The sequence below is a fragment of the Streptomyces yangpuensis genome, from assembly GCF_024666385.1.
Lineage (GTDB): Bacteria > Actinomycetota > Actinomycetes > Streptomycetales > Streptomycetaceae > Streptomyces > Streptomyces yangpuensis.
Genome location: NZ_CP102514.1, coordinates 2,608,839 through 2,666,509, shown reverse-complemented (window position 1 = coordinate 2,666,509; position 57,671 = coordinate 2,608,839). Strand labels below are relative to the sequence as shown.

The following is a 57,671-nucleotide window of genomic DNA, read 5'->3' as shown; positions in this document are numbered from 1 at the left end:
ATCCCTTCGGCGCGTATCTGCGCACCGAGCTGCGGAGTTTCGGGGTGGACGAGCGCTGGGTGACCGAGGTCGCCGGGCTCCCCACCCCGGTCACCTTCTGCGAGATGTTCCCGCCCGACCGTTTCCCCCTGTACTTCTACCGGCTGCCGAAGGCCCCGGACCTGGAGATCGCGCAGGACGAGGTGGACCTGGAGGCGGTACGGGCGGCCCGCGTGTTCTGGATGACGGGTACGGGCCTGAGCGAGGAGCCCTCGCGGGCGGCGACGCTGGCGGCGCTGGAGGCCCGCGACCGGTCGGGGACGACGGTGTTCGACCTCGACTGGCGGCCGATGCTGTGGCGGGAGAAACCGGAGCCGTACTACGAGCGGGCGCTCGCGCACGCGACGGTGGCCGTCGGCAATCCGGAGGAGTGCGAGATCGCCACGGGCGAGTCGGAGCCGTACGCGGCGGCCCGGGCACTGCTCGCCACCGGGGTCGAACTGGCGGTGGTCAAGCGGGGGCCGGAGGGCGTACTGGCGGTCCACCGCGACGGGACGGTCGCCGAGGCGGCACCGGTCGAGGTGGACGTGGTCAACGGGCTGGGCGCGGGGGACGCGTTCGGCGGGGCACTGTGCCACGGGCTGCTGGCGGGATGGGAGTTGGGGCGTGTCGTGCGGTACGCGAACGCGGCGGGGGCGATCGTGGCCTCGCGGCTGGCGTGCTCCAGCGCGATGCCGTTCTCTCACGAGGTGGAGGAGGTGCTGGGGCGTGCCGGTGGTGTCTGAGTGGGGGATGGAGTGGACGCGGCTGCGGGTGCTGACGCTTGAGCCGGGGGAGACGTACGGGTTCGCCTGCGGCGACGCGGAATGGATCGTGCTCCCGCTGTCCGGCGGGTGTGAGGTCCGTTGCCGGGGCGCCGCCCCGGACCCCGCGCCTCGAACGCCGGCGGGGCTGAAAGAGCGGGACTCCGCCCCGGACCCCGTGGCAGGTCAGGACGACGGGCGAGGTCGGCCGAATCCAGCCCCGCCGGCGTTTGAGGCGCGGGTCCGGGCAGAGCCCGGCAGCGGACCGCACGTCTTCGCACTGCGGGGACGCAACGGGGTCTTCGGCGGGCCCACCGACTTCGCGTACGTGCCACGGGACTCATACGTGGAGGTGACCTCCGCCGGCGGGGGCCGGTACGCCCTGGCCGGTGCGCAGTGTGCGACCAGGCTGCCCGCGCGCTACGGCCCGGCCGAAGCAGTTCCCGTCGAGCTGCGGGGCGCAGGTCCCTGCTCGCGCCAGGTCAACAACTTCGCCGCCGCGGGCCCCGCGGGGTTCGCGTGCGACCGGCTGATCGCCGTCGAGGTCCTCACCCCCGGCGGCAACTGGTCCTCCTACCCCCCGCACAAGCACGACGAGCACCACCCCGGCGAGGAGTCCCGCCTGGAGGAGATCTACTACTACGAGATCGCCCCGCACGGGGACACCCCCGGCTACGGCTACCAGCGCGTCACGCCCTCCCCGGCCGGGAAGACCGACATCCTGGCCGAGGTGCGGACGGGCGACGCCGTCCTGATCCCGGACGGCTGGCACGGCCCGTCCATGGCCGCCCCCGGGCACGACATGTACTACCTGAACGTGATGGCCGGCCCGGGCGGCGCCGGGCCGAGGGAGTGGCTGATCCGCGACCACCCCGACCACGGCTGGATCCGCCGCAGCTGGGAGGGGCAGGCCGTCGATCCCCGGCTGCCCTTCCCCCGAGCAGGAGCGGAGGACCACCGATGAGGCTCACCGTCGCGCAGGCGCTCGTACGCTTCCTCGCCGCCCAGTACACCGAGCGCGACGGCCGCCGCCACCGGCTGGTCGCCGCCACCTGGGGGATCTTCGGGCACGGGAACGTGGCCGGCATCGGGCAGGCCCTGCTGGAGACCGGCGGCTCCGGACCGGACGGCATGCCCTTCCTCCAGGGCCGCAACGAGCAGGCCATGGTGCACGCCGCCGTCGGCTACGCCCGCCAGAGCGGCCGGCTCTCCACCCACGCCGTCACCACCTCGATCGGGCCCGGCGCCACCAACCTCGTCACCGGCGCCGCCCTCGCCACGATCAACCGGATCCCGGTGCTCCTGCTGCCCGGGGACACCTTCGCGACCCGGCCCGCCGATCCCGTGCTGCAGCAGCTGGAGGTCCCGTACGCCGGGGACGTCTCCGTCAACGACGCCCTGCGGCCCGTCTCCCGCCACTTCGACCGGGTCACCCGGCCCGAGGCCCTGGTCCCGGCCGCCCTCCAGGCCGTACGCGTCCTCACCGACCCGGTGCAGACCGGCGCCGTCACCCTCGCCCTGCCGCAGGACGTGCAGGCGGAGGCGTACGACTGGCCCGAGGAGTTCTTCGCCGAGCGGGTCTGGCGCGTACGGCGCCCGCGGCCCGACCGCGCCGAGCTCGCCGCGGCCGCCGAGGCACTGCGGGGCTCCGCGCGCCCCCTGATCGTCGCCGGCGGCGGGATCCGGCACAGCGCGGCCCAGGCCTCACTCGCCGCCCTCGCCGAGGCCACCGGCATCCCGGTGGCCGTCACCCAGGCGGGCAAGGGCGTCCTCCCGTACGGGCATCCCGCCGATGTCGGCGGGATCGGCCACACCGGGACGGCCACCGCCGCCGGCCTCGCCCGGGAGGCCGACGTGGTCCTCGCCGCCGGGACCAGGCTCAGCGATTTCACCACCGCCTCCGCGACCCTGTTCCGGCATCCCGCCGTCCGGTTCGTCGGCCTCAACCTGGACCCGTACGACGCCCACAAGCTGGCCGCCCGCCCGCTGGTCGCCGACGCCCGCGAGGCCCTCGACGAGCTCCGCCAGGAGCTGGCCGGCCACCGCGTGGACACCGCCTACGAGACGGCGTACCGGCGGGAGGCCGCCCGCTGGGAGGAGCGCGTCGACGACGCCCACGCCGTGTCCGCGGCCGACGAGGAGCTCCCGCCCACCCAGGTCCAGGTCCTCGGGCTCCTCGACGCCCTCGTCGACGGCACCGACATCCTGGTCAACGCGGCCGGCTCGCTCCCCGGCGACCTGCACAAGCTGTGGCGCGCCCGGTCCGCGGACCAGTACCACGTGGAGTACGGGTACTCCTGCATGGGCTACGAGATCCCCGCCGCCCTCGGGGTCGCGCTCGCCGCACCCGGCCGGCCGGTGTGGGCGCTGGTCGGCGACGGGACGTACCTGATGAACCCGACCGAGATCGTCACGGCCGTCCAGGAGAACGTCCCGATCAGGGTGGTCGTCCTCGACAACCACGGCTACGCCTCCATCGGCGGCCTCTCGGACACCGTCGGCGGCGAGGGCTTCGGCACCGCCTACCGCTTCCGGGCGCCCGACGGCTCGTACACCGGGGACCCCCTTCCGGTGGACCTCGCGGCCAACGCGGCCTCCCTCGGCATGGCCGTGATCCGCGCCCGCACCGTACGTGACCTGCGGGAAGCCCTCATCGAGGCCCGCTCGGCGACGCGTCCCACATGTGTCTACGTACGGACCCGAACGCCCGACACTGTGTCGGGCCCGCCCCCGGCACAGGCGTGGTGGGATGTTCCTGTGGCCGAGACCGCGACCCGTAAGGCGGCGGCCCAGGCCCGTGAAGAGTACGACCGGCAAGCCGCGCAGCGACGTCGCCATCTGTGAAGGAGCAATAGGCATGAAGACCGTCAACCACTGGATCGGTGGCAAGACCGTCGAGGGCGCGTCGGGCAACTACGGCCCGGTCACCGACCCGGCCACCGGCGAGGTCACCACGCAGGTCGCGCTCGCGTCGGCCGAGGAGGTCGACGCCGCGGTACAGGTCGCCAGGGAGGCCTTCCTGTCCTGGGGCCAGTCCTCGCTGGCCGCCCGCACCAAGGTGCTCTTCGCCTACCGGGCTCTGCTCGACGCCCACCGCGACGCGGTCGCCGAGCTGATCACCGCCGAGCACGGCAAGGTCCACTCCGACGCGCTGGGCGAGGTCGCGCGCGGCCTGGAGATCGTCGAGCTGGCCTGCGGGATCACCACGCAGCTCAAGGGCGAGCTGTCGACGTCGGTGTCCAACCGGGTCGACGTGGCCGCGATCCGCCAGCCGCTGGGCGTCGTCGCGGGCATCACGCCCTTCAACTTCCCGGCGATGGTCCCGATGTGGATGTTCCCGCTGGCCATCGCCTGCGGCAACACCTTCGTCCTCAAGCCGAGCGAGAAGGACCCGTCGGCCTCCAACAAGCTGGCCGAGCTGATGGCCGAGGCCGGCCTGCCGGCGGGCGTGCTGAACGTGGTCCACGGCGACAAGGTGGCCGTCGACGCGCTGCTCGCCCACCCCGACATCGCGGCCGTCTCCTTCGTCGGCTCCACCCCGATCGCCCGCCACATCCACACCACCGCCTCCGCCAACGGCAAGCGCGTGCAGGCGCTCGGCGGCGCCAAGAACCACATGCTGGTGCTGCCCGACGCCGACCTGGACGCGGCCGCCGACGCCGCGGTCTCCGCCGCCTACGGCTCGGCCGGCGAGCGCTGCATGGCGATCTCCGCCGTCGTCGCCGTCGGCTCCATCGGCGACGAGCTGGTCGACAAGATCCGCGAGCGCGCCGAGAAGATCAAGATCGGCCCCGGCAACGACCCGACCTCCGAGATGGGCCCGCTGATCACGGCCGCCCACCGCGACAAGGTCGCCTCGTACGTCAAGGGCGCGGCCGCCCAGGGCGCCGACGTGGTCCTGGACGGCACCGGCTACACCGTCGAGGGCAACGAGAACGGCCACTGGATCGGCCTGTCGCTGCTCGACAACGTACGGACCGACTCCGACGCCTACCGCGACGAGATCTTCGGCCCGGTGCTGTGCGTCCTGCGCACGGAGACCTACGAGGAGGGCGTGGCCCTCATCAACGCCTCGCCGTTCGGCAACGGCACCGCGATCTTCACCCGGGACGGCGGCGCCGCCCGCCGCTTCCAGCTGGAGATCCAGGCGGGCATGGTCGGCGTCAACGTCCCGATCCCGGTGCCGGTGGGCTACCACTCCTTCGGCGGCTGGAAGGACTCCCTCTTCGGCGACCACCACATCTACGGCAACGACGGCATCCACTTCTACACCCGCGGCAAGGTCGTCACGACCCGCTGGCCGGACCCGTCGGACGCCCCCGCCGGCGTGGACCTGGGCTTCCCCCGCAACCACTGACCGGCGGCCGCCCGGGCCGCGCAGGCCCCGTGGGCGCCCGTAGGACCGGCCCGCCCCCCCCTGTGGGCGCCCGTAGGACCGGCCCGCCCCCCGCACCTCACCGCGGGGGGCGGGTTCCGTTTTCCCGCAAGGGTCAGAAGCGCGACCAGACGTCCGACGCGGCCGCCTCGGCCCAGACGATGTCGCCGTGGCCGTAGCCCGGGACCACGGTGAAGGAGACGCGCTCGTTGCCGCCCGCGCGGATCAGCTCCGCACCGCGCGGGTGGTCGCCGCGGCCCAGCTCGGTGTTGACCCACACCACCTCTGCGGTGATGCGGTCCCAGGCGATCCGGTACGTGTCGTCGTCACCCGCCCAGACCGCGGCGAGGTCCCGCATGAGGGCCGTCGGCAGGAGGCCGCTGCCGAGGGCCGAGGTCGCCGCGTGCCAGGTGGCCAGCGGGGTCCGGGTCAGTGCGAAGCGGTCCTCGGCGGGGGTCGCCCCGAAGTCGTAGCTGCCGGCGCTGTGCCCCTGTACGTAGATCCAGTTGGCCGGTCCCGGGAGGGCGGCCGTGCGGACCAGCGCGAAGTGGGCGAGCCCGGCGTGGGTGAAGCGCAGCGCCCGGTCCGCAGGCCACGGCGCCGGGGAGACGCCGTCCGGATCGGCCACCGCCTTGGCGATCACGGCCGCGAGCCCCGGGTCGACGACGGGGAAGCCCTGCGCGAGCCGGGTGGCGTACGCGTCCCGGGTGTCGGCCGCCCGCACCGCGAGGTCGCCCGTGTACGGACCGGTCGTGTCCAGGGCCACGACCCGGCGCAGCCGCGGCGAGGTGTCGTGCGAGGCCGCGTCCAGCGCGAGGGCGGCCCCGGCCGAGTGCCCGACGTACTGGTACGGCAGCCCCAGCACGGAGTCCAGCGCGCCCACCACCCCCGCCAGGTCCCGGCGGTGGGCCTCCAGCCCCCGCTCGGCGGTGATCCCGGCCGCCGTGGCGGCGTCCTCGCGCGGGGTGACCCCGACGACGAGCAGGCCCCGGCGGCGCAGCACGTGGGCGAGACTGTGGCCGCCCCGGCCGCCCGGGGTGAGGAACTCCGCCGCGAAGTTCAGGCCGCCGCCGGGCAGCAGGTACGCGATCCCCTCCGGTGCCCGCGCCGCGTCCGCGATCACGTCCACGGTCACGGGGGCCGGACCGCCGTCGTCGAGCGGCAGCGTGAGGCGGATCCAGCCGTCGCCGGGCAGGTAGGCGGCGGTGCCGGTGCCCAGGGCGCGCTCGATGCGGGTCAGCAGTCCGATGCCCCCGGCCGCGTCGCCGTGCTGTCGTTCCCTCACAGGTGTCCCCCCTTGAGCCGGTGATGGCCGAATACCGTCACCGGTGACACCTTTGCCGGTCAGCGCGTTCCAGCCAAGTCCAGGAGGGGTTCCTCCTGTTCGCTCTCGGCGCGACGGCGCCGCCGCAGCACCCACAGGGTGACGCCCGCGCACGTCAGCACCAGCAGCAGGCCCACGGCGGGCCAGGGCACGGCGACGAAGTCGGTCTTGGACCGGGAGACCAGGTCGGGATGGGCCGCGGCGCCCGCGGTGATCCTGACGGTGACCCGGTCCGACTGGGGCGCGTCCGGCCACGGTTCGGTCAGCTCGATCCGCTGGCCCGGCAGCAGCGACAGCTTCAGCTCACGCTCCGGCCGGTCCAGCACCCGGCGCCCGAACAGTCCCTCCGCGGAGACCGCCACCTTCGGCTCGACCACCACGTTGCCCCGGTTGACCAGCGCGTAACGGACGGTGGCGCGGGCGTCCTTGACCCAGGGCAGCAGCGGCGCGGACCGGCTGACCCGCACGTCCTCCACGCTCAGCCCCGGCGTGACGGGCCCCGGCACCCGGAAGTACAGCCGGGCGCCCACCGAACGCTTCACCCCGACCCGCACCTTGCCGTCCTGCTGCACGCCCTCCACCGCGGTGCCCAGGGCCACGATCCCGCCCACGTGGTCACCGGGCGTCGCGTCCGGCGGAACTGTCACGGTGAAGGGGATGTCCTTGCGGCCCTTGGCGGGCACGGTGACGGTGCTCGCGGTCTCCGGCGCCAGGGTGATCCACGCGCCGACGTCCTTCGGCTTCGTCTCCACCGGGAGCAGCGCGAACGCGCCGCCGGCCGGGGTGTTCACGGCGTCGGTGGCGAAGACCTGGAAGGTCAGCTCCCGGTCCGAGGAGTTCAGGACCGTCACGCTGTCGGAGAGCGTGCTCCCGGCCGCGCCCTGGTGGAAGAAGTACGCGCGATCGGTCATGGCCGCACCGGCCGCGGGCGTCGGGAACACCCCCCACGTGCCGTTGTCCGCGGCCCTCGCCGGCCCGGCCGGCAGCAGGCCTACGCCCGTGAGCAGCAGGCCGAGGAACAGGCCGAGGAGCAGACCGTACAGGGCGGTGCGGATGCGGCCGGGCGTGCTGCTGCGGGTGCGCATGGGCGGTCTCCAGTCGGCGCGGAAAGGGGAAGGGGTGGTGCGGCGCCGGAGCGCCGCACCACCCTGGTAGGTACGGGTAGGGGTGCGGATCAGGCGATCGAGAAGGTCACGACCGTCTGGTAGGTGTCGGCGAACATGAACGGCGGGAGCTGGATCATTCCTGCGCCGCCGACGGCGAACTCACCACCGGTCAGCTCGTCACCCCCGGCGGCCTGGGAGGCCACCTTCATCGGGACGTCGGAGATCGCGCCGGGCGTGCCGGCGGTGCAGGTGCTCGGGCTGTCCGGGTTGGTCACGGTGCAGGACGGCTGGATGCCGATCTGCGCCTTCGGCATCGAGTGGCCGGTGGTCTGGTTCAGGAACGGCGTACGCGTCGCCGTCACGTCCCAGCCGAGCGAGCCGCCGCGGAAGTCCTGGACGGTCGCGGCGTTGAAGACGCCGACCACCGACTGGGCCTTGCCGTTGATGGTGACCGCGCCGAAGCTGACGGCCGGCTGGCCGTCCTTCGGGCCCAGGGCCAGCGGTCCGGGGAGGACCTCGACGTCGACGGGGTTCTTCACGCCCGGCTGGTCCTCCATGAACACGAAGGCCTTGTACGGGGTGATCGAGCCGTCGATCCGGATGGCGTCGGCCTTCTTGCCGATCGTGATGTTGCAGGTGGCGGCGCCGGACGCGTCCGCCGTGCCGGTACCGGTGTCACCGGTCGCCGCGCCCGAGAGCAGGGCGGAACAGGTGACGGGTCCGGCCGGGAAGTTGGCGCCGTTCACGACGACGGCGGTGCCCGCCGGGCCGCTGTTGGGCGTCAGCCTCGTGGTGACCGGGTCCTTGGGCAGCGCCTCGACCGCGACCGATCCGAGCGAGGCGCTCGGGCGGGGCGCCGGGGTGCAGGTGGTGGTGAAGACCGAACCGGAGAGGTCGGCGTCGGTCACCGCCAGATCGAGGGCGACCTGGACGGTCGTGCCCTCGGTACCGTCCGGGATCCTGACCGTTCCGGAGAACGCCTTGGGGTCGAGCGGCTGCCCCGCGACGACGGACACGGTCTCCGGCGGGCTGGTGACCACCTGGGTGGTCGCGCCGACCTTGAGGGTGATCTTGGACGTGTTCACCGTCGTGACGGAGAACGAGGGGATAAGCGGGCTCGCACCCGGGTCGATCGTGATCGGGACGACGTCGCCGGCCTTGGCGCCGTCGGGCAGCGTGACCGTCCAGTTCTGGTTGCCCGAACCGTCCGGCTGCGGCGCCGGGGCGTCGCAGTTCTCGAAGACGGCCGTGGTCTTGGTCGCGGCCTGCGCGGAGCCCGCCAGGCCCGCCACCGCGCCGGTCAGGGCCAGCGACAGGGCCCCCGCCCCTGCCAGCACCTTTCGAAGATGCGTTCTCGTTCTCACTGGGTCGCGACTCCTTCGTCATGACGAACCCTCCCCCCACCCGCTGTGTGGGGGAGGCCGAGCCGGTGCGGTGGCCGATATTGACGCGTCATGGTGATGAGAAGTCAATGACTTGCTTTCGCCCGAAGCACACAGAAATTGATGGGCCATCAGGGAGGGGCTGATGGCCCACCGGGTACCGACCGGTCGGGGTGTGCCGGACCCGGCGGCCGGTCCGCCCGTCGGTCAAGGCCATGTTTCGGCCTTGTTCGCCCCTGTTCGGGGCTCGTGGGTGGTGGGGGGCGGACGGCGGGCGGCGGGCGGCGGGCGGTCAGCGGGTGGCGGGTGGCGGGTGGCCGACGCTCAGCGGGTGGTGGCGGGCACGTGCAGCAGCAGGTTCGGGGTGCCGGTCGGCAGACCGGTGATCCGGTCGGGTACGGCGCCGCGCACCAGCGTCTCGGACACCTGAGCCGGGGTGCGCACCGTACCGCCGGCCAGGAGCAGCGCGGCGGCCCCCGCCACGTGGGGGGCGGCCATCGAGGTGCCGGAGGAGCGGGCCGTGGCGGTCGCCGAGTCCTTCCAGGCGGAGGTGACGGCCACGCCCGGCGCGAACAGGTCGACGCAGGCGCCGTGACCGGAGAACGCGGCCCGCCGGTCCGCGGCGTCGGTCGCGCCGACGGTGAGGGCCTGCGGGACGGAGGCGGGGGAGCCGCCGCAGGCGTCCTTGCCCCCGTTTCCGGCCGCCGCGACGAAGGTGACACCCGAGGACACGGTCCGCAGGACGGCGGCCTCGAGGGCGCGGCTGCGGCTGCCGCCCATGCTCATGTTGGCCACGGCCGGGGTGCCGGGGGCGCGGGCGGCGTCCCTCACCACCCAGTCGATCCCCTTGATCATGGCCGACAGCCTCCCGTCGCCGCGGCAGTCGGCCACCTTCACCGAGACGAGGGAGACGCCCTTGGCGACCCCGTACGTCTGCCCGCCCACCGTCCCCGCGACGTGCGTGCCGTGGCCGTTGCAGTCGCGGGAGCTCTCCATGAACACCGCGTTGTGCCCGGCGCGGGCACGGCCGCCGAACTCCTGGTGGCGGGTGTTGATCCCAGTGTCGAGGACGTAGACGGTGACGCCCTCGGCCTTCGTGGCGTACGTGTACGAGCCGTCGAGGGGGAGTTCGCGCTGGTCGATCCGGTCCAGGGACCAGGGGGCGGGGCTCTGCGGCCCGGTGCGCGGCGTATCGGTGGTGCCGCCGATGCCCGTGGTGCCGGTGATGCCTCTGATGTCGGTGGTACCGGTGATGTCCCTGGCGTCGGTGGTACCGGCGATGTGGAAGACCGTGTCCGGTTCCACGGAGGCCACCCGGGGGTCGGCGGCCAGGGCCGCGGCCCGTGCGGCGGTGGTGCGGACGGCGAAGCCGTCGAGGGCGGCCTCGTAGACGGGACCGACCGCGTCCCCGGACCGCGCGGCCTCGGTGGCCAGGGCGCGGGCAGGGGCGCGTGAGGCGGTGTCCTTGAGGACGACGACGTAGGGCGCGGTGGAGGGGGAGCCCGCATCGGGTTCGGGAACCGGTGGGGAGCCCGTGACGGCGGTGGAGAGCAGGGCGGCTGCGGGCAGGAGCACGGTGAATGCGGTTGCGGTCATGCGGCCGATGCTCTGCGAGGGGTGGTGCGGGCGCGCGGAGGGTGCGCCGAGTGGGCGCACGACACGCCACCGCCCGGGCGGTGGCGCGCCGGCAGCCCCGCTCCGTCAGGCCGCCCGCCGGGCCGCCGTATCGGCCGTCACGACCAGCAGGGCCGGGAGGGCCGTCAGGGCTGCTGCGAGAGCGGCCAGCCGCGCATCGAGAACACGCCCTCGTCGCGGGCCCCGGCGGCGTCGTAGGTGGCCAGCGCGGCCTCGTTGTCGGTGTCGACTCCCACCCACATGCCGTAGCAGCCGCGTTCCTTCGCCTCGTCCGCCAGCGCCAGGGTCAGGGCGCGCCCGATCCCGCGGCGCCGGTAGCCCTCGTCCACGGAGAGCTCGTACAGGCACATCTCCGTCCCCTTGTCGGGGTGGTTCATCTCGATGCCGGAGACCATCCCGGCGGGCACGCCGTCGACGTAGGCGATGAGCATCAGATGCCCGGGGGCGGTGAGGAAGCGCTCGGACCACTCCTGGCGGGCGGGCCCGTCGAAGAGGGATTCGGCGGCCGAGAGCTCGGCGGGTGTGAGGGCCCGGCGGATGTCCATGGCGGTCACGATAATGCGCGCACGGTCCAGGGGCCGGGCGTAGCCGGGCCCGGCGTGGCGGCGGCCCGGAAACTCCCGGCCGGGCGGGTGCCCCGCTGACTAACCTGTGCGGGTTGTCGAGGACTTGAGCAGCGAGGGGGAGCTTCGTGAGGGATGCCGTGGTCACGCCGGAGGGCGACCGGATCCGCTGGGTCGAGCTGCCGGGCGGGACACCGGCCCGGGTGTACGTGCACGGCCTGGGCGCCACCTCGCCCGCCTACTTCGCGGCGAGCGCCGTGCACCCGCTGCTGGCGGGTCGGCGTTCCCTGCTGGTCGACCTGCTGGGCCACGGGCACAGCGACCGGCCCGAGGGCTTCGGCTACACCCTCGAAGAGCACGCCGACGCGCTGGCGGCCGCCCTCACCGTGGCCGGTGCGCAGGGCGCCGAGCTGATCGCCCACAGCATGGGCGGAGCCGTGGCCATCGTGCTGGCCGACCGTCATCCGCACCTGGTGTCCCGGCTGGTGCTCGTCGACGCCAATCTGGATCCCGTACCGCCCAGGCCCGCCGCCGCGGGGAGCAGCGGGATCGCCGCCTACACCGAGGAGGAGTTCCTCGCCGGCGGCTGGGCCGAGGTGCGCGACAGGGCCGGCGCCCACTGGTGGTCCACGATGCGGCTGGCCGGCCGTACGGCCCTGTACCGCAGCGCCGTCCACCTCGCCGCGGGCACCACCCCCACGATGCGCGAGCTGCTCCTGCAACTGACGATCCCGCGCACCTTCCTGCTGCCCGAGGCGGACGCCCCGCTCCCCGGTGCCGACGCCCTCCGGGCCGCGGGCGTCGCCGTGGTGCCCGTCCCCGACTGCGGGCACAACGTCATGCTGGACAACCCGGAAGGCTTCGCCAGGGCCACCGCCACCGCCCTGGACCCCACCGACTAACCCTGAGCGCGCGGCGACGGGGTGCCGTCGGTCCAGGCGTAGACCCGCTTGCCGCGCACGGCGACCTGGTACTGGTGGAAGTCCCGGCACTCGGAGCGGACTTCGGCCCGCAGCTCGTTCGGCCACCACCTGGCGTGCAGCTCCGGGGCGCCCTGCCGCTTCGGCGTGCCCGCCGTGCACTGCGGGCCGTCCAGCGGGGTCTTGCCCAGGTCGAACCGTATGAGCCGGGCCTCCCCGGTGGTGCGCACGCGTATACGGACGTCGGTGGCGTCCTTGGGTATCCAGGACGGCAGGGCGAAGGGTGCTTTCGCGCGCGTCGGGGCGTCGGCGGCGGTCGCGAAACGCTTGCCCTTCTGCTTGTGCACCTTGTGGTCGATGGTGTCCGTCACGGGGTTGGGCGGCAGGTTGGGCAGGGCGAAGGCGGCGGTGGCGAGGACTCCCACGGTGGCGGCGGCGATGACGAGCGGGCGGCGTTTCATGCCTTCCAGTCTCGGCGAGGAGGTGCCGTTCGCGCGTCCCTCCTCAGAACGAACCGTGTCCCGGCCGAAGGTCTCACACGGCGTCATACCTGGGAGGGTCGCCGGTGACGACCGCACCACACACAGTGAGCGGGGGGTCGTGCAGAAGCCGAGGGCCGCACAGTAACCGGGCGGCGCCCGGCACCGTTGGCCGGTTGACCGTCCGCCCGGCCCCCGAGGACCCCCATGCACCGTCGCCGCCTCCTGCCCGCCCTCGCGACCGCCACGGCCACCGCCGTGCTCGCCCTCTCGCCCGCAGCCTGGGCCGCACCCGAGGTCCCGGCCGACAAACCGCAGGTGCTGAGCCGCTGGACACAGACCGACGCCGCCAGTTACGAGGCCTGGGCCGACGCGCGCGAGCACCGCGCCGCCTGGGCCGCGTACGGCTTCGACTGGTCAACCGACCAGTGCACGACCTCCCCGGACAACCCCTTCGGTTTCCCCTTCGCGGCGGCCTGCGCCCGCCACGACTTCGGCTACCGCAACCACCGGGCGGCCGGGCTGTTCCCGGCCGCCAAGGCCCGGCTCGACGACGCGTTCCACGCGGACATGAAGCGGGTGTGCGCCCGCTACACGGGCAGCCTCAAGCGTTCGTGCGACGGCACCGCCTGGACGTACTACCAGGCGGTCAGGCTCCTCGGCATCTCCTAGCAACCGCAGGCGTTCACACGCAGAGCGCGCGTGCACACGCAGCGCGCGTGTTCACACCCAGAGCGCACGATCACACCCAGAACGCGATCACACACAGAGCACGGGGACCCGCTGGACCAGGTTGTTGGCGAAACCGCCGCGGTTCCAAGGCTGTTCGAGCGGCTGGGTGCGTCCCCCGGTGTCCGTGGCGCGGACGGTGAGCGTGTGGCGGCCCGGCACGGCCGTCCACACGCAGCTCCACGCCTGCCACGCCCACGGATGCGCCCCCGGCGCCGTCACCTCGGCCGCCGCCCAGGTCAGGCCGTCGTCGGCGCTCACCTCCACCCGGGCCACGGCCCCGTGGCCGGACCACGCCCGCCCCGCGAGACGCACCGGGCCGGGGTGCACGACACGGGTGCGCGACATGAAGTCGGGGAAGCCCGGCGGGGCCATCAGGGCACGCGGCGCGATACGGGTCACCGGCTCGCCGGGGTCGTCCGGATCGTCGGCGGACCGCCGCAAGCGGTAGGCCACGGACTGCTGGAACCCGGTGAACGGCGCGTCGACGAGGGTGATGTCCCGCAGCCACTTGACGTGCGCCATGCCGTACCAGCCCGGTACGACCAGCCGCAGCGGATACCCGTGCTGCGGCGGCAGGAGCCGGCCGTTCATGGCGTAGGCGATCAGCACACCCGAGTCCTCCCCGGTGGCGTACGGCAGCGGCAGGCTGCGCCGGTAGTCCTGCTCGACACCGCGCTCCACACCGTGGTCGGCCCCGGTGAACACCGCTTCGACGGCATCGGGCCGCACCCCCGCCGCCTCCAGTACGAGACCCAGCGGGACCCCGGTCCAGTCGGCGGTGCCCACCGCCTCGACCAGCCACGGCTGGCTGACCGGCCGGGGTGACAGGAGCGCCCGGCCGTTGCCCGCGCACTCCATCGTGACGCGGCGGGTGACGGCGGGGAACGCCCGCAGCAGGTCGAGATCCAGCGACAGCGACGTGTCGACCAGGCCGCCCACGGTCAGCCGCCAGCCGTCCGCGTCGGCGGCGGGGATGTCGTAGTGGACCAGGACGTAGTGCAGCCCGGGCGGCGTGACCTCGTAGCGCAGGGCCTCCAGCGGCAGGCCGTGGTTGCGGGCCGCGAGCGCCAGCTCCTCCTGGCCGATGCCCTCACCGGCGGGGGCGATGCGCGCCGGGGCGCTGATGTCGCGCACGGACGCCTCTTCCATCTCCCCATGGTCGCGCGCCCCGTCCCGCGGGGCACGTCGTCGCCCGCGGGCCGCCCGTCACAGGTGCCGGGTGAACCAGTCGCGGGCCAGGGCGGCCACCTCGTCCAGGGCGCCCGGCTCCTCGAAGAGGTGCGTGGCTCCCGGGACGACCTCCAGCCGGGTCTCGCAGAGCAGCTCCCGCTGCGCGGCGCGGTTGAGTTCCAGCACGGTGGTGTCGCGGCCGCCGACGACGAGCAGGGTGGGCGCCCGTACGGAGGCCAGCCGGGGCCCGGCGAGGTCGGGCCGGCCGCCGCGCGAGACCACGGCGCCGATGTCGGCGTCGGCGGCGGACGCGGCCCACAGCGCGGCCGCGGCCCCGGTGCTCGCGCCGAAGTAGCCGACCGGGAGGGGCGCGCGCCGGCGGAGCCAGGCGGTGGCGGCCGCGAGCCGTCCGGCCAGCGGCTCGATGTCGAAGACGTTGGCCCGGTCGGCCTCCTCGGCGGGCGTCAGCAGGTCGAAGAGCAGGGTGCCCAGACCCGCCCGGTTCAGGTCCGCCGCGACCGTCCGGTTGCGCGGGCTGCGACGGCTGCTGCCGGAACCGTGGGCGAACACCACGACCGCCCCGGCCCCCTCCGGCAGGGCCAGGTCCCCGGCCAGAGCGAGACCGCCGGCGTCCACCTCTACCTGGACGGCCCGGGCGGCCTCGACGGCGCCGACGCTCCCGACGGCCCGCGCGGGCCGTCGGCCGGCCGCCGCCTGCGCCAGCAGGGAGACGACCTCCTCGTCGGAGGTCTGGGCGAAGTCCCGGTACCACTCGCCGACGGCCCGGAAGGCGCGCGGCGCGGAGAGGCACACCACCTCGTCGGTCTCCTCGCGCAGCCGGGCGACCGCGTCGGGCGGGGCCACCGGGACGGCCAGCACCACACGGGCCGCGCCCTGCGCCCGTACGACCTGGCAGGCGGCGGCCGCGGTGGCTCCGGTGGCGATCCCGTCGTCGACCACGATCACCGTCCGCCCGTCGAGGGCCACCCGGGGCCGGTCGCCGCGGAACCTGCGGGCCCGCCGGGCGAGCTCCGCCTCCTCGGCGCGCTCGACCGCCTCCAGGTCCTCGCGCGTGACCCGGCTGCTGCGGACGATGTCCTCGCTGATGACCCGTACGCCGCCCTCGCCGATCGCCCCGAAGCCGAGCTCGCGGTGGTGCGGGACACCGAGCTTGCGGACCACGATCACGTCGAGCGGTGCGCCGAGGGCCCGCGCCACGGGGAAGGCCACCGGGACGCCGCCGCGGGGCAGGCCCAGTACGACGGGATGTTCCTCGTGCAGATGGCGGAGGGCTGCGGCGAGCCGCTCCCCGGCGTCCGCGCGGTCGGTGAAGAGCACGGGGGTTCACCCCCAACCCGAGGGGAGACGGGACCACGCACCCCCTCCTTCCGACGCAACCCCACGCGGGGGATTCCCGCAAGTCGGGGAGGGCGGCGTACCGCGCCACCGCCCCCCCGAGGCTCTGCGGGGGTCCGACCGGGGCCCAGCCGGCTCCCCGGAATGGCGGAGCGGCCTCTTCCGTCGACGGGTCCGCCGCGTACGGGCCGCTGGGTCTGCTTTCGGCCGATCTGCGGTCCGGCGCGGGCGTGTTGGGCGCTCGCGGCCGTGAAGGGAGCCGCCGCGAGCGCCCTCCCGACGCCTTCGGAGCGGGGTCCCGCGCCCCCGCCCGACCGGCCCGGCCGCCCCCCGGCCGACCGCTGCGACCTGCGCGAAAGCCCTCCGCGGAGGGAGGGCTTCGGGTGGTTGCGGTGATGAAGAATGTGTGCCCCCGGCAGGACTCGAACCTGCGGCCAAGTGCTTAGAAGGCACCTGCTCTATCCACTGAGCTACGGGGGCCGGAAGGTGGCCTTGGTGGGCCTGGAGCCCCTGGTGGGGGTGGGACTTCGGTCCGTTCCGGGTCAAGGATAGGGCTCCGGCCGCCTTGTCCCGGTTGCTTCACTCGCGGGCCACGATGTGGAGGTTCCGTGAAGCGGTCCCGATAATCGCAGGCAGGTGCGATTCTCGCATCGCTTTTGCGCCGCGGCGCCCTGGGTGTTGTGCACTCGTTATGCCTGCGCCCCACTCGTCCGTCGTGCCCGGAATGTCCCACTGAAGTCGCGGTCGGCGCGCAGGGGGCGTATAAGCTTCAAAAATGGTCCTAAATTGGGCATTCTTCGCATGTGGTGACCTTGGATGTTCGGCCTCAGCTGCTCGATGCCCTGTCCGCCCTGCGCGACCGGGTCGCGTCCGTACGTCTGCCGTTGCCCCTGCCCGGCACCCCACGGGCCCGCCAGACCAGATCCGAGCTGCTCGCGCAGCTCGACGACTACCTCGTACCGCGCCTGAAGGCGCCCGAGGCGCCCCTGCTCGCCGTGGTCGGCGGGTCCACCGGGGCCGGTAAGTCCACCCTCGTCAACTCCCTCGTCGGACGCCAGGTCAGCGAAGCCGGCGTGCTCCGCCCGACCACCCGCACACCGGTGCTCGTCTGCCACCCCGACGACCACCACTGGTTCGCCGGCATGCGCGTACTCCCCGACCTGATGCGGGTCTGGGTGCCCCACGAGGACGACGACACGCCCCCCAAGGCCGCCACCCGCGGCCCGGGCCGCGGCCGCACCGGCACCGGCAAGGGCAGCGGCGGCGGCGCCCAAGGCGGCCACGAGACCCGCGAGATGCGGATCGAGACCGTCTCCAGCCTGCCGCGCGGACTCGCCATCCTCGACGCCCCCGACATCGACTCCCTCGTGGTCGAGAACCGGACACTCGCCGCCGAACTCATCTGCGCCGCCGACGTCTGGGTGATGGTCACCACCGCCTCGCGGTACGCCGACGCCGTCCCCTGGCACCTCCTGCGCACCGCCAAGCAGTACCGGGCCACCCTGATCACCGTCCTGGACCGGGTGCCGCACCAGGTCCTCGCCGAGGTCTCCCGCCAGTACGGGGCCCTGCTCACCAAGGCCGGGCTGGGCGACGTACCGCGGTTCACCGTCCCCGAACTCCCCGAGTCGACCGGCGGCGGCGGACTGCTCCCGGCCAGCGCCGTCGCCCCGCTCTTCGCCTGGCTCGCCCACCACGCGCAGGACCCCGCCGCCCGGCAGTACGCCGTCGGCCGCACCGCCCTCGGCGCCCTGGACTCCCTGCGCAGCCGGATGCCCGAACTCGCCTCCGCCGTCGCCGCCCAGCACGCCGCCGCCGTACGGCTGACCTCGGCCGTCGAGGACGCGTACCGGCGCGAGGGCAAGCGGGTCCGGGGCCGCCTCGACCAGGGCGCCGTACTGGCCGGCGACGCGCTGACCCGCTGGCGCGGCTACCCCCTCGACACCAGCGCCGGCGAACTGCTCGACTCGCTCGCCGAGTCGCTCGCCGCCCTGCTCCAGTGCGCCGTCGCCGCCGCCGACGAACGGATCGCCGAGGCCTGGCGCCGCGAACCGGCCTCCGGCGCGCTGGTCCTGCCCACGCCCGACCGGGAGGCGGGGGAACGGATCGGCATGGCCGTACGCCGCTGGCGGCGCGTGCTGGAGGAACTCGTCGAGGAGGAGGTGGCCGGGCTCGACCGGCAGCCCGCACCCGACGCCGACGGCGTCGCCGCCCTGCTCGTCGCCGCCCTGCTCGGCGGCAAACGGGCCCGGCCCGCCGGGGAGAAGCTCGCCGAGCGGATCGGCGCCCAGGCCGCCCTGCGACTGCGCGACAAGGGCGGAGAACTCGTCGGCGACCACCTCGACGAGGTGCTGCGCGGCGAACGCGACCGCCGCCTCGCCCCGTTGGAAGCACTCGAAGTGAGCCCGGAACCGCAGGCCGAACTGATCGCCGCGCTGTCCGTACTGCAGAAGGAGAGGTGACGCGGTGACCGCCCTGGCCGACCGCACCGACGACCGCTGGGACGACGGGTTCATCGCGCGCTCCCGCCCCCGCCCCGCCGAAGCGGACGAGGAGGACGCCGCCGACGGGACGGACGAGGGCGACGAGGCGCTCGTACGGGCCGTCTCCGGCGCCGGCAGTGACGGCGGCAAGTCGTCCGCGCCCCCGCTCAGCCCCGAGGCACAGGCGCTGCGCCAGCGCCTCGACGCGCTGCGGCAGTTGGTCGGGCTCTCCCGCACCCGGCTCGACGGCAAGACCCTCGCCGAGGCCGGACGGGTACTGGACGAGGCCGCCGCACGCCGCGGGCTCTCGCCCCAGCACACGGTCGTCGCCATCGCCGGAGCCACCGGAAGCGGCAAGTCCACGCTCTTCAATTCACTCGCCGGGGTGCAGATCTCCGAGACCGGGCTGCGCCGCCCGACCACCGCCGCGCCCATCGCGTGCAGCTGGTCGGACGGGGCCGCCGGGCTCCTGGACCGGCTGGAGATCCCGGGACGGCTGCGGCGCCGGCCCCGCGAGACCTCCGAGGCGGAGACCCTGCGCGGCATGGTCCTCGTCGACCTGCCGGACCTCGACTCCGCGGTCGGCGCGCACCGCGAGCACGTGGACCGCGTACTGGCGCTGGTCGACGCCGTGGTGTGGGTCGTGGACCCGGAGAAGTACGCCGACGCGGTGCTGCACGAGCGGTACCTGCGCCCGCTGGCCGGACACGCCGAGGTGACCTTCGTCGTGCTCAACCAGGTGGACCGGCTACCCGGCGAGGCCGCCGACCTCGTACTGGACGACCTGCGCCGGCTGCTCGACGAGGACGGCATCGCGCTCGGCGAGCACGGCGAGCCCGGTGCCACGGTCCTCGGGCTGTCCGCCCTGACCGGCGACGGCGTCGGGGAGCTGCGCGAACTCCTCGGCCAGTTCACGCAGGAGAAGGGCGCCGCGACCCGGCGGATCTCGGCGGACGTGGACCGCGCGGCGATCCGCCTGCGGCCGCTCTACGTCGCCGACGGACACGCCGGACCGGAGATCGGGGAAGCGGCGCGCACCGAGTTCGAGGACCGGCTCGCCGAGGCGGTCGGCGCCTGCGCGGCCGGACTCGCCGCCGAACGGGCCTGGCGGCGCAACGCGGGCAAGGCGTGCGGGACCCCGTGGCTGCGGCTGTGGCGCTGGTACGAGAACCGGCGTGCGCCGCGCACCCTGGCGGGCCTGGCCGCCCTGGCGGCGATCGGCGGCCGGGGCCAGACGGTCGTACAGGCGCCGGTCGAGGAGGAGGTGACCGCTCGTCAGCGCGTCGAGCAGGCCGTGCGGGTCGTCGCCGACGAGGCGGTCGCGGGCCTGCCCGACCCGTGGGCGCAGGCGGTCCGGGAGACGGCGGTGCGCGGCGCCGACCGGCTGCCGGAGGCGCTGGACGAGATCGCGGTGACGCTCGGGGCGGCGGTCGCCGTGCCGAACGCCAAACCGCCGCGGCCCGCCTGGTGGCCGGCGGCGGTGCTGACGCAGGCGGCCATGACGCTGCTCCAGATCTTCGGCGGACTGTGGCTCGTCGGGCAGATCGTCGGGGTACTGGAGCCCGAACTGATGCCGCCGGTGCTGCTGATGGTGGCGGGCATCATCGGCGGGCCGCTCGTGGAATGGGCCTGCTCGATCGCGGCCCGGGGCCCGGCCCGGCGGTACGGGCAGGACGCGGAGCGCAGGCTGCGGCAGGCCGCTGCCGGGTGCGGCCGGGCCCGGGTGCTGGAACCGGTGGCGGCGGAGCTGCTGCGCTACCGGGAGGTGCGGGAGCAGTACGCCGCGGTCGCCGCAGGGGGGAGCCGGTTGTCCACAACCCGCCAGTAATCCACAGGCCGGAGCGGGGGCCGGCCGCCGGACGCAGCATGGTCCGTAGCCCGTACGGATGGTCCGTGCGGGCCGGCACGAGGGGGAGGGCGACCGGGATGTACGACACCCAGGTGACGCTGGTGGGCCATGTGGCGACACAGGTCGACTACAAGGAGACGGTGAACGGTCCGTCGGCGCGGTTCCGTTTCGCGGTGACGCCCCGCTACTACGACCGGCGCAAGGACGCCTGGACGGACGGGCCCACCAGCTTCTACACGGTGTGGGCGCGGCGCACCCTCGCGGTGAACCTCGCCGGTTCCGTATCGGTGGGCGAGCCACTGGTGGTGCACGGGCGGCTGCGCGTGCGGGACGACCCGCCGGCCGGGGAGGAGGGAAACCGGTGGATCAGCGCGGAGATCGACGCGACCGCCATCGGGCACGACCTGAACCGCGGGACAGCGGCCTTCCGGCGAGTGGTGAGAACCGATCATCCGCTGATGGACACTCAGAAGGCGGCGGTGGGTTGAGTGTTCGAGGTGGTTAGGATTCCCCGGTACTCACGGGCACCTGGGTCTTTGGCCCGAAGGGGAAGACTGTGTCGATTGCCGTTCCCGCATCCTCCGCTCCTGATCCCGCTCCTGCTCACCCTCCCGCTCCGGCTCCTGTTCACGCTCCGGCTCCGGCTCCGGCTCCCGCTCCGGCTCCTGCTGCTTCGGTACCTGCCGTTCCCGCTCCTGTCCCGGCTGCTCCCGCCCCCGACTCCGGCGCGGTACGGGGGGCCGCGCGCCGGCCGCTCGCGGCCGCCCTGCTGGCCGCGGCCCTCGCCGCCGCGCCCGGTGCCCGGGCCGTCGCGGACTCCGGGCCGGTGGCGCCCCGCGTGCCGGAGGGCGCGAGCGCCGTGCTGGACGGGCTGAAGACGTTCGGGCAGGCGGTCCTCCACGCCGGGGACGGATCGGTGCGGCAGATCCCCGCCGGTCTGTACGAGATGCGGGTCGACGGCGGCGGGATGCTCCAGACGTACGGGGTCGGGGTGGCGGGCAACGGTCAGCCGCAGGCCCGGTACACGGAGAGCGGCTGGAGCGGCAGCCCGCTGGCGGGCAACGGACAGGCCGGACGGATCCGCTGGGTGCTGGAGCACTCCTACCCGCAGCTGAACGACCTGGCCGGGCTCGCCAAGGCGGCCGGGGCCGTGTCGCTGACCGCCGAGAGCGCGGCGGCCGGGACGCAGGTGGCGATCTGGCGGCTCGCGGACGGGGTGCGCGTCGAGGCGGCGGACCCGTCCGCGGAGAAGCTGGCCGACTACCTCCAGCGGGCGGCGGGACAGATGCCGGAGCCGCCCGCCTCGCTGAGACTCGACCCCGGCGACGTGTCGGGGCCGGTCGGCAGCCGGCTCGGCCCGGTGACCGTGCGCACCGGCGCGCGGAGCGTGTCGGTCATCCCGGACGCGGCGGCCGTCGCCATGGGGGTGCGCGTGGTTGACGCCGAGGGGAAGCCGCTGGCCACGGCGGCCAACGGGAGCCGGATCTACTTCGAGGTGCCGGCGGGCACCCCCGACGGGACGGCGTCGGTCACCGTCCAGGGGGCGACCAAGGTGCCGGTCGGGCGGGTCTTCACCAGCGGCGTCCCCGCCCAGGCGCAGATCGTGGCCGGCTCCAGCGAGTCCGCGGCGACGGCCACGGCGCGGGCGGCCTGGCCGCCGCCCCCGCCGCCCGAGGCCGGTGCGGCCCCGGCCGAGGCCCCGGACCCGGGCACCGGTTCGGGCGCGGTCGCGCTGGGCGCGCAGTCCGCGTCCCTCGCGACGACCTCCCCGGACGAGGAGCGGCTCGCGACCAGCGGCAGCTCGGCCGCCACGCCCGTCATCGCCTCCCTGGCGGTGGGCCTCGTCGTGCTCGGCGGCCTCGTCGTCCTGCTGCTGCGCAAGCGCCCCCTCGACGAAGAGGAGTAGGAAGGGAAGCGGACCCGAGGGGACGAGGGAAGCGGAACAGGAGAAGGAAGAGGGAAGCGGTCGGCGCCGAGCGCCGCGCCGGTTCCGGTACAGGATCCGGGGTAGAGGCAGAAAATGGTTGATCAAGAACTGACCTGGACCGGCGCCTTCGCGCGATGGGACCGCCGGCTGTTCGACGCCGTGGCCCGCAGGCACTGGCCCGGCGCCGACCGCGTGCTGCCCCGCCTCGGGCGGGCCGCGAACCACGGCGTGCTGTGGGGCGGGGCCGCCGCGGCCATCGCCGTCTTCGGATCGGCAGGGGCGCGCAAGGCGGCCCTGCGCGGAGCGGCCTCCCTGGCGCTGGCCTCCTCGACCATCAACACCATCGGCAAGTGGTCCGTACGCCGTCCCCGGCCGCTGCTGGAAGGCGTGCCCGTGGTCCGGCAGCTGGCCGTGCAGCCGCAGACCACCTCCTTCCCGTCCGGGCACTCGGCGTCCGCCTTCGCTTTCACCGCCGGGCTGGCACTGGAGGCCCCCGCCCTGGGCGCCGCGCTCGCCCCGGTCGCTGCGTCGGTGGCCTTCTCCCGGGTCTACACCGGCGTGCACTACCCCTCCGACGTGGTCGCGGGTGCGGCCCTGGGCGTGGCCGCCGCCTTCGTCGTACGCCGGCTCGCGCGGGACGTGCAGGAGGCCCGGGCCGTGCCGGGCGACGAGCCCAAGGCCATCGGGGTCCCCGCGCTGCCCGACGGGGCCGGGCTGACGGTGGTGGTCAACACCGGGTCGGGCACGGCCGCGACCGTGCCCGACGTCGTGCGCGCCAGGCTCCCCAAGGCCGAGGTGATCGAGTGCCGGGGCGCGGACCTGCTCCCCGCGCTGGCGGAGGCGGCGGCGCGCTCCACCGTCCTCGGGGTGTGCGGCGGCGACGGCACCGTCAACGCGGCCGCCACCGCCGCCCTGAAGGCCGGGGTCCCCCTGGCCGTGTTCCCCGGCGGCACCCTCAACCACTTCTCGCTCGACCTCGGCCTCCTCGGACCCGAGTCCACCTGCGAAGCCCTGGAGCACGGGGAGGCCGTCCGCATCGGCGTGGGCCGCTTCTCCCCGGGCCCCGGCCCCGACGGAGCCCCCGGCTACTTCCTGAACAACTTCAGCATCGGCGCCTACCCGGAGCTGCTGCGCCACCGGCTGCGCTGGGGCCCGCGCATCGGCGGCGGCCCGGCCGCCCTGCTGGCGGCCTGGAAGGTCCTGCGCGCCGAGCGGCCCGTACGGCTGCAGCTGGCCGGGCGGCCCCGGAGCGTCTGGCTGCTCTTCGCCGGCAACGGCACCTATCACGGCACCGGCCCCACCCCGGGCCGCCGCGACAGCGTCGGTGAGGGTCTGCTCGACCTGCGGGTCGTCTACGGCGGAGGGCGGCCCGGCCCCCGGCTGCTGGCCGCGGCCTTCGCCGGCCCCCTGAGCCGCTCCCCGGTCCACGCGGCCACCCACCTGCGCAGCCTGCGCGTCGGCTCCGTCCCGCAGGGCACCGCGCTCGCCTACGACGGCGAATACGCCAAGGCCCCGAGCGAACTGGTCCTCGACACCCTTCCGGCCGCCCTCACGGTCTACCGCCCCCTCTGACCACCCCGCCCTGGATGCCCCGCACCCCCCTGGCCCTGACCTACCCATTCGCCCGCGGGTATGGACGTACGGCAAGATGGGGTGTATCTGCCCACCATCGATCTGCCGGACGGTTTCTCTTGGCTGAGTTCATCTACACCATGCGCAAGACGCGCAAGGCACACGGCGACAAGGTGATCCTTGACGACGTCTTCCTGAACTTCCTGCCCGGCGCGAAGATCGGTGTGGTGGGTCCGAACGGTGCCGGTAAGTCCACCGTTCTGAAGATCATGGCGGGCATCGAGCAGCCGTCCAACGGCGACGCCTTCCTCTCGCCCGGCTACACCGTCGGCATCCTCATGCAGGAGCCGAAGCTCGACGAGTCCAAGACGGTCCTGGAGAACGTCGAGGACGGCGTCGGCCCGATCAAGCAGAAGCTCAACCGGTTCAACGCGATCGCCGAGGAAATGGCGACGAACTACACCGACGAGCTGATGGAGGAGATGGGCAAGCTCCAGGACGACCTGGACCACGCCAACGCGTGGGACCTCGACGCCCAGCTGGAGCAGGCCATGGACGCCCTGGGCTGCCCGCCCGGCGACTGGCCGGTCACCAACCTCTCCGGTGGTGAGAAGCGCCGCGTGGCCCTCTGCAAGCTGCTGCTGGAGGCCCCCGACCTGCTGCTCCTCGACGAGCCCACCAACCACCTCGACGCCGAGTCCGTGAACTGGCTGGAGCAGCACCTCGCCCAGTACAAGGGCGCCGTCGTGGCCGTCACCCACGACCGCTACTTCCTCGACAACGTCGCCGAGTGGATCCTCGAACTCGACCGCGGCCGCGCCCACCCCTACGAGGGCAACTACTCCACCTACCTGGAGAAGAAGGCCGAGCGCCTCAAGGTCGAGGGCAAGAAGGACGAGAAGCGCGCCAAGCGCCTCAAGGAAGAGCTGGAGTGGGTCCGCTCCAACGCCAAGGGCCGCCAGGCCAAGTCCAAGGCCCGTCTCGCTCGCTACGAGGAGATGGCGGCCGAGGCCGACAAGATGCGCAAGCTCGACTTCGAGGAGATCCAGATCCCGCCGGGCCCGCGTCTGGGCTCGATCGTGGTCGAGGTCAACAACCTCTCCAAGGCGTTCGGCGACAAGGTCCTCATCGACGACCTGTCCTTCACGCTGCCGCGCAACGGCATCGTCGGCATCATCGGCCCGAACGGTGCCGGCAAGACCACGCTCTTCAAGATGATCCAGGGCCTGGAGAAGCCGGACTCCGGCGAGATCAAGGTCGGCGAGACCGTCAAGATCAGCTACGTGGACCAGGGCCGCGCCAACATCGACCCCAAGAAGACCCTCTGGGCGGTCGTGTCGGACGAGCTGGACTACATCAACGTCGGCAACGTCGAGATGCCGTCCCGCGCGTACGTCAGCGCCTTCGGTTTCAAGGGCCCGGACCAGCAGAAGCCGGCCGGCGTGCTCTCCGGCGGTGAGCGCAACCGCCTGAACCTCGCGCTCACCCTCAAGCAGGGCGGCAACCTGCTGCTCCTCGACGAGCCCACCAACGACCTCGACGTCGAGACCCTGGGCTCGCTGGAGAACGCGCTGCTGGAGTTCCCCGGTGCGGCCGTGGTCGTCTCCCACGACCGCTGGTTCCTGGACCGGGTGGCCACCCACATCCTCGCCTACGAGGGTGACTCCAAGTGGTTCTGGTTCGAGGGCAACTTCGAGTCCTACGAGAAGAACAAGATCGAGCGGCTCGGCCCGGACGCGACCCGTCCGCACCGCGCCACCTACAAGAAGCTCACCCGAGGCTGAGGGGAGAGCTGAGGTCACGGCCATGGCCAGACACCAATACCGTTGCCCCCTGCGCTGGGCGGACATGGATGCCTTCGGGCACGTCAACAACGTCGTCTTCCTCCGCTATCTGGAGGAGGCGCGGATCGACTTCATGTTCCGCCTCGCGCCGGGGGAGGGCAGCGAGTCCTTCACGGGCGGATCCGTCGTGGCCCGCCACGAGATCGACTACAAGCTGCCCCTCGTACACCGGCACGAGCCGGTCCTCATCGAGTCCTGGGTGACCCGGATAGGTGCCGCTTCCCTGACCATCCGCTACGAGGTCAAGGACGAGGCGACCGAGGACAGGCCCGAGACCGTCTACGTGCGCGCGGAGACCGTGGTCGTGCCCTACAACCTCGCCGCGGGCCGGCCCCGCCGCATCACGGCCGAGGAGAGGCACTTCCTGGAGGAGTACCTCGACGAGCCGCGCGCCGAGGTCATCGCGGCATGAGTGCACAGCTGCGCTTCGCCGACTCCGGGGAGGCGGCGGACCTCGCCGCCTTCCTGGGACGGCTGGTGCACTACGACCGGGCCGCCGCCGTCCGCCTCCAGGGAGGCGGCGGCGCGCTCGGCGTGTTCGGGCGGCCGCCCTCCTTCGAGGTCCTGGCCATCCGCACCGTGCGGCTCGCCGTACCCCTGACGACACCGCTGGACGTCACCGTGTCCGCCGGTGAGCTGCTGGAGTCCGTGGACGAGGCCTCGGCCGGCGCCACCGTGCCCGGGCCGGTCACCGGGCCGCCCTGGACCGGGGTGCTCCCGCCCCGCGGCGGCTGGCAGCAGCTGCCGGGACTGCCCGGCCCCGAAGCGATAACGCAGGCCCTGGCGGCCTCCGTCGCCGAGTTCCGGGCCCGTGACGAGGCCCTGCCCGCGCAGCACCGGACCCGGTCCGAGCGCGACCGCATCGGCCGCGAGATATGGTCCCGCACCCTGGGCGACACCGAGCTGCCGCTGCGCGTCGCGCACGCCGCGCAATCCCTGGGCTTCCTGCGGCCGGTACGGGCCACGGTGCCCGCCACCGCGTCCGGCGCGGCCCCCGACCCGGTGGCGCTGCTCGCCTCCGGGAGCTGGCTGCGGCTGCGTACCCCGTACGGCTCCGTCGCCACCCGCCGCCCCGGCGCCACCGGCGGCCTCGGCGCCTTCCGGGTCAGCCCCGTCTGACCCGCGCCCCCGAGGCCGACCGGCCCGAGGGCGCCTCCTCAGGGGCCCTGGCGGCCGCGGCCCTAGCCCGCCGTGTTGATCATCGACGCGGCGGCGTACGTGAGGTACTTCCACAGCTGCGCCTCGTGCTCCGGCGCCAGGCCCAGCTCGTCCAGCGCCACCCGCATGTGCTTCAGCCAGGCGTCGTGGGCCGCCGAGTCCACCTGGAACGGCGCGTGCCGCATCCGCAGCCGCGGGTGGCCGCGGTGTTGGCTGTACGTGGTCGGACCGCCCCAGTACTGCATCAGGAACAGCGCGAAACGCTCCTCGGCCGGACCGAGGTCCTCCTCCGGGTACATGGGGCGCAGCAGGGGGTCCTCCGCGACCCCCTGGTAGAAGCGCCGCACGAGGCGACGGAAGGTGTCCTCGCCGCCCACCTGCTCGTAGAAGGTCTGCTCCTGCTCCTGAAGGCCGCCCTGCGGAATCTCATTCACCCGACCATCGTCTCAGACGCCCGGTACCGTCCGGGGGCGCCTTCGCGCTCGCACCTGCGGGCCCGCCGCAGGACAGTGGAGGCATGGCCGCACACACCGCACACAGCGCACACAGCGCACGCACCGGGACGCGGGACCTGCGGGAGACCGCGCACGCCGCCCAGGTGCGGGAGCTGACCGCGGCCGGCGTACTGGAGGACCCGCGCTGGCGGGCGGCCTTCGCGGCCGTGCCCCGGCACGCCTTCGTGCCCTACTTCTGGGCCGACCGCGGCGCCGGCCACGAACGGCTCTGGGCCGAGGACCCCGACCCCGGGCAGCGCGCCCGCTGGCTGCGCGGGGTGTACGTCGACGCCCCGCTCGCCACCCGGCTGCGCGACGGCCGCCTGGTGTCCTCCAGCAGCCAGCCCTCCCTGATGGCGAAGATGCTGACCGCCCTCGACGTGCGCGACGGCGACGACGTCCTGGAGATCGGCGCGGGCACCGGCTACAACGCGGCGCTGCTCTGCCACCGCCTCGGCGACGAGCACGTCACCACCGTGGACCTGGACGAGGAGATCACCGAGTCCGCCCGGGCCCACCTGGCCCGGCTCGGCTACCACCCGACGGTGGTCACCGGCGACGGCGCCCGCGGCTGCCCCGCCCGCGCCCCGTTCGACCGGATCCTGGTGACCTGCATGCTCCCGCTGGTCCCGCACACCTGGCTCGGCCAGTGCCGGCCCGGCGCCCGCATCCTGGCCCCCCTGTCGACCGGGCTGATCGCGCTCACGGTCCGGGACGCCGACTTCGCCGAGGGCCGCTTCCTGCACACCCCGGCCTACTTCGTCCCGCTGCGCGGGGCCACGGCCGTACCGCCGCCCGACCGGACGGGGATGGTGCGCGGGCTCCCGTACGAGCTGGTGGAGAACGAGCGCTTCCAGTTCATGCTCGTGCTGACCGCAGGGGTACTGCACCCCCGCGAGGCCCTGGACCTGTGGCGCAGCGAGGGCCGCCCGGGCCGCGAACGCTTCGGCGTCTCGGTCGGCCCGGAAGGCCAGTGGTCATGGCTGGACGACCCCCAGGGCCCCTACGTCTGGCCCCTGGGAGAAGCCTGATCAGCCGCGGCGGATGGTGATCGTGGTCCAGGCGCCGACGTGGACGCGGTCGCCGTCGGAGAGGGGGACCGGGACGTAGGGCTGGATCGGGTCCTCGCCGCCGTTGATGGTGGTGCCGTTGGTGGAGTTCTGGTCGACCACCGCCCAGCTCATGTCGGGCTGCTGCACCAGCACCGCGTGCTGGTGGGAGACGCCCGGGTCCTCCGGGGGCACCGACAGGTCGATGTCCGGGGACTCGCCCGTGGAGGCGCGGCGGCGGCCGATGGTGATCTGGCCGCCGGACAGCGGGAGGTGCTGCTCCGGGGAGTACGCGGGGAGGTTGAGCCCGGTCGCCTCGGGACCGCTGCGCTGCATCATCGCCATGAAGTACGAGCGGTCGGGGCCGATCGTCGCGCTCCAGGACCCGCCCTGGGGCGGGAGGGGCTGATACGACGGCGCCTGCGGCTGCGGCCGGCCGTAGTCCTGCTGGTACTCCTGGTACGGGGGCTGCTGCGGGGCCTGCTGGTACGCCGGCGGCGGCTCGTGCGCGGGCGGCGGCAGCAGCCAGTCGTCCTCGCGCTGGAGCGGCTCCGCCGGACGGTTGACCCGGGACGGCCGCGAGCCCTGGTACTCGAAGTGGTCCTGGCCGTACGTCCCGGGGCCCGGCACGGGCGGCGGGGGCGGGCTGCCCGGACGGGATCCCGCAGCGGTACCGGCGACGCCGGGCGCCGGCGGCACCGGGTCCGAGACCGGAGGCGGGGTGTACGGGGTCGCCGAACGGGTCAGGAAGTTGTACCGGCACTCCTCGCAGAACGGCGCCATGGCCTCGCGCGGGGTCCGGCACTGCGGGCAGAGCTCTGCCTGGGCGGTCGGTTCACCGGCGGTCGGGGGGAAGCCGTAGCCGTAGGAAGGCACGGCGGGGGGACCCTCAGGGGTACCCATGCGGTGGCCGCAGACCTCGCACCAGTCGTCGGAGGCGGACTGGTGCCCGTTCGGGCAGGTCGGCATGGCGGCTCTTCCCCCTTCTGCTCCCTGCGTCATCGCGGGAGGCTCTCAGAACTTCTTCACTCGGACGGTCTGCGTCGAACGTGTTTCGAGAGTCATCTCGTCGGCGTCGGCAACCTTCGCTTTCAGCCGCACAGTACCCGCCACCGCGTCCACCACATCCACCACCTTCGACAGAAGTCGTGCTGTGTCGGCGTTCCCGGAGACGCTCGCCAGCTGTACGGCCCGTCCGAGTTTGGCCGTAGCACCATCGACATCGCCCAGTTTGCGGGCTTCGAGGCCCTGCTGGATAGCCTGCGCCAGCTCCGCCTGCCCGGTGTAGTGGGCGACCTGCGGGTTGATGGCGGTGGACGCGGCCACGTCGTTGGTCCACACCGCGCGCACCAGGCCCTGGGCCAGGACGGCCTCGGGCTCGCCGCCCGTCGCCGGCCGCACCAGCGTGGCGCGGGAGGCGAGCATCTCCTGGCCGACGGCCGCGCCGGGGACCCGGACGCACACGTGGTACTCGCGGGACTCGTCGCCCCACGACCCGGTCGGATAGTCGCCCGCGCGCGGGCCCGTGTCGGTACGGCGGTCGGTCAGGTCCTGCACGGTGGGCGCGACCTGCTTGACGTACTGGATCTCCACGCCGACCGGGGTCCACAGGCGCAGCGAGACGTCCGCGACCTCCTTGCCCATGACCTTTTCCATCATGCGCGTGAAGTCCTCGGTGAGGTGGGCCGGGTCGGCCACGATGTCGGCGGAGCCGAGCAGGGCGCTCGCGATGCCGGTGACCTCCTTCACCTCCCAGTCGGTGCCCACGCCGCGGGCGTCGCAGGTGAAGCGGCCCGCGCAGGCGTCCAGAGCGGCGCGCAGGACGGCCGGTTCCTCGTGCTCGTTGCGTCCGTCGGTGAGCAGGATGCCGTGCCGGATCGCCGCGGTGGAGCCGCGCAGCAGGCCGTCGGCCAGGCGCAGCCAGGTGCCGATGGCGGTGCCGCCGCCGGCGCTGAGGCCGCGCAGGGCCTCCTTCGCCTCGGCCCGGGTGGCGGGACCGGCGACGGCGAGGCGGCCCAGACCCGGATAGACCTCCTTGGCCACGTGCGTGCCGGCGATCACCGCGAAGGCCGTGCCGTCGCGCAGGGTGTCGACGGCCGCGGCCGTGGCCTCGCGGGCGCCCCGCATCTTCTCCGCCGGGTACTCCATGGAGCCCGAGCAGTCGACCATGATCACGACGGCGGCCGTGCCGTCCGCGGGGGTCCCGCGGGTGACGCTGCCCCCGCCGGTGGCGGTGACGGTGACGATGGCGTGGACGTCCCGCCCGCCTTCGGGAAGGAATTCGTTCTGGTACACGTCCACGCTGAAGCGCGGTGCGCTCGGCTTGGCGAAATTCGCCATCGGCTGGACTCCTAGAGGGCTCGGGCAGGCGGGTCAGACCTGCGGGCGCGCTTCCACTTCCGGTTCCGCTGGTGCTGCCGTGCCGGTCTCCGGGGCCGCTCCCGGTTCCCGTTCCCGTTCCCGTTCGGGCTGCGTGGCGAACGGCACGACGGCCACGGTGATGTTGTCGTGGCCGCCGCCGTCGAGGGCGTGCCCCACGAGCACCTGTGCGCTGTGCAGCGGGCGGACCGCGGCGTCGACGGGCAGGACCTGCGCCATCTCCCGCGCGGACTCCGCGTAGTTCCACAGCCCGTCGGTGCAGACCACGACCACGCCCGGGTGGTCCGGCTTGAAGATGGCGGTGTGCGGTTCGAGCTCGTACGCGTCGGCACCCAGCCAGCCGGTGATGGCGTGCGCGCGGACGTCCGCGTAGGCCTCGGCCTCGCCCATCAGGCCGGCGGCGACCATCTGCGCGGCCCACGAGTCGTCCTCGGTGAGCCGGCGGGGCAGCGCGGCGCGGTCGTCGGGCACCCAGTAGGCGCGGCTGTCGCCCACCCAGCCGATGGTCAGCAGGCCGCCGCTGACGACGGCGCCGACCAGGGTGCAGGCGGGCGCGTTCTGCGCGCCGGGGACCTCGGGAGCCAGCGCGTCGACCGCCGCGGCGGCGGCCAGGATCGCCTCGTGCATGGCCTCCTGGGGGTGCGCGCCGCGGGGGAGGGCCTCCAGCAGGGCCTCGTTCGCGGCGGCGGCGGCCGCCGCTGACGCGTCGTCGGGGCGGCTCGCGGAGGACACCCCGTCGCAGACGATGGCCACGGTGGCGGCGGAGCCGTCGGGCAGGGCGGTGGCCGACACGGCGAACGAGTCCTCGTTGCGGTGGTGGCGCAGCCCGCGGTCGCTGACGGCGGCGACGCTGCCCAGCTCCTCCTCCACGTGGTCCCGCTCCCGGGGCTGGGCGTGCCCGCAGTGCTCGCAGTACCCGTCGGTGTCGACGTGCCCGGCCCGGCAGGCCACGCAGGTCTTCCCGCCGGGTGTCGCCGCGGCGGCCGTGCTGTCGTACGGGCTCTCGTAGGGGTTCTCGTGCGGGCTCTCGTACGGGTTCTCGTGCGGGGTCTCGCCCGGGCCCCAGGACGTTGCCCCGGCGGGCGTGCCGGGGTCGCCGCCGGGCCGGTCGTGGCGAGTCTCGGGGCCGCCCGCCGGGCCCTGCGGGGCCGGGGGCGCGGGCTCGGCGGCACCCCAGGGGGTCCCCTCGGGGGGCGTGCCGGCGCCGTACGGATTCTCCTGGCCCGGACCCGGGTACGAGACGCCGGCCGGGTTCGGCCGCGGCTCCGGTTCCGGCCGGTGCGGCTCCGGGGCGGCCGCCCAGTCGGCCGGGTCCCCGACGAGGGTCGGCGCGGCCGCGGCCACGCTGCCCCAGCCGGGGGCGGGTTCACCGGCGCCGGAGGCGGCGCGAGAGGTGGCCGGGGCCGGGATCGCGTACCCGTCCCCGTGCGGTGCGGGCCGGGCCGACGGCGCGGGTGGGGCCGGCGGCGCGGGTGGCGCGGGTGGCGCCGGTGGGATGGGAAGGGTCGGGTGGTCCGTGGACGCGGCCGCGGAAGAAGGGGTCAGGGCGTAGCCGCAGAGACCGCAGAAACGGTCACCCTCTTCGAGGGGTTCCGCGCAGCTGGGGCAGCCCGACAGCCGATGCATCGACATCAATCACACCCACGTCCGGGGACGGAAACGGTTGGCCCGTTCCACCAGTTCGATCCTCTCCTCGCCACGCCGTGCCAGCCGTGCGAGGACGCGGTACGAGCGCTCCAGTCCGAAGCGCAGGCCCCGCTCGTCCAGTTGACTGCCGAGCAGCGAGGTCCGGCCGGGGTCGGCACCCCGACCACCCGACAGTACCCAGTCCAGGGCCGAGCCCAGAACCTCCGTCGCCAGCAACTCCTGCCGCTCCGGGTCCAGCCCGAACCTCCGCAGAGCCTCCACCTGGTCGGCGGCGGCCGAAAGATCGGCCAGCAGAGGCTCGTCCGGTGACCGGTCGCGCAGACGTGCCCGTACGGCCGCCACCCGCGCGGCGGTGTAGTGGATGGACGCCTCCGGTACGGATTCCAGCGTGCGTACGGCTCCGGCCCGGTCACCGGCGGCCAGTTGGACCCGCGCCAGCCCGAAGGCCGCGCTGACGAACCCCGGGTCGGTGATCCAGACCAGCCGGTAGTACTCGGCGGCGTTGTCCAGTTGGCCCAGCACCTCCGCGCACAGCCCGAGGGCCAGCTTCGGTGCGGGCTCGCCCGGGAAGGCGTCGTAGATCGCGTCGAAGGACACGGCCGCCGTCTCGTCGTCACCTGTGGCCAGCGAGGCGATGCCGCGGGCCCACACCACGCGCCAGTCGTCCGGGTGACGGGCCTCCAGCTCGGCCAGGGCGTCCCCGGCCGCGGCCGGTTCACCGAGCTCCAGCCGGGCCCGCAGTTCGCGCAGCCGCAACTCCGCCGATTCGGCGGGCGCCGAGGCCAGCGCGCCGAGCAGGTCCGCGGGCGCGGAGGCCAGCAGACCCGCCAGGAAACCGGCGTTGGGGTCGCCGGCGTCCACCAGCGGTACGGGCAGCGCGAGTGCGCTGTCGCGGGCGTCGAGCGTGGTGGCACTGCCGGTGCCGGTGCCGGTGCCTCCGGCGGGAGGTGCGGTCAGGGGTGCGGGCGCGGGGCCCGCCGCGGTCGGGGGAGCCTGCCGTGCCCGCGGCACGGCCGCCCCCGCCACACGCGTGGCCGTGGTCAACCCGGCCCCGCCGGAGCCCGCCGGGCCGGCTGCGCCGCCTGCTGCGGACGCGGGGTGCCGGCTCCCCGGTGCGCCGCCGCGCGCGGCGTGCCGCGGCCCCGCCGAAGCGGCTGCCCCGGGTAGGCCGGCGCCGCTGGGCGAGGTGACCGGGCCGGAGGCGGCCGGGTCCGCCGTGCCCGGCGAGGTGCCCGCGCCCACGGCGCGCACGCCTGCGCCGCTCGGCTGCTGAGCCGTTCCGGGGCGGCCCGGCGGCGGAGGTGTCGGGCGGGTGCGGCTCCACAGGCTGCGCAGACCGGTGCCGCCGCGGGGGGTGATCTCGCGGTGGCCCAGACGGGAGACGACCGTGTCCCAGGTGTCCGTGCCGGTGAACAGCCGGGTGTCCGGGACCCGCAGTTCCGGGCCGAAGAGGGTGGACAGCTGCGGCCGCGGCTGCCCCGTCTGCAGCGCGACCACCTCCCGCAGCACACCCGTCAGCTGGTCGGCCATCTCCTGCGCCGACGCGAAGCGCCGCCCCGGGTCCGGATCGGTCGCCCGTACGAGCAGCCGGTAGAAGGACTCGTACCGCCGGAACACCTCGATGTGCTCCGGATCCGGCAGCGAATCCACGAACACGTTGGTGTAGCCCTGGAAGTCGAACGTCAGGACGGCCAGCGTCCGCGCCACCGTGTACAGGTCGGAGGCGACCGACGGCCCCAGCTCCGCGACCTCCGGGGCCTGGTAGCCCACCGTGCCGTAGATGGCCGACTCGTCGTCGTCCATCCGCCGCACCGCGCCCATGTCGATCAGCTTCAGCTGGTCCTGCTGCTGGATCGCGTTGTCGACCTTGAAGTCGCAGTACAGCAGGTTCCGGCTGTGCAGGTGGCCCAGCGCCTCCAGCGCCTCGATGCCGTACGCGCACGCCTGCTCCACCGGCAGCGGGTCGCGCCGCCCGTCCGGCCGGCGCCGTTCGTTGGCGATCTCCTTCAGCGACTTGCCGCCGACGTACTCCATGACGATGTACCCGTCCAGCGAACCGGTCCGCTGGTCCAGGTGCTCCACGAAGTTGTAGATCCGCACGATGTTGGAGTGCTCGATCTCCGCGAGGAAGCGCCGCTCCGAGATCGCGGCCTCCATCGCGTCCTGGTCGCCCGTGTCCAGCAGGCCCTTGAGGACCACCCACCGGTCCGCGACGGCCCGGTCCACCGCCAGGTACACCCAGCCGAGACCGCCGTGGGCGAGGCAGCCGGCCACCTCGTACTGTCCGCGCACCACCTCACCGGCGCGCAGCTTGGGCACGAAGGAGTACGGGTGCCCGCACTTGGTGCAGAACCCTTCCGTCCGGCCCGGCCGGTCCCCACGGGCCCGGCCCACCGGCGCGCCGCAGTCCGAACGCGAGCAGAAGCGCTTGCGCTCCGGCACCTCCGGATTGTCCAGGACCGCAGCGGAGGGGTCCGGACGCGGCACCTCCGGCACGTTGACCAGTCCGGCACCGAGCCGGCTGCGGCCCGAGGACGCGCCGGAGCCCGAACTGCGCACCGATACCGACCGGGTGGACGCCTGCCCCGTCAGGGACCGCGAGAGCCGGCCCGACACCGAACGGCGCGACGAGGAGGACCGGGAGGACCGGGCCGACGCCGAGGAACGCGCCGAACCGTGCGACCCCTGGGAGCCCTGCGACCCGTGGGAGCCGTAGGACCCGTGGGACCCGTGGGACCCGCCCGACCCCAGGGAGCCGCGGGCCGCGCTCGTCATCCCCGTCGGCGGCGACACCAGCTCCTCCGCGCCCGCCGCGATCGAGCCGAACGGGGCCAGGCCGCACGTGTCGCAGTACAGCTCGCCGCCACCCATGTCCTCGTACGCTCCCGGGCAGCCGGGGCGAACGCACGCCGCTCCGGTCATGCTCATGCGTCCTCCGTCCCCGGCTCGTCCGGCCGGATCGTCTGCTCGGGCCGGTGCCGCGGCGCCAGCGACTCCGCGGTCGCCTGCTGGTAGCGCAGCACGGCCTGCTCCGCGGCCCGCAGGTCGCAGGGCGCGCTCCACAGCATCCGCCGGGCCACGTCGTACCTCTCGATCAGCAGGGGGTCCTCCGCCAGGCCGTGCCGGGCCACCTTCGCCTTGTAGGCGTCGAGCCGGCCGCGCAGCTCGGCCCGCACGGCCAGTGGCGCCGTCACCGCGGTCAACGATTCACGGGCCCGGCGCAGTTCCTCCTCGGCCCGCTCCTCCAGGGATTCCAGCAGCGGTGAGAGCCGGTGCCAGCGCGCGTGACGCCGGTGGTCGGCCGCCGCCGCGAGCTGCTCCTGCAGCACCGTCGGCGGACCGCTGACCACGGGCACCTCGGACGCGGCGATCTTCGCCAGCACCTCGCCGCGGGCCGTCCGCGCCTCCGCCAGGGTCCGGTCGGCCCGCGAGAGCACGTCGCGCAGGCTGATCAGCCGCTGCTCGGAGTCCTGGCGCACGTCCAGTACCGCCTCGACCTCCCGGCGTACGTCCTCCAGCGCGAGCGCGGCCCGGTCGTAGCGCGCGGTGTCCGGACGGCCGCCGCCCGGTGCGGAACTCCCCGCGGCGGGACGCCAGAAGGCCAGCGGATCCGCGATCACCTGGGCGCGCAGCTCCGTGAGCTCGGCGGTGATGTACTCCAGGTCGTCGCCCGAGGGATGCTCACCCGGCCGCACGCCCACCGAGTGGGCCAGCGAACGGGTGCGGTGCAGCTCGGCGGCGAGCAGGTCGATCCGGGCGGGCAGCGCCGACCACACGGCGTCGGCCGCGACCACCACGTCCAGCGAACGCGCGTAGAGGTCGTTCATCCGGGACACGAGCTCGGCCAGCGAGAGCCGTTCCGCCAGCGCGGCGCCCTCCGTGGCGGCCCCGGCGATCAGGACCCCGGGCCCGCGCAGCCGCTCGGTCAGCTCGATCAGGTCCTCGCGGTTCGGCCAGCGGCGCCGCTCACGAATCTCCCGGGCGGCGGTCAGCGCCCCGCTGTAGGCGTCGAAGTACGTCCACAGCCGGGTGATGTCCGCGTCGGCTTCCGCCCAGCGCTCCCGGGTGAGCCCGGTCAGCTCGGCGCCCTCCAGGAGCCGGCGCCCGGCGTGGTCCTGGAGCGCGAGCAGCGAGGTCTCGACGGCCTCGTGCTCCGCGCCCAGCCGCGTCAGGGCACGGTCGACGCCGTCCCGGTCCATCACTGCAGACCCCGTCTCCACCGGCTGTGCCTCCGCTTCCGCCGCCTCCGTGTTCGCTTCCGTGGTCCCCTCCGCGTCCGACCTCGTGCCCGGTCCCGTGCCCGAAATCGCCACCGGCCTCAGCCGTCCCGGTACTTGGGCGGGGGCGGGGCGGTCACGCCGGGCAGCACGGGCTGGAGGTGCTTGAGGTACGCCCTCATCCACGGGCTGTCATTGCCGCCCGCGCGGTAGTTCTCCAGCACCTTGTTGACCCGGCGGACCAGGTCGGAGGCGTCCTTGTTCATCGCGACACCGTAGAACTCGCGGGTGAAGGGCGAGCCCACCAGCCGCACCGACGGGTCCTGGGCCGCCTGGCCGGCGGCGAGCGCGTTGTCGGTGATGATGCCGTCGACCTCGTGCAGCTGGAGCCGGACCAGGCAGTCCAGCTGGTTCGCCACGGTGACCGGCACCGATCCGTACGACTGGGCCTTGAGCGCGCTCTCCGCCGTGGAACCGGCCGCGACGCAGATCCGCTTGCCCTTCAGCGAGGCGTCGTAGCCGGTGATCGGCGAGCCCTTGGGGGCCAGCACCTGCTGTCCGGCCTCGAAGTAGGCCGTCGAGAAGGCGACGTCCTCCAGCCGCTTGCAGTTGATGGTCATGGTCCGCACGACGATGTCGACGCGCCCCTCCTGCAGGGCGGGGACGCGCTGGCTCGTCGGGATGGCCCGGTAGATGACCGCGTTCTCGTCGCCCAGGATGTCCTTGGCGATGGCCTTGACCAGGTCGATGTCGAAACCGTCGAGGCGGCCGCCCTCCGCGGTCTGGTTGCGGTACCCCCAGCGGAAGCTGTTCTGGTCCACGCCCGCGACGAGCTTGCCCGCCGCCTTGATCCGCGCGATGGCCGACCCGTCCACGTCGGACGGGCGCAGGCTGGCCTCGGGGTCCTGGCAGGTGTCCGCGAGGACCCAGGGCGCCGCCGGAGCCGCCGCCGCGGCCTGGGCGGGCCCGCGGGCGGGGACGCCGGGTGCGGTGTCCGGTGTCGCGTGGGCGAGCGGCAGCAGTACCAGCGCGGCCGTCACGGCGCAGGCGGCGGCCATGGCGCTCACGCCGCCCCAGCCCCGCAGCCGGCCCGCGGCGCGCCGGACCCCGGACGCCGCGCCCGGGGCCCGCCTGCGGCCCGTGCGCTCCACGTGCCCCTCGTGCTCCGCGTACCCCTCGTGGCCCTCGGCGGCCCGCCTCGCCCGTATCCGCATCGCTCTCACCTGTACTCCGAAAGCCTGCGCCCGATACCGAGCAGGGCCGCTGTCGCGCCGATGACCACCAGGACCGCCGAGCCCGTCACCAGGCCGCCCAGCGCGCCGAGCCCGTCCCGGGCCGCCCGGGTGAACTCCTGCTGCTCGTGGGCGACGGCCTGCTCCAGGGAGGCGTCCACCGTGTCGAAGGCGGCGCCGCTGCTCCGCTTGTGCTGTTCGTCCCCGACGACCTGGGACAGCGCGGCTTCGTAGTCGCCCTTCAAGTCCGCCTCCCGGGCCGCCTGGTGCCGCTGCTTCCACTGCTCCACACCGCCGGCGGCACGGCTCACGGGCTCCCGGCCGGCATCGTCGTCGGCCAGTCGCCGTGCGGTCGCGAGCCCCGCGTCCAGCTGCTTCATGTTGTTGGTGAAGTCCACGTCGTACTTGTCGGACTTCTTGTCCTCGGCCAGTACGGCGCCCCGCGCGATCAGTGTCAGGTTCTCACTCGCCCGGGCCTGGAGGGAGGCGATCCGCGCGTCGTTGAGCACCTTCATCGACTCCTGCCCGTCCGTGCGGGCTTCACTCAGTGAGGAACGCGCCACGGTATGGCCGACGGACAGCCAGAGCAGCACCACCACGGAGGCCGCGGTCGCGGCCACCAGCCCGTGGTTGAAGACCCGGTTCGTGTGCCGGTAGTTGCGCCGCTGCGCCCACACCAGGGCGGTCACGGCGAGCAGGCCCAGGCCCAGCGAGCCCAGCGGCCAGGACCGGGCGTCGTCGTCGTCGGTGTGCAGCCGACGGGTCTCCGCCTCGTACAGCCGCTGGGCGGCGGGCAGCAGCTGGGTGGTCATCTGTTCGTTGGCGTAACGGAGGTAGGCGCCGCCCAGCGGCAGGCCCTGCCGGTTGGTGGCCCGCGCCTGCTCGATCAGGCCGGTGTAGCGCGGCAGCTGTTCACTCAACAGGGTGATCTGCTCACGGGACTCCTCGCTGCCGCCGGTGTTCGCGGCGGCGCTCACCAGCAGGCGCGAGGCGTTGGCGATGTCCTTCTCGTAGCGCTGGCGGACCTCACGCGGCTCCTGCGCACCGAGGAGGAACCCGCTGGAGGAGGTGGTGTCGGCATCGGCGAGGGAACGGTAGATGCTGGCCGCGTCCGCGCTCAGCGGCTGGCTGCGGCCCACGACGTCGTCGGCGGCGGTGGCCCGGCCGGAGATCTCCCACACGCTCACCGCGCCGAACAGCATGATCAGGGCGGCCAGAACCGCCCCGATGATCCGCAGCCGGCCCGGTTCGGTGGTGGCGGCCTCACGCAGCCGCTGCACGCCCTCGGACCAGGCGGTGCGCCGGCCCGGTGGGCCCTCGGGCGGCGACGCCGGCGCGCCGGCGGGCGTCACGGGGACACCACCCCCGGGCGCGGGCGCGCGTGATGTGATCGCCACCGTGACCTCCCCCTCGGTCCTGTCGTCCCCCCAGCAGGCACAGGGGCGTCCCCTGCGCAGCAGCAGTATGGCCGTAGTGCCGGTGGACCACAGCACCCGGTGCTGGATCCGGGGCGATCCGCCCCCGCGGGTGCCTTTCGTCACCCCTTCACCGTCAATACGTCCTTACGGCCGTAACGGTTCCAGACCGGGCGCTTTCCGGGGCCGGTTCACCCGAAATGGGCGCGGAGTTTTCCGTGGACCGGAGCCGGGGCCCCGACCGCGTCCAGGCCGAGCAGCGCGGCGCCCAGCACCGGGGGCGCGGTGACCACCGTGATCCGGGCGCGCGGGGCCCGTTCGGCGAGGCCGGACGCGATCCGCTCGTCGAGCCGGGGGTGCCGGGCCGTCAGCACCCCGCCGCCCAGCACCACCGGCACCTCCTCGTCCAGCAGACCCAGGCGGTCCAGTGCCACCACGGCCATGGCCACCACCTCCTCCGCCTGACGGTGCACCAGCGAGAGCGCCACCGGGTCCCCGGCGGCGGCCACCTCGAACAGCACCGGGGTCAGCTCGTGCCGCCGGCCGGCCGGTACCTCCCCCAGGTGCAGGGCCTCGATCAGCGAGGCCATCGAGGCGTGGCCGAGCCGCGCGGGCAGCGCCCGGGCCAGCTCCGTGTCCGCACCCCGCCCGTCCTCCGCCCGGGCGGCGCACCACAGGGCCTCCTCGGCCAGGCCGCCCCCGCCGCCCCAGTCGCCGGAGATCCGCCCGACCGCGGGGAAGCGCGCGGTCCGCCCGTCCGGGGTCATCCCGACGCAGTTGATGCCGGCCCCGCACACCACCGCCACGCCGCGCGGTGCGGCGCCCGTGGGCAGTCCGGCGCGCAGCAGCGCGAAGGTGTCGTTGCGCACCGCGGTCGCACGCCCCCAGCCGCGCCGCGCGATCTCGTCCGCCAGCAGTCTCTCCTCGACGGGGAAGTCGGCGTTGGCGAGGCAGGCCGACACGTGCTCCGCGACGGGCCCTGCCCCGCCGCCGGCGCGTACGCCCGCCGAGGCCAGCGCCTCGGCCAGTACGTCCACGGCCGCAGCCACCCCGGTCCGGGGCGGCTGGAAGCCCCCGGCCCGCCCGGTGGCCAGCACCGACCCGTCCGGGGCGAGGAGCGCGACGTCCGTCTTGCTGTTGCCCGCGTCGATCGCGAGGACCGGAGGGAGGGTCACGCCCATGGCAGGTGCTCCTTGTTGTGCGCGAGGAGCCGGTCGGTCAGCCCTTCGGCCAGGTCGTACTGACCGACCAGCGGGTGCGCCAGCAGCGCCCGGAACACCCGCTCGCGGCCGCCGCGCAGGGCCGCGTCCAGCGCGAGGTCCTCGTACGCCGACACGTGCGAGATCAGCCCGGCGAACAGCGGGTCCGGGCGCGGCACCGGGAGCGGCACCGGGCCGGAGCCGTCGGCGGCGCGGACGCGCGCCTGGACCTCGACGACGGCGTCGTCGGGCAGGAAGGGCAGCGTGCCGTTGTTGTACGTGTTGACCACCTGGAACTTCGGGCCGCCGCCGCCCAGCAGCGCGGCCGCCAGGTCCACGGCCGCCTCCGAGTAGAAGGCGCCGCCCCGCTTCGCCAGCAGCGCGGGCTTCTCGTCGAGGGCCGGATCCGCGTACAGGCCGAGCAGTTCGCGTTCCATCGCGGCGACCTCGGCGGCCCGCGAGGGCTTGGTGCCCAGCTCCCGTACGACCTCGTCGTGGGAGTAGAAGTAGCGCAGGTAGTACGAGGGGACGACGCCGAGCCGTTCCAGGACCGCCCGCGGCAGCCGCAGGTCCGCGGCGACGGCCTCCCCGTGCTCGGCGAGCAGGCCGGGCAGGAGGTCCTCGCCGTCCGGGCCGCCCCGGCGCACCCCCAGCTCCCAGGTGAGGTGGTTGAGGCCCACGTGGTCGAGGTGGACGTCGGCGGGGGCCAGGTCCAGCAGGGCCGCGAACTTCCGCTGGAGGCCGATGGCGACGTTGCACAGCCCGACGGCCCTGTGTCCGGCGCGCAGGAGGGCCCGGGTGACGATGCCGACCGGGTTGGTGAAGTCGATGATCCAGGCGCCGGGGCTGGCCCGCCGGACCCGCTCGGCGATGTCGAGGACCACCGGGACGGTGCGCAGGGCCTTGGCGAGCCCGCCCGCGCCGGTGGTCTCCTGCCCGACGCAGCCGCATTCCAGCGGCCAGGTCTCGTCCTGGAGCCGGGCGGCCTGTCCGCCGACGCGCAGCTGGAGGAGGACCGCGTCGGCCCCGGCGACGCCCGCGTCGAGGTCGGTGGTCGTGGTGACCAGGCCGGCGTGGTCCTGCCGGGCGAAGATCCGGCGGGCCAGGGCGCCGATCAGCTCCAGCCGCTCGGTTGCCGGGTCGATCAGCACCAGTTCCTCGACCGGCAGGGTGTCGCGCAGCCGCGCGAAGCCGTCGATGAGTTCGGGGGTGTAGGTGGAACCGCCGCCCACCACTGCGAGTTTCAACGTCGTCAGCCTTTCACGCCGGTCAGGGTGACTCCCTCGACGAACGCCTTCTGGGCGAAGAAGAAGAGGACGATCACCGGGGCCATGACCAGCACGGTCGCGGCCATGGTCAGGTTCCAGTTGGTGTGGTGCGCCCCCTTGAAGGACTCCAGTCCGTAACTGAGCGTCCAGGCGGCCGGGTTGTCGGAGGCGTAGATCTGCGGACCGAAGTAGTCGTTCCAGGCGGCGAAGAACTGGAACAGGGCGACGGCCGCGATTCCCGGCCTGGCCATCGGCACGACCACGCGCAGCAGGGTGCGCACTTCGCCGCAGCCGTCCACGCGGGCCGCGTCCAGGTACTCGGCGGGGATGGTCAGCAGGAACTGCCGCAGCAGGAAGATGGAGAAGGCGTCGCCGAAGGCCATCGGGACGATCAGCGGCCACAGGCTCCCGGACAGGTCGAGCTGCCTGGCCCAGAAGAGGTACATCGGGATGACCACCACCTGCGGCGGCAGCATCATCATCGCGACGACCAGCATCAGTGACAGGTTCCGCCCGCGGAAGCGGAACGTGGCGAGCGCGTACGCGACGGGCACGGAGGAGACCACGGTCAACAGGGTGCCCACTCCGGCGTACAGGAGCGTGTTGCGCCACCAGGTGAGGAAGCCCGGGGTGTGCCACACCTGGGCGTAGTTGCCCCACTCCCAGGTGTCGGGCCACAGGTCGCGGGTCAGTGTCTGCCGGTCGCCCATCAGGGAGGTGAGCAGGAGGAAGACGAAGGGGAGGACGAAGAACAGGGCGGCGGCCACGCCGAGCGAGTGCACGCCGATCCAGTGCAGCACGGCCCTGCGCCGGTGGGCTCCCGCCGGCCGGTGAGGGGTCATCGGCCTGCTCCGACCAGACCGCCACGGCGTCGCATCAGAAGTGCGGTGAAGGCCATGGAGAGGGCGAACAGCACCAGCGCCACGACGCATGCGGCGCCGTAGTCGAAGCGCTGGAAGCCGAGGTTGTGGACGAGCTGGGGCAGGGTCAGCGTGGACCGGTCCGGGTACCCGGGCTCGAACTGCCGGCCGGAGCCGCCGATCACGCCGGCCGCCACCTTCCCCGCCACCAGCGGCTGGGTGTAGTACTGCATGGCCTGGATGACGCCGGTGACCACGGCGAACATGATGATCGGCGAGATGTTCGGCAGGGTGATGTGGCGCAGCCGGGCCCAGGCCCCGGCGCCGTCCAGCTCGGCGGCCTCGTACTGCTCCTTCGGTACGTCGAGCAGCGCGGCCATGAAGACGACCATCAGGTCGCCGACCCCCCACAGCGCGAGGGCGGTCAGCGCGGGCTTGGACCAGTCGGCGTCGGTGAACCAGCCCGGGGTGGGCAGCCCCACCGCGTCCAGCAGGGTGTTGGCGGGGCCGGTGCCGGGGTTGAGCAGGAAGACGAAGGCCAGGGTCGCGGCCACGGGCGGGGCCAGGTAGGGGAGGTGGAAGAGGGTCCGGAAGACCCCGGCCCCGGTCTTGATCTTCGTGACGAGCAGGCCGACGCCCAGGCCGAAGACCACGCGGCAGCTCACCATCACCACCACCAGCCACGCGGTGTTGCGCATCGCGGGCCAGAAGAGCGGATAGTCGGTGAAGACGTAGCTCCAGTTGTCCGCGCCGTTGAAGGCGGGCGGGCGGAAGCCGTCGTACTTGGTGAAGGAGAAGTACACGGTGGACAGCAGGGGGTAGGCGAAGAAGACCGAGAATCCGATCAGCCAGGGGGACAGGAAGGCCGCGGTCCGCAGGGCGGACCGCAGGCGCTTCGCCCGCTGGGCGCGTGCGGCGGGCACCGGCTACTCCGCCTTCGCGATGTCCGTGTCGATCTGCCGGTCGGCCTTGGCGAGACCCGCCGGGATGTCGGCGACGGCGCCCTTCTCGACGGCGTACGCGAAGTCCTGGAAGGTCAGCTGGTAGGTGCCGCCGTCGGCGCGGGCCGGGGTGGTGCTGGACTTCGGGTGCCGGGCGATGTCGAGGAAGGTCCGCAGCTCCGGGGTGACCTCGAGGTCGGGGGACTCCAGGGCGGCGAGCGTGGACGGCACGTTGTGGATGGCGTTGGCGAAGGCGACCACCGCCTCGGTGTCGGTGGTCAGGTAACGGACCAGCTCCCAGGCCGCGTTCTGCTTCCTGCTGCCCGACGCGATGCCGACGACCGTGCCGGAGAGGTAGCCCTTGCCGTAGTCGGCGGCCTGGTCGTCCGGGACGGGCAGCGGGGCCGTGCCGATCTCGAAGGCGACACCGGCCTCCTTGGCCATGGGCGCCCGCCACTCGCCGTCGATCTGCATGGCGACCTTGCCGGTGTGGAAGGGGTGCTCGGCGCTCCACTCGTCGCCGAAGGTGCTGCGGAAGCGTTCCAGCTTCTCGTACCCGCCGAGCGCCGCCACCAGGTCCTTCTGCGCGGTCAGCATCTTCGCGAAGGCCGGGTCCCGGGAGAGGTTGGACCGGCCCTCGGCATCGAAGTAGGTGGGGCTCCACTGGGCGGCGAGCCGCATGGGGGTGGTCTCGTAGCCGTGGAAGGTGGGCATCAGGCCGACCTGCTCGTAACTGTCTCCCGACGGATCCGCCTTCGTGAGCTTCTGCGCGACCTCGACGAACCGGCTCCAGGTCCTGGGGGGTTCGGTGATGCCGGCGGCGGCGAAGGCGGTCTTGTTGTAGACGAGGCCGTACGCGTCGTTCAGCAGGGGCAGGGTGCACTGGTTGCCCTTGAACTGCGTGTACTCCAGCAGGGTCCTGGGGAAGACCTTCGTCTTGTCGATGCCGGACTTCTGCAGGAAGGGGTTCAGGTCGGCGAGGGCGCGGGAGTTGCAGAACGTGCCGACGCTGTCCGTGGTGAAGGAGGACACCACGTCGGGGGCCTTGGCCCCGCCCGCGCGCAGTGCCTGGTTGATCTTGTCGTCGGTCATGTTGCCGGTGACCTGGACCTTGATGTTCGGGTGGGCCTTCTCGAAGCGGGCGATGCCGTCCTCGATCGCCCGGACCTCGCCCGGGGCGGACCAGCCGTGCCAGAAGGCGAGGGTGACGTCCGCCTTGGGATCGTCGGCGGCGGACTCGGCGGCCGGGCCCGTACAGGCCGTGGCGAGTGCGGATATCGCCGCGAGGAGGGCGGCTGCGGTGGTCAGGCGTCCGGTTCTGGGCATGGCGGGGCTCGCTCTCTGCGGGAGGGAACTTCCGGTGGGGGCCTGTGGATGCCGGCGGAGCGTGGGGCGCGGAGCGTGTGCGTGGGGAGTGGGGGGGGGAAGGGAGGGGGTGGCGCGGGGTCAGCGGGAGGTGTCGAAGACCTCGTCCCGGGTGGCGGCGAGCGCGCTCTCCAGCGCACCGTGCAGGACGGGCCGCCGAAGGACCTCGCCCGGGACCAGCCGGGGGCGCGAGGGGGCCAGTTCGGCGAGCTCGGCCTCCAGCAGCTCACGCAGCGGTTCGCCGCCCGCGCCGATCGCGGCCCCGGCCAGGACCACGATCTCCGGGTCCAGTACGGCGACCAGCGAGGCGAGACCGGTGGCCAGGGCGGTGGCGTACGCCTGGAGGAACCGCAGGTGCGCGCCCTCGGGCGCGGCGGCGGCCCGTGCGAGCAGTGCGACGGCGGCGGCGACCTCCGGGCCGTGCGGCCCGGCGTCCGGGCCGTCCGGCGAGCCGGAGGCGGGCTCGACGCCCAGGTCCGCGGCGAGCCGGGGCAGTCCCTCCACGCCGGCCAGTTCCTGGTAGCCGCCGGAGTTCGCCCGGGTGACCTGCCGGACCAGGGGGCGGCCGGGCACGGGCAGGAAGCCCACCTCGCCCGCGCCGCCGGTCCAGCCGCGGTGCAGCCTGCCGCCGAACACCAGGGCGGCGCCGAGCCCCTCCTCGTTCCACAGCAGGACGAAGTCCTCGTGGCCGCGGGCGGCGCCGAGGCGCTGCTCGGCGACGGCGGCGAGGTTGACGTCGTTCTCGTACTCGACGGGCATCGGCAGGGCCGCCGCCAGGTCGTCGAGGAGGGTGGGGGAGTGCCAGCCGGGGAGATGGCTGGCGTAGCGCAGCCGGCCGGTCTGCGGGTCGAAGGCGCCGGGCGTGCCGATGACCACCCGGTGCAGGTCGCTGCGGTGCAGTCCGGCGGCCTCGACCGCCCCGCCGAGGGCCTCGGTCACCTGGTCGACGGCCTGCGCGCCCTCCGTGTACGGGACCTCGTGGGAGGCGATCACGGTGCCGGTCAGGTCCGCGACGGCGGCGAGGACGCGCCCCGGGGTGACGTCGAGGCCGCCGACGTACGCGGCCCGCGGGTTGATCGCGTACAGCTGGGCACTGGGGCCGGGGCGGCCGCCGTCGGTGCCGGTGACGACGACGAGTCCGGCGGCCTCCAGACGGGCCAGCAGCTGGGAGGCGGTGGGTTTGGAGAGCCCGGTGAGGTGTCCGATGCGGGTCCGGGACAGCGGGCCGTGCGTCAGCAGGAGGTCGAGTGCGGCCCGGTCGTTCATGGCGCGCAACAGGCTGGGCGTTCCGGGCGTGGCGGCGGGCATGCGGCGGCTCTCCCTCACCGGGGTCATCTGTTAGGTAAGTTTCCTATCACTGTTCGAGCCGTGTCAATGCCGCTGCCCCGCAGGTCGTGAGGACACGACCTGCGGGGCAGCGGGAGCGGAACGGAAGGGCCGCTACTTGGTGATCCGCGGGCCGGCCGGCGGCGGGATCGGAGCGGTGGCCAGGGACTGCGGGGAGGCGGGGTTCGCCAGCGCGGACGGCGCGGCCACGGAGGCCGACGGGTCCGCCGGGGCCTCGTCCTCCTCGTCCGCGCCCGGCACGCCGCCGATGATCCGGATGCCCGCGGCGTCGAAGGCCTCCTTGATCCGCCAGCGCAGCTCCCGCTCCACGGCGAACTGCTGACCCGGCATAGTCTTCGCGGAGACCTTCACCGTCATGGAGGTGAGCAGCACCTCGTCCAGGCCCAGTACCTCCACCGGGCCCCACAGGCGCTCGTCCCAGGGGGACTCCTTCGCCATCGAGTCGGCGACCTGCTGGACCACCTCGCGGATCCGCGACAGGCTCTCCGAGGGCTTGACCTGCACATCCACGCCCGCGGTCGCCCAGCCCTGGCTGAGGTTGCCGATCCGCTTGATCTCGCCGTTGCGCACGTACCAGATCTCGCCGTTGTCGCCGCGCAGCTTGGTCACGCGCAGGCCGACCTCGATGACCTCGCCCGAGGCCACCCCGGCGTCGATCTTGTCGCCGACGCCGTACTGGTCCTCCATGATCATGAAGACGCCGGAGAGGAAGTCCGTCACCAGGTTGCGGGCACCGAAACCGATGGCCACACCGGCCACACCGGCACTGGCCAGCAGCGGCGCCAGGTCGATCTTCAGGGCGGCCAGGACCATCAGCGCGGCCGTGCCGAGGATCAGGAAGGACGCCACCGACCGCAGGACGGAACCGATCGCCTCCGACCGCTGGCGCCGCCGCTCGGCGTTGACGAGCAGTCCGCCGAGCGCGGTGCCCTCGACCGCCTCGGCGCTGGTGTTCATCCGGTTTATGAGCTTGGTCAGCGCCTTGCGGACCACCGAGCGGATCACGGCCGCGATCACCACGATCAGCAGAATCCGCAGACCGATGCTCAGCCAGGTGGCCCAGTTCTGCTCGATGAAGCTCGCGGCCTCGGTGACGCTCTCCTGCGCCTCCTTGACCGAAGCGGGCGCGTCCGGGACATCGGCTGCCAGCGGCAGCAGAGCGGCGGGCCAGGGCACGACAGGAACCTCCAGATGTAGCGGTCTGCCCGCCGGGGGTCCCGCCGGACGACGGCCGGGGGCGGATGCACGGGCAGACCAACCACACTAACGGGGCAATCCCTTCACTTCGGCGCCGTGTTCGAGGGAGAGACCAGACTCACCCGGGGATGACCGACTGTGGTCGAAAACACCTCGGACCCGTTACGGGCGAGTGGTGGCGCTTCGACCAGCCGTAAGGAGAGACTGGAGAACAGATCGTCCCGGCGCGAGCCACGCGCCGCCGGCGTACAAGGAGGCAGTCCGTGCCGCACGTCCTGGTCCTCAACGCGTCGTACGAGCCCCTCGGCGTCGTACCGCTCCGCCGCGCGCTCGTCCTCGTCCTGGAGAACAAAGCGGTCTCCCTGGAGGAATCCGGCGCCTATCTGCACAGCGCGACAAGGGTCGTCCCCGCGCCCAGCGTGGTACGGCTCAAGCGCTTCGTGCGGGTCCCCTACCGGGGGCCCGTTCCACTCACCCGGCGCGCCCTGTTCGCGCGGGACGGCGGCCGCTGCATGTACTGCGGTGCCGTCGCCACCAGCGTCGACCACGTCATTCCGCGCAGCCGGGGCGGACAGCACGTCTGGGACAACGTCGTCGCGGCGTGCCGGCGCTGCAACCACGTCAAGGCCGACCGGCACCTGCTGGAACTGGGCTGGCGCCTGCGTCACCAGCCGGCCCCTCCCTCGGGTCTGGCCTGGCGCATCATCGGCACCGGACACCGGGACCCGCGCTGGATGCCCTACCTCCAGCCGTACGGGGCCGAGGACGCGCTGGAGCGGATCGGGATCGGGGTGGCCGCCTCCTGACGGCCCCGCCGGGGCACCGCCGGATGCACCGGGCCGCAGGTCGTCGTCGGACCTGCGGCCCGGCTTCCGGGGTCCGCTTCGCCGCGCCCCGGAGGACGGCCGAGCCGGAACGTCCGGCTACGGCTTGACCGCGTAGGCCTCCACCGACCAGAGCGAGCAGCCGTAGCGCGTCGCGCGGCGCTCGCACGTCACCCGCACGAAGCGGGTGTCCGGCGCGTCCAGCCGCACCGACTCGCGCCCGCCGCGGGAGCCGGTGACGGCCGCGGCCGGCCGCCACGTCACGCCGTCGGCGGAGGTCTCCACCCGGTAGGCCGACGGGTAGGCGTCCTGCCAGTGCAGGTCCACCCGGCCGACCCGGGCCGGGGCGGCCAGCTCCGCCTGCCACCACGCGCCGTCCACCGCGGGCGACGACCAGCGGGTGCTGGGGGAGCCGTCCACGGCCGCCGAGGCCGGGAAGGAGGCGGTCTCGTTCGCCGAGGAGCTCGCCCGCGCGGTGCGCAGCAGGTCCGGCCCGCCGGTCCGGGGCACCGCACGGACCGTCAGGGTGCGCGTCTCTGCGCCGAAGGCCACCGGGATCCGGTAGCTGCCCGTCGGGGTGTTCGGAGCGACCACGACCTCCAGCGGGATCGACGCCTGACCGCCGCGCGGGACCACCGCCGTCTGCGGGAGGCGTACCTCTATGCCCGCCGGCGGCTGCGCCGACAGCGGTCCGCGGACCTCGCCGGGCCCCAGGGCGGACAGCTGGGCCGTGACCCGCTGCGGGGCGCCGCCGATCTCGGCGTCGGTGCGGCCCCCGTCCGCCAGCTCGAAGCGGGCCGCGGGGCCGTCCCCGAACCACGGCACCACCCGGTGCACCACGGGCGCGGCCCCGGCCCAGGCCAGGCGCACCGCGTCCGCCCGCACCCCGGCCGTGTCGACCTGGGTCCAGCCCGACGGCGCCGCGTCGCCGACCTTGCGCCAGCCCTCGCCCGGTACGTGGACCTCCACCACGGCGCCCCGCGAGCCCGCCGGGAACGGGTCCGTCATCACGGTCACCGCCGACACCGGGCGCACGGAGTCCAGCCGCACCGTCCAGGCCTGTGCGTCCTTCGTGACCGTGCCGGTCGTGCGGGCGACGCCGGTCCAGGCGTCCGCCTCCGCCGCCGCCTTCTTCAGGAAGGGGTCCAGGACGGCCTTGTCCACCTGGGCGGGTCCCGGCTCGGCCAGTGCCTCGCGCGCCTCGGCGAGGGCCTGTGAGGCCTGCCACGCGGCGGCTCCGTCCCCGCGGGCCTGGGCCTGCAGGACGTCCACGGCCAGTTCCCCGGCGGTTCCGTAGCGCGAGAGGCGCTCCAGCCAGGGGCCCGCCTCGTCCGACAGGGCGGTCAGCCGCTCGGGGGCCTCGCGCAGCACCGTGAACGCCTTGCGCAGCTCGGTCCCGGCAGCCGGGTCACCCGCGGCCCGGGCCTTCCAGAACTGCTCGACCAGCGGCTTCAGATATGCCGACTCCTCCTGCTTGAGGCCGGACGAGGCCGTGTTCCCGGCCAGCGCCGCGATCGCCTCGCGCTCCTTCGGGTCGGAGCCCGCGAGGTCGCGCACCGCCGCCTGCCAGGACTCGCCGGCCCGGTAGTCGCGGGGGTTCCAGGCGAAGTCCGCCGCCGTGAAGAGCGGGATGCGCGACAGGATGGGCTGCTGCATCGCGTTGGCCAGCAGCGCCGCCGAGCCGCCCGCCACCGCCGGTTCGCGGCCCGCGTACGGGCCGAGGAAGATCCGGCCCGGGTCCCAGTCGTTCACCGGGTAGTTGTCCATGGTGATCAGGGGCTGCTGCCCCATGGCGGAGCGCGCCCCGGCCAGTTCCCGGCCCGTGATCGTGCGCGGCACCACGCCGACGCCCGTCCAGGCGACCTCCACCCGCGCGTCCAGCGCGCGGGCCAGGGCCGTCCGGTAGGTGGTGGCGCCCTCCTGGTAGTACTCGGTGGGCAGCAGCGACAGCGCGGGCGCCCCCGGATACCGGGCGGCCAGGTGCGCGGCCAGCTCGTTCGCGACCTCCGCGTGCGCCTTCGCCGCCGCCGCCGGGCCCCGGCCGTACTGCTGCCGGTCCGCGCGGCAGCCCCATTCGGTGTAGCTGACGTCCTGGAACTGCACCTGGAAGGCGCGGAAGCCCAGGTCCCACATCGCGTCCACCTTGCGCGCGAGCGCCGCCCGGTCGGCCGCCGAGGACAGGCACATGGACTGTCCCGGGGTGACCGCCCAGGCCAGTACGACCCGGTTGGCGCGGGCCCGTTCGGCCAGCGCGCGGAACTCCTCCTGCCGTTCCCGCGGGTAGGCCTCGCGCCAGCCCGTCGTGCGGTACGTGTCGTCGCCGGACGCGATCAGCAGCCTGTTCTGCTTGGTGCGGCCCATGAAGTCCAGCTGGGCCAGGCGCTGCTCCTGGGTCCACGGCTGTCCGTAGAACCCCTCGGTGATCCCGCGCACCGGCGCGGCCGGCCAGTCCCGCACCAGGACGCCGGGCACCTTCCCGCGGCCCGCGGCGAGCAGCTGACGCAGCGTCTGCGCCGCGTGGAAGAGCCCTTCCCCGCCGACGCCGGCCAGCGCGACCGTGTCCCGGCCGCCGGGCCGGCCCACGGCCAGCCGGTAGCCGCCGGCCGGCAGGTCCGTGGCAGCGGTCGCGCCCATGGCCAGCAGGGCCTCCTGCGCGCCCGCGTCCTGGAGCCGTACGAGGGTGCCCCGCTCGGGCAGCGGCTCCCCGGGGGCCGGCTCGTGCAGGGTCTTCACGCCCGCCTTGCGCAGGGCCTCGCGCACGACCCGGAGGGCGTACGGATCGGCGTCCGCCGGGGCCACCAGCACGGCCTCCCGGCCCAGCGGGACCTCGCGCGCCGGATCGGCGGCCATCGACTGCGGCCGGGGCCACACGGCCGGGCCCTCGGAGGCGCTCCGGGGGGTGTCGGCACCCGGGTCGAGCACGGGGCCGACGGCGCCGTTGGCGCCGACGCCCGAGGCGCCGGCGGCGCCCGGCGCGGTGGACGGCCCGTCCGGCAGGGAGGGGCTGGCGAGGAACCCGAGCGGCGCGGAGGCCACGGCGCCGCCGAGCAGCGACCCGATCACCGCGATGGCGGCCGCCGTCGACCGTTTCCTGCCTCTGAGCTGCACAGAGCCTCCTCGTCGCGAGACGTCCCCCACTCGTACGAATGAGCACGAGCCCACCACCCGTGCGGCTGGAGTGTCAATGCGGGTGGGTGATCTGCCCCGGATGCGACAGGAATGCGACCCCTCCCAGTGGGTATGGCTGCGGTGTTCCCCGGCGGCGTCCCGCTTTTGTGCTCCACGCTTCTGACCCACCCTCACCCCCGCCTGCCCGCACGCACGAAGGAGCGCCCGTCCATGGACGACCTGGCCCGACTCGCCGCCCTGCACGGCATCGCCACCTCCTACCGGCCCGCCCCCGACGTCACCGTCGAGGTCCCCGAGGCCACCATCACAACGATCCTCGGGCTGCTCGGGGCCGTCACCGACGACGCCGAGAGCATCCGGGTGTCCGCCCGGTCGGCCGCCGAGGCGGCCGCCGGCCGGCTGCTCCCGCCCACGGTGGTGCTCTGGCAGGGGGAGCCCGTTGCGCCGCTCCCTGCCGGGCTCCCGCCGGGCAGCCGGGTCGTGGTGGTGGCGGAGGAGTCGGGCGAGGAGCTCGCCTGGGGTCCCGGACTCCCCCTCGGGGTCCACCGGATCACCGCCGAGGCCCCCGACGGGCGGACCGCCGGGGCGACCCTGGTCGTGGCACCCGAACGGGCCCCCGCCGCGCCGGAGCGGGCCCACGGGCTGCTCGTCCAGCTCTACTCCCTGCTCTCCGAGCGCTCCTGGGGCATGGGCGACCTCGGGGACCTCGCCGAACTCGCCCGCTGGGCGGCCCGGACCCACGGCGCGGACTTCATCCAGGTCAACCCGCTGCACGCGGCCCTGCCGGGAACCCCGACCGACCCCTCGCCGTACCGGCCGTCCTCGCGCCGCTTCCCCGACCCCGTCCACCTGCGGATCGAGGACGTCCCCGAGTACGCCGACTGCCCCGAGCGGGAGGTCCTGGCCGAACTGGCCTCCCGGGGCGCCGCGCTGCGTCACGAGGTGCTGGAGAAGGGCGCGCTGATCGACCGGGACGCCGTCTGGGCGCTCAAGCGACAGGCCCTGGAGCTGCTGTACACCGTCCCGCGGACCCCCGAACGGGAAGCGGACTACCGGGCGTTCTGCGCACAGGGAGGCGCCTCGCTGGACACGCACGCGGGCCGGCAGGCCGCCCGCACGGGCGAGGACCCGAAGGTACGCACCGACTTCCACCGCTGGCTGGTCTGGCTGACAGACGGCCAGCTCGTCGCCGCCCAGTGCGCCGCCCTCGGGGCCGGCATGACCGTCGGCATCGTGCACGACCTGGCCGTCGGGGTGCACCCGGACGGTTCGGACGCCGCCGAGCCGGCCCTCCACGCCCGCCACATCTCGGTGGGGGCCCCGCCGGACGCCTTCAACGCGCGCGGCCAGGACTGGGGGCTGCCGCCCTGGCGCCCGGACGTGCTGGCCGGCACCGGCTACGCCGCCTTCCGGGCGCTGCTGCGCGGGGTGTTCCGGTACGCCGGCGCCCTGCGCATCGACCATGTCATGGGCCTCTTCCGGCTCTGGTGGATCCCCGAGGGGACTCCGCCCGCCGAGGGCACCTACGTCTGCTACGACGGCGAGGCGATGCTGGCGGTCCTGGTCCTGGAGGCGCACCGGGCCGGGGCCCCGGTCATCGGCGAGGACCTCGGGACGGTGGAGCCGCACGTACGCCGCGAGCTGGCCCGCCGCGGGGTGCTCGGCACCTCGGTGCTGTGGTTCGAGCGGGACTGGGAGGGCGACGGCGGCCCGCTCGCCCCGCAGGCATGGCGGGCGGACTGCCTGGCCACCGTCACCACCCATGACCTGCCGCCCACGGCCGCCAAGCTCGCCGGCGGCCATGTGGAACTGCGTGACCGGCTCGGCCTGCTGACCCGTCCGGCCGGCCTGGAGCGGGCCGAGGACGCCGCCGACACCGCCGAGTGGCTGGGCCTGCTGGACGGGCTGGGGCTGGACACCAAGGGCGAGGAGGCCGCCGTACAGGCCCTGTACGCCTTCCTGCTGCGCACCCCCGCGCGCCTGGTGGGCGTATGGCTGCCGGACGCGGTGGGGGACCGGCGGCCGCAGAACCTGCCGGGCACCTGGGACCAGTACCCCAACTGGCGGCTGCCCGTCGCCGATGCCTCGGGCCGGCCTCTGACCCTGGCGGAGCTGATGGCCTCGCCCCGGGCGAACGCGCTGTTCAGCGCGGTGCGGGAGGGGGCGGTTCCCCGTACGGCACCCCCGGGCGCGCGCGGCGTTTAGGTGTTCGCTACGTTTGCACCGTGGACAAGAAGAACGCTCTGCGCGCCGGCGCCGTCTCGGCCGGAACGACGCTGATGATGCTGCTGATGACGTCTCCCGCTCTCGCGCTGACCCGCGACGACGGCGACGACCCGGGCCCGGGCCTGAGCATCGGTGAGACGCTCGGTCTGTACGTGGTCCTGCCGATCGTCATCTTCCTCGTCATCGTGGGCCTCGTGATGGTCCTCGACAAGTCGGACAGGCCGCAGAAGAAGCAGGCCTGACCCGCTGCGGCCCCGTGGGGCCGCGGCCGTATGACCTTCCCGGGCGCCGGGGGTCCGCACCGCCGATCCGTGTCGGCCGTGCGTCGACCCCCGGCGCCTCGGCGTGTCCTCAGATGCCGGCCAGCAGCTTGCGGAGCAGGCCGGTGAGCTGGGCCACCTCCTCGTCGGACAGCCCGGTGAGCGCGGCGCGCTGCACCTCCAGGCCGGCGGTGACGGCCTCGTCGATGAGTTCGAGGCCGCGGTCGGTGATCGTCACCTGGAGCCCCCGCCGGTCGTGCGGATCGGGCTTGCGGCGCAGCAGTCCGGCCTTCTCCAGCTTGTCCAGCCGCCCGGTCATGCCGCCCGTGGTGAGCATGAGCGTCGCCGAGAGCTGACGGGGCGAGAGCGTGTACGGGGCGCCCGAACGGCGCAGCGTGGCGACTACGTCGAACTCCCCGCGCGAGATGCCGAAGCGCTGGTAGCACTCCTCCATCGCGTCGCCCATGGCTTTGGTGATCCGGTAGATGCGTCCGAAGACGGCCATGGGGGCCGTGTCCAGCTCGGGGCGCACGGCGAACCACTGGGCCGTGATCGCGTCGACCGCGTCCTTTTCCTCACTCATGAGCGCAGTATTCCGGTTCCCTCGGATCGTTCGCAAGATAGTTGCTTGACGATAAGTAGCTTAGCGGTAAGCTACTTATTAGCAACCGAATCGGGGGAGGGGCCGTCATGGCGGTGTTCAGGAGCAGGACGTCGAAGGCCGGGGAGGCGAAGGTCGCGGGGGAGCGGTCGCTGCTCCTCGGCATCGGAGTCAGCGCGATCGGGATCGGCATGTACGTCCCCTTCTCGCTCGTCTTCTTCCACCACGTCACCGGCCTCTCCTTCACCCTCGTCGGCCTGGTCATGACGGTCACCGGGGTGGCCGGGCTGGCCTTCATGCCGCTGGCCGGCTCGGCCGTCGACCGGTTCGGCGCCAAGCGGGTCAACCTGGTGCTCTACGGGATCAGGGCGCTCGGCTTCGCCCTCTACCCCTTCGCGAGCTCCCTGCCCGCCTTCGCGGCCGTCGCCCTCGTCACCGCGCTCGCCGACCGCTCCTTCTCCGTCGTGCAGCAGTCCCTGATCGGGGAAGTGGCGCGGGGTGCCGCCCGCGACCGGCTCCAGGCGTCCACCCGGGCCCTGCAGAACGCCGGCATGGGCGCGGGCGCCCTCCTCGTCTCCGGAGTGCTGGCACTGTGGGGCACCGGCGGCTTCACCCACACAGCCTGGGCCAACTCCCTCGCCTTCGCACTCGCCGGACTGCTCGTCAGCAGGGTCCGCCCGGTCCCGGCCGAGCCGGACGCCGCCACCGCCGGGCGGCCGGCCGCCGGCTACCGGATGGTCCTGCGCGACCGCCCCTTCCTCGGGCTCACCGCCGCCAACTTCCTCACCGCGCTGGGCTATGCCGCCCTCTCCGTCCTCTTCCCGCTCTACCTCTCCACCTGGCTGACGGCGCCCGACTCCCTCACCGGAGCGGCATTCACCCTCAACACCGCCCTGTGCGCCGGGATCGGCGTGCTGGTCGCGGGCCGCGTCCGCCGCTCCGGCGCCCGCCGCACCCGCTCCGCCGCCCTCGGCGCCCTGCTCTTCGCCGCCGCCTTCACCGGGCAGATCGTGCTCGGCACCCTGCGCCCCGGCCAGGGCGCGACCCTGGCCGCCCTGCTCGTCATCGTCGTCGTCTACACCCTCGGCGAGCTGGTGCACAGCCCCTCCGGCGGCGCCCTGTCCGTCTCCGCGGCCCCCGAGCCGGTGCGCGGCCGCTACCTGGCCACCTACCAGCTGTCCTACTCGCTGGCCACCGCCCTCGCCCCTTCCCTCTTCACCGCCCTGCTCGCCGTGGACGGCCGGCTGCCCTGGGCCGTCCTGGCCGTCGCCGCGCTCGGCGCCGCCCTGGCGCTGCTGCGGCTGGAGCGGCACCTGCCGGCCGAGGCCGTGCACGCGGAGCCCCCGGCCGAGGTCGCCACCCCGGCCCCGGCCACGGCCGCGGTCGCCGGCGCCCCCGCCGCGGTCGCCGGCGTCGGCCCGGTCCCGGCCACGGCCGCGTCGGATCGCCGACCGGCCTCCGCGGCCGCCTGAACCGCACCCCCGGTCCCGTCTTCCTCATCCGCACGAGGAGCCACCCGCCATGAAGCGTCTCGCCACCGTCGCCCTGACCGCTCTCGCCCCCATCTCCTGGGGCTCGACCTACGCCGTCGCGTCCGAACTGCTGCCGCCCGACCGGCCGCTGTTCACCGGCGTCATGCGGGCCCTGCCCGCGGGCCTGCTGCTGACCGCGCTGGCCCGCACCCTGCCCAAGGGTGCGTGGTGGTGGAAGTCCGCTGTCCTCGGCACCCTCAACATCGGCGCCTTCTTCCCGCTGCTGTTCCTCTCCGCCTACCGGCTGCCCGGCGGGGTCGCGGCCGTGCTCGGCTCCGCCGGCCCGCTGTTCGTCGTGGGCCTGGCCGCCCTCGTCCTCGGGGAGCGCGCGAGCCTGCGTACGGTACTGGCCGCCGTCGTGGGGGCGTTCGGCGTGAGCATGGTCGTCCTCAAGGCCGAGGCGGCACTCGACCTCGTCGGCATCGTCGCCGGTGTGGTCTCCTCCGCATCCATGGCCGCGGGCACCGTCATGACCAAGCGCTGGGGCCGGCCCGAGGGCGTCGGACCGCTCGCCATGACCGGCTGGCAGCTCACCGCCGGCGGGCTGGTCATCATTCCGGTGGCCGCCCTCGTCGAAGGCGCACCGCCCGCGCTCGACGGCAAGGCCCTCCTCGGCTACGGCTACATGATGCTGATCAACACCGGAATCGCCTACTGGCTCTGGTTCCGCGGCATCGGGCAGCTCAGCGCCACCTCGGTCACCCTGCTCGGACCGCTCTCCCCACTGACCGCGGCCGTCATCGGCTGGGCCGCCCTCGGGCAGGCGCTCACCCCCGTACAGCTCGTCGGCATGGCGATCGCCTTCGCGGCCACCGTCGCCGGACAGCTGACGGCCGCCCGCACCCCCCAACCGTTCAGTTCTACTGAAAAGAACGATCGAAACATTTCGATGGACCTGACCGATGGGCGGATGCGACGGTAGGTCCCTCGACACCGGACCCGACCCCGAGGGGGAGACGCACAGTGGCCGTCATGGACCGCGCCCGCACCGTTTCGCACGCCGAACCCGGCAGCACGGGCAGGAAGGGCGCCGCCGGGCTCGGCGTACTCCTCGCCCTGATCGCGACGGTCGTCTGGTCCGGCAGCTTCGTCGCCACCCGCGGCATGGCCGAGACCGTCCCGCCCGTCCAGGCGGTCTTCTGGCGCTGGATCATCGCCCTGCTCGCCGTCGCCCCCTTCGCCGCCCGCCAGGCGTGGCAGCAGCGGGCCCTGATCCGGCGCCACCTCGGCTTCATCGCCCTCGCGTCGCTGTTCGGCGTCGCCCTCTACAACACGCTCGTGCACCAGGCCGGACTGACCACCTCGGCCTCCAACATGGGCATGATCATGGCCGCCTCGCCCGTCGTCATGGCGCTCTACGCCCGCCTCGGCGGCGAACGGCTCGGCGCCCGCCGCACCTTCGGCATGCTGCTCGCCGCCTTCGGAGTGCTGCTGCTCGTCGGCGACGGCTCGATCGGCTTCGACTTCGGCGCGGGCGACCTGTGGATGTTCGCCGCCGCCCTCTCCTTCGCCACGTACAGCGCCCTGCTCAAGCGCAAGCCCGCCGAACTCGGCGGACTGGCCTTCCTGATCACCACCTTCGTCCTCGGCGCGCTGATGCTGGCCCCGGCCTACGCCGTCTCCCTCCGCGTCCAGGGCGGCTTCGAGACGACGGCCGGCACGGTCGGACCGCTGCTCTACGTCGGCGTGTTCTCCTCGGCCGTCGCCTTCTTCGCCTGGAACAAGGCCGTCTCGATCATCGGGGCGGCCCGCGCGGGAGTCGTCTACTACCTCCAGCCGGTGTGCGCGGCGGGGCTCGGCCTGCTGCTCCTGGGCGAGCCGACCGGACCGGC

At 74.0% G+C, this 57,671-nt stretch carries 46 protein-coding genes and 1 tRNA gene (2 of these 47 cut by a window edge); 21 read left to right on the top strand and 26 right to left on the bottom strand.

Annotated elements, in window-relative coordinates:
• The 4 genes in view from iolC to NRK68_RS12170 are tightly spaced (at most 13 nt apart) and all read left to right on the top strand, a layout consistent with a single transcriptional unit that may run on beyond the window.
• Window positions 1-764: the 3' portion of a 5-dehydro-2-deoxygluconokinase gene (gene iolC, locus NRK68_RS12185; protein WP_257855770.1), read on the top strand. It extends 217 nt beyond the left edge of the window; the window shows 764 of its 981 coding nt (coding positions 218-981); its start codon lies beyond the left edge, outside the window; its stop codon occupies window positions 762-764.
• 7 nt (window positions 765-771) lie between these two features.
• Window positions 772-1,746 carry a 5-deoxy-glucuronate isomerase gene (gene iolB / locus NRK68_RS12180; protein WP_257857826.1) on the top strand — a complete coding sequence of 325 codons (975 nt, stop codon included), beginning with the start codon at window positions 772-774 and terminating at the stop codon, window positions 1,744-1,746.
• The gene (iolD, locus tag NRK68_RS12175) at window positions 1,743-3,626 is read left to right on the top strand and encodes a 3D-(3,5/4)-trihydroxycyclohexane-1,2-dione acylhydrolase (decyclizing) (protein ID WP_257855769.1); all 1,884 of its coding nucleotides are present in this window, start codon (window positions 1,743-1,745) and stop codon (window positions 3,624-3,626) included. Before iolB ends, iolD begins: the two co-directional genes overlap by 4 nt.
• 13 nt (window positions 3,627-3,639) lie before the next feature.
• Entirely contained in the window at window positions 3,640-5,139 is a 1,500-nt protein-coding gene (locus NRK68_RS12170) for a CoA-acylating methylmalonate-semialdehyde dehydrogenase (protein WP_183065463.1), read from the top strand.
• Between the two features lie 133 nt (window positions 5,140-5,272).
• Here the strand turns inward: NRK68_RS12170 and NRK68_RS12165 are convergent, their stop codons facing one another.
• From NRK68_RS12165 to NRK68_RS12145, 5 genes are all read right to left on the bottom strand, one after another.
• On the bottom strand, window positions 5,273-6,442 hold the full coding sequence (locus NRK68_RS12165) for a hypothetical protein (protein WP_183065462.1): 1,170 nt from the start codon (window positions 6,440-6,442) through the stop codon (window positions 5,273-5,275).
• 59 nt (window positions 6,443-6,501) lie between these two features.
• On the bottom strand, window positions 6,502-7,566 hold the full coding sequence (locus NRK68_RS12160; protein ID WP_257855768.1) for a DUF916 domain-containing protein: 1,065 nt from the start codon (window positions 7,564-7,566) through the stop codon (window positions 6,502-6,504).
• A gap of 89 nt (window positions 7,567-7,655) precedes the next feature.
• On the bottom strand, window positions 7,656-8,924 hold the full coding sequence (locus NRK68_RS12155) for a hypothetical protein (protein WP_257855767.1): 1,269 nt from the start codon (window positions 8,922-8,924) through the stop codon (window positions 7,656-7,658).
• A 369-nt stretch (window positions 8,925-9,293) separates the two neighbouring features.
• The gene (locus NRK68_RS12150) at window positions 9,294-10,565 is read right to left on the bottom strand and encodes a S8 family peptidase (protein ID WP_257855766.1); all 1,272 of its coding nucleotides are present in this window, start codon (window positions 10,563-10,565) and stop codon (window positions 9,294-9,296) included.
• A gap of 164 nt (window positions 10,566-10,729) precedes the next feature.
• Window positions 10,730-11,149 (bottom strand): GNAT family N-acetyltransferase, encoded by a 420-nt coding sequence (locus tag NRK68_RS12145; protein WP_183065459.1) that lies wholly within the window; start codon window positions 11,147-11,149, stop codon window positions 10,730-10,732.
• Window positions 11,150-11,295: 146 nt separating this feature from the next.
• On the opposite strand from NRK68_RS12145, the gene NRK68_RS12140 reads away from it, so the two are divergent.
• The gene (locus NRK68_RS12140) at window positions 11,296-12,069 is read left to right on the top strand and encodes an alpha/beta fold hydrolase (protein WP_183065458.1); all 774 of its coding nucleotides are present in this window, start codon (window positions 11,296-11,298) and stop codon (window positions 12,067-12,069) included.
• Here the strand turns inward: NRK68_RS12140 and NRK68_RS12135 are convergent.
• Window positions 12,066-12,548, bottom strand: a complete 483-nt coding sequence (locus NRK68_RS12135) for a hypothetical protein (protein WP_183065457.1) — start codon at window positions 12,546-12,548, stop codon at window positions 12,066-12,068. The two genes, NRK68_RS12140 and NRK68_RS12135, sit on opposite strands and share 4 nt — an antisense overlap.
• Before the next feature lie 225 nt (window positions 12,549-12,773).
• Between NRK68_RS12135 and NRK68_RS12130 the strand changes: the two genes are divergently transcribed.
• Window positions 12,774-13,238, top strand: coding sequence for a phospholipase (locus NRK68_RS12130; RefSeq protein ID WP_257855765.1), 465 nt, complete (start codon window positions 12,774-12,776; stop codon window positions 13,236-13,238).
• An 87-nt stretch (window positions 13,239-13,325) separates the two neighbouring features.
• On the opposite strand, the gene NRK68_RS12125 is transcribed toward NRK68_RS12130, so the two are convergent.
• From NRK68_RS12125 to NRK68_RS12115, 3 genes are all read right to left on the bottom strand, one after another.
• Complete coding sequence (locus NRK68_RS12125) at window positions 13,326-14,447, bottom strand: sulfite oxidase (protein WP_257855764.1); 1,122 nt, start codon at window positions 14,445-14,447, stop codon at window positions 13,326-13,328.
• Between the two features lie 57 nt (window positions 14,448-14,504).
• Window positions 14,505-15,806, bottom strand: a complete 1,302-nt coding sequence (locus NRK68_RS12120) for a phosphoribosyltransferase family protein (RefSeq protein ID WP_183065454.1) — start codon at window positions 15,804-15,806, stop codon at window positions 14,505-14,507.
• Between the two features lie 425 nt (window positions 15,807-16,231).
• Window positions 16,232-16,304: transfer RNA gene (locus NRK68_RS12115), tRNA-Arg, on the bottom strand.
• Between the two features lie 332 nt (window positions 16,305-16,636).
• Between NRK68_RS12115 and NRK68_RS12110 the strand changes: the two genes are divergently transcribed.
• The 8 genes from NRK68_RS12110 to NRK68_RS12075 all read left to right on the top strand — a co-directional run bounded on the left by NRK68_RS12110 (window position 16,637) and on the right by NRK68_RS12075 (window position 26,618).
• Window positions 16,637-18,286, top strand: coding sequence for a dynamin family protein (locus NRK68_RS12110; protein ID WP_183065453.1), 1,650 nt, complete (start codon window positions 16,637-16,639; stop codon window positions 18,284-18,286).
• Between the two features lie 4 nt (window positions 18,287-18,290).
• Window positions 18,291-20,135 (top strand): YfjP family GTPase, encoded by a 1,845-nt coding sequence (locus NRK68_RS12105; RefSeq protein ID WP_257855763.1) that lies wholly within the window; start codon window positions 18,291-18,293, stop codon window positions 20,133-20,135.
• Window positions 20,136-20,233: 98 nt separating this feature from the next.
• Window positions 20,234-20,644, top strand: coding sequence for a single-stranded DNA-binding protein (locus tag NRK68_RS12100; RefSeq protein ID WP_183065451.1), 411 nt, complete (start codon window positions 20,234-20,236; stop codon window positions 20,642-20,644).
• Window positions 20,645-20,982: 338 nt separating this feature from the next.
• The gene (locus NRK68_RS12095; protein WP_257855762.1) at window positions 20,983-22,062 is read left to right on the top strand and encodes a thioester domain-containing protein; all 1,080 of its coding nucleotides are present in this window, start codon (window positions 20,983-20,985) and stop codon (window positions 22,060-22,062) included.
• A 114-nt stretch (window positions 22,063-22,176) separates the two neighbouring features.
• The gene (locus NRK68_RS12090; protein WP_183065449.1) at window positions 22,177-23,655 is read left to right on the top strand and encodes a bifunctional phosphatase PAP2/diacylglycerol kinase family protein; all 1,479 of its coding nucleotides are present in this window, start codon (window positions 22,177-22,179) and stop codon (window positions 23,653-23,655) included.
• A 119-nt stretch (window positions 23,656-23,774) separates the two neighbouring features.
• Window positions 23,775-25,439 (top strand): energy-dependent translational throttle protein EttA, encoded by a 1,665-nt coding sequence (gene ettA, locus NRK68_RS12085; protein WP_075970303.1) that lies wholly within the window; start codon window positions 23,775-23,777, stop codon window positions 25,437-25,439.
• 22 nt (window positions 25,440-25,461) lie between these two features.
• Window positions 25,462-25,911: an acyl-CoA thioesterase gene (locus tag NRK68_RS12080; protein WP_183065448.1), complete on the top strand. Its 450-nt coding sequence runs from the start codon at window positions 25,462-25,464 to the stop codon at window positions 25,909-25,911.
• Window positions 25,908-26,618: a DUF8010 domain-containing protein gene (locus NRK68_RS12075; RefSeq protein WP_183065447.1), complete on the top strand. Its 711-nt coding sequence runs from the start codon at window positions 25,908-25,910 to the stop codon at window positions 26,616-26,618. Before NRK68_RS12080 ends, NRK68_RS12075 begins: the two co-directional genes overlap by 4 nt.
• Window positions 26,619-26,680: 62 nt before the next feature.
• Here NRK68_RS12075 and NRK68_RS12070 read toward each other — a convergent pair whose 3' ends face one another.
• Complete coding sequence (locus tag NRK68_RS12070) at window positions 26,681-27,091, bottom strand: globin (RefSeq protein WP_183065446.1); 411 nt, start codon at window positions 27,089-27,091, stop codon at window positions 26,681-26,683.
• Window positions 27,092-27,174: 83 nt separating this feature from the next.
• Here NRK68_RS12070 and NRK68_RS12065 point away from each other — a divergent pair, with 83 nt between their 5' ends.
• Complete coding sequence (locus NRK68_RS12065; RefSeq protein WP_183065445.1) at window positions 27,175-28,182, top strand: methyltransferase domain-containing protein; 1,008 nt, start codon at window positions 27,175-27,177, stop codon at window positions 28,180-28,182.
• On the opposite strand, the gene NRK68_RS12060 is transcribed toward NRK68_RS12065, so the two are convergent.
• From NRK68_RS12060 to NRK68_RS11995, 14 genes are all read right to left on the bottom strand, one after another.
• The gene (locus tag NRK68_RS12060) at window positions 28,183-29,169 is read right to left on the bottom strand and encodes an FHA domain-containing protein (RefSeq protein WP_257855761.1); all 987 of its coding nucleotides are present in this window, start codon (window positions 29,167-29,169) and stop codon (window positions 28,183-28,185) included. It abuts the gene before it with no gap.
• A 45-nt stretch (window positions 29,170-29,214) separates the two neighbouring features.
• Entirely contained in the window at window positions 29,215-30,540 is a 1,326-nt protein-coding gene (locus tag NRK68_RS12055; protein WP_183065443.1) for a VWA domain-containing protein, read from the bottom strand.
• 33 nt (window positions 30,541-30,573) lie between these two features.
• A complete protein-coding gene (locus NRK68_RS12050; RefSeq protein ID WP_183065442.1) occupies window positions 30,574-32,211 on the bottom strand; it encodes a PP2C family protein-serine/threonine phosphatase in 1,638 nt (545 codons plus the stop codon).
• Between the two features lie 3 nt (window positions 32,212-32,214).
• Window positions 32,215-35,154 (bottom strand): serine/threonine-protein kinase, encoded by a 2,940-nt coding sequence (locus NRK68_RS12045; protein WP_257855760.1) that lies wholly within the window; start codon window positions 35,152-35,154, stop codon window positions 32,215-32,217.
• Window positions 35,151-36,425, bottom strand: a complete 1,275-nt coding sequence (locus NRK68_RS12040; protein WP_183065623.1) for a hypothetical protein — start codon at window positions 36,423-36,425, stop codon at window positions 35,151-35,153. The genes NRK68_RS12045 and NRK68_RS12040 overlap by 4 nt, the downstream gene beginning before the upstream one ends.
• Before the next feature lie 119 nt (window positions 36,426-36,544).
• Window positions 36,545-37,501, bottom strand: coding sequence for a glutamate ABC transporter substrate-binding protein (locus NRK68_RS12035; protein WP_257857825.1), 957 nt, complete (start codon window positions 37,499-37,501; stop codon window positions 36,545-36,547).
• Window positions 37,502-37,662: 161 nt separating this feature from the next.
• Window positions 37,663-39,072, bottom strand: coding sequence for a GlnX family signal transduction membrane protein (locus NRK68_RS12030; protein WP_183065439.1), 1,410 nt, complete (start codon window positions 39,070-39,072; stop codon window positions 37,663-37,665).
• Window positions 39,073-39,281: 209 nt separating this feature from the next.
• Complete coding sequence (locus NRK68_RS12025) at window positions 39,282-40,271, bottom strand: N-acetylglucosamine kinase (RefSeq protein ID WP_257855759.1); 990 nt, start codon at window positions 40,269-40,271, stop codon at window positions 39,282-39,284.
• Window positions 40,262-41,536: a 6-phospho-beta-glucosidase gene (locus tag NRK68_RS12020; RefSeq protein ID WP_257855758.1), complete on the bottom strand. Its 1,275-nt coding sequence runs from the start codon at window positions 41,534-41,536 to the stop codon at window positions 40,262-40,264. Before NRK68_RS12020 ends, NRK68_RS12025 begins: the two co-directional genes overlap by 10 nt.
• A gap of 5 nt (window positions 41,537-41,541) precedes the next feature.
• Window positions 41,542-42,399 (bottom strand): carbohydrate ABC transporter permease, encoded by an 858-nt coding sequence (locus tag NRK68_RS12015; RefSeq protein ID WP_257855757.1) that lies wholly within the window; start codon window positions 42,397-42,399, stop codon window positions 41,542-41,544.
• Complete coding sequence (locus tag NRK68_RS12010; protein WP_183065435.1) at window positions 42,396-43,340, bottom strand: carbohydrate ABC transporter permease; 945 nt, start codon at window positions 43,338-43,340, stop codon at window positions 42,396-42,398. The genes NRK68_RS12015 and NRK68_RS12010 overlap by 4 nt, the downstream gene beginning before the upstream one ends.
• 3 nt (window positions 43,341-43,343) lie before the next feature.
• Entirely contained in the window at window positions 43,344-44,684 is a 1,341-nt protein-coding gene (locus NRK68_RS12005; RefSeq protein ID WP_183065434.1) for an ABC transporter substrate-binding protein, read from the bottom strand.
• Window positions 44,685-44,804: 120 nt separating this feature from the next.
• The gene (locus NRK68_RS12000; RefSeq protein ID WP_257855756.1) at window positions 44,805-46,031 is read right to left on the bottom strand and encodes an ROK family transcriptional regulator; all 1,227 of its coding nucleotides are present in this window, start codon (window positions 46,029-46,031) and stop codon (window positions 44,805-44,807) included.
• Between the two features lie 132 nt (window positions 46,032-46,163).
• Complete coding sequence (locus tag NRK68_RS11995; protein ID WP_373023515.1) at window positions 46,164-47,246, bottom strand: mechanosensitive ion channel family protein; 1,083 nt, start codon at window positions 47,244-47,246, stop codon at window positions 46,164-46,166.
• A 284-nt stretch (window positions 47,247-47,530) separates the two neighbouring features.
• On the opposite strand from NRK68_RS11995, the gene NRK68_RS11990 reads away from it, so the two are divergent.
• Window positions 47,531-48,073, top strand: a complete 543-nt coding sequence (locus tag NRK68_RS11990) for an HNH endonuclease (protein WP_030840658.1) — start codon at window positions 47,531-47,533, stop codon at window positions 48,071-48,073.
• Window positions 48,074-48,190: 117 nt separating this feature from the next.
• Here NRK68_RS11990 and NRK68_RS11985 read toward each other — a convergent pair whose 3' ends face one another.
• The gene (locus NRK68_RS11985) at window positions 48,191-51,199 is read right to left on the bottom strand and encodes a glycoside hydrolase family 84 protein (RefSeq protein WP_257855755.1); all 3,009 of its coding nucleotides are present in this window, start codon (window positions 51,197-51,199) and stop codon (window positions 48,191-48,193) included.
• Between the two features lie 231 nt (window positions 51,200-51,430).
• Between NRK68_RS11985 and NRK68_RS11980 the strand changes: the two genes are divergently transcribed.
• Window positions 51,431-53,425 (top strand): 4-alpha-glucanotransferase, encoded by a 1,995-nt coding sequence (locus NRK68_RS11980; RefSeq protein WP_257855754.1) that lies wholly within the window; start codon window positions 51,431-51,433, stop codon window positions 53,423-53,425.
• Between the two features lie 20 nt (window positions 53,426-53,445).
• Complete coding sequence (locus NRK68_RS11975) at window positions 53,446-53,688, top strand: hypothetical protein (RefSeq protein ID WP_046774879.1); 243 nt, start codon at window positions 53,446-53,448, stop codon at window positions 53,686-53,688.
• A gap of 109 nt (window positions 53,689-53,797) precedes the next feature.
• Here NRK68_RS11975 and NRK68_RS11970 read toward each other — a convergent pair whose 3' ends face one another.
• Window positions 53,798-54,289: a MarR family winged helix-turn-helix transcriptional regulator gene (locus tag NRK68_RS11970; protein ID WP_183065429.1), complete on the bottom strand. Its 492-nt coding sequence runs from the start codon at window positions 54,287-54,289 to the stop codon at window positions 53,798-53,800.
• Window positions 54,290-54,396: 107 nt separating this feature from the next.
• On the opposite strand from NRK68_RS11970, the gene NRK68_RS11965 reads away from it, so the two are divergent.
• The 3 genes in view from NRK68_RS11965 to NRK68_RS11955 are tightly spaced (at most 50 nt apart) and all read left to right on the top strand, a layout consistent with a single transcriptional unit that may run on beyond the window.
• Window positions 54,397-55,779 carry an MFS transporter gene (locus NRK68_RS11965; RefSeq protein WP_257855753.1) on the top strand — a complete coding sequence of 461 codons (1,383 nt, stop codon included), beginning with the start codon at window positions 54,397-54,399 and terminating at the stop codon, window positions 55,777-55,779.
• Window positions 55,780-55,828: 49 nt separating this feature from the next.
• Complete coding sequence (locus NRK68_RS11960; RefSeq protein ID WP_257855752.1) at window positions 55,829-56,761, top strand: EamA family transporter; 933 nt, start codon at window positions 55,829-55,831, stop codon at window positions 56,759-56,761.
• 50 nt (window positions 56,762-56,811) lie between these two features.
• Window positions 56,812-57,671, top strand: the 5' portion of a protein-coding gene (locus tag NRK68_RS11955) for a DMT family transporter (protein ID WP_257855751.1). It continues 61 nt past the right edge of the window; 860 of the gene's 921 nt are visible here — the first part of the coding sequence; its start codon is at window positions 56,812-56,814; the stop codon falls past the right edge of the window.

Bases quoted from the DNA above. Each gene is read 5' to 3' on its own strand.
- iolB (WP_257857826.1), top strand. From the start codon at position 772: ATGGAGTGGACGCGGCTGCGGGTGCTGACGCTTGAGCCGGGGGAGACG.
- iolD (WP_257855769.1), top strand. From the start codon at position 1,743: ATGAGGCTCACCGTCGCGCAGGCGCTCGTACGCTTCCTCGCCGCCCAG.
- NRK68_RS12170 (WP_183065463.1), top strand. From the start codon at position 3,640: ATGAAGACCGTCAACCACTGGATCGGTGGCAAGACCGTCGAGGGCGCG.
- NRK68_RS12160 (WP_257855768.1), bottom strand. From the start codon at position 7,566: ATGCGCACCCGCAGCAGCACGCCCGGCCGCATCCGCACCGCCCTGTAC.
- NRK68_RS12150 (WP_257855766.1), bottom strand. From the start codon at position 10,565: ATGACCGCAACCGCATTCACCGTGCTCCTGCCCGCAGCCGCCCTGCTC.
- NRK68_RS12145 (WP_183065459.1), bottom strand. From the start codon at position 11,149: ATGGACATCCGCCGGGCCCTCACACCCGCCGAGCTCTCGGCCGCCGAA.
- NRK68_RS12135 (WP_183065457.1), bottom strand. From the start codon at position 12,548: ATGAAACGCCGCCCGCTCGTCATCGCCGCCGCCACCGTGGGAGTCCTC.
- NRK68_RS12130 (WP_257855765.1), top strand. From the start codon at position 12,774: ATGCACCGTCGCCGCCTCCTGCCCGCCCTCGCGACCGCCACGGCCACC.
- NRK68_RS12125 (WP_257855764.1), bottom strand. From the start codon at position 14,447: ATGGAAGAGGCGTCCGTGCGCGACATCAGCGCCCCGGCGCGCATCGCC.
- NRK68_RS12100 (WP_183065451.1), top strand. From the start codon at position 20,234: ATGTACGACACCCAGGTGACGCTGGTGGGCCATGTGGCGACACAGGTC.
- NRK68_RS12090 (WP_183065449.1), top strand. From the start codon at position 22,177: ATGGTTGATCAAGAACTGACCTGGACCGGCGCCTTCGCGCGATGGGAC.
- NRK68_RS12080 (WP_183065448.1), top strand. From the start codon at position 25,462: ATGGCCAGACACCAATACCGTTGCCCCCTGCGCTGGGCGGACATGGAT.
- NRK68_RS12075 (WP_183065447.1), top strand. From the start codon at position 25,908: ATGAGTGCACAGCTGCGCTTCGCCGACTCCGGGGAGGCGGCGGACCTC.
- NRK68_RS12065 (WP_183065445.1), top strand. From the start codon at position 27,175: ATGGCCGCACACACCGCACACAGCGCACACAGCGCACGCACCGGGACG.
- NRK68_RS12060 (WP_257855761.1), bottom strand. From the start codon at position 29,169: ATGCCGACCTGCCCGAACGGGCACCAGTCCGCCTCCGACGACTGGTGC.
- NRK68_RS12055 (WP_183065443.1), bottom strand. From the start codon at position 30,540: ATGGCGAATTTCGCCAAGCCGAGCGCACCGCGCTTCAGCGTGGACGTG.
- NRK68_RS12050 (WP_183065442.1), bottom strand. From the start codon at position 32,211: ATGTCGATGCATCGGCTGTCGGGCTGCCCCAGCTGCGCGGAACCCCTC.
- NRK68_RS12045 (WP_257855760.1), bottom strand. From the start codon at position 35,154: ATGAGCATGACCGGAGCGGCGTGCGTTCGCCCCGGCTGCCCGGGAGCG.
- NRK68_RS12040 (WP_183065623.1), bottom strand. From the start codon at position 36,425: ATGGACCGGGACGGCGTCGACCGTGCCCTGACGCGGCTGGGCGCGGAG.
- NRK68_RS12035 (WP_257857825.1), bottom strand. From the start codon at position 37,501: ATGGCCGCCGCCTGCGCCGTGACGGCCGCGCTGGTACTGCTGCCGCTC.
- NRK68_RS12025 (WP_257855759.1), bottom strand. From the start codon at position 40,271: ATGGGCGTGACCCTCCCTCCGGTCCTCGCGATCGACGCGGGCAACAGC.
- NRK68_RS12015 (WP_257855757.1), bottom strand. From the start codon at position 42,399: ATGACCCCTCACCGGCCGGCGGGAGCCCACCGGCGCAGGGCCGTGCTG.
- NRK68_RS12005 (WP_183065434.1), bottom strand. From the start codon at position 44,684: ATGCCCAGAACCGGACGCCTGACCACCGCAGCCGCCCTCCTCGCGGCG.
- NRK68_RS12000 (WP_257855756.1), bottom strand. From the start codon at position 46,031: ATGCCCGCCGCCACGCCCGGAACGCCCAGCCTGTTGCGCGCCATGAAC.
- NRK68_RS11980 (WP_257855754.1), top strand. From the start codon at position 51,431: ATGGACGACCTGGCCCGACTCGCCGCCCTGCACGGCATCGCCACCTCC.
- NRK68_RS11970 (WP_183065429.1), bottom strand. From the start codon at position 54,289: ATGAGTGAGGAAAAGGACGCGGTCGACGCGATCACGGCCCAGTGGTTC.
- NRK68_RS11965 (WP_257855753.1), top strand. From the start codon at position 54,397: ATGGCGGTGTTCAGGAGCAGGACGTCGAAGGCCGGGGAGGCGAAGGTC.
- NRK68_RS11960 (WP_257855752.1), top strand. From the start codon at position 55,829: ATGAAGCGTCTCGCCACCGTCGCCCTGACCGCTCTCGCCCCCATCTCC.